This is a genomic window from Pseudomonas amygdali (genome assembly GCF_002699855.1).
Lineage (GTDB): Bacteria > Pseudomonadota > Gammaproteobacteria > Pseudomonadales > Pseudomonadaceae > Aquipseudomonas > Aquipseudomonas amygdali.
Window position 1 is genome coordinate 1 of record NZ_LKBW01000079.1, and the last position, 57671, is coordinate 57671.

Annotated in this window: 46 protein-coding genes and 5 pseudogenes (1 of these 51 running past the window's edge); 38 read left to right on the forward strand and 13 right to left on the reverse strand. The window is 58.6% G+C overall.

Going from position 1 to position 57671, the window contains the following annotated elements; genetic code table 11:
- Positions 1-111: 111 nt before the first annotated feature.
- The 7 genes and pseudogenes from AO277_RS07845 to AO277_RS07885 all read left to right on the forward strand — a co-directional run bounded on the left by AO277_RS07845 (position 112) and on the right by AO277_RS07885 (position 6051).
- Entirely contained in the window at positions 112-999 is an 888-nt protein-coding gene (locus AO277_RS07845) for a DMT family transporter (protein WP_044320218.1), read from the forward strand.
- A 286-nt stretch (positions 1000-1285) separates the two neighbouring features.
- On the forward strand, positions 1286-2266 hold the full coding sequence (locus AO277_RS07855) for an IS5 family transposase (RefSeq protein ID WP_044320228.1): 981 nt from the start codon (positions 1286-1288) through the stop codon (positions 2264-2266).
- A gap of 102 nt (positions 2267-2368) precedes the next feature.
- Positions 2369-2614 (forward strand): hypothetical protein, encoded by a 246-nt coding sequence (locus AO277_RS07860; protein ID WP_257214201.1) that lies wholly within the window; start codon positions 2369-2371, stop codon positions 2612-2614.
- A gap of 10 nt (positions 2615-2624) precedes the next feature.
- Positions 2625-3557, forward strand: a complete 933-nt coding sequence (locus AO277_RS07865; RefSeq protein WP_044320220.1) for a TrbL/VirB6 family protein — start codon at positions 2625-2627, stop codon at positions 3555-3557.
- A gap of 53 nt (positions 3558-3610) precedes the next feature.
- Entirely contained in the window at positions 3611-4852 is a 1242-nt protein-coding gene (locus tag AO277_RS07870) for an IS256 family transposase (RefSeq protein ID WP_257214199.1), read from the forward strand.
- Positions 4758-4988: pseudogene (locus AO277_RS29645) on the forward strand (transposase); the annotation flags it as partial. The gene AO277_RS07870 and the pseudogene AO277_RS29645, both read left to right, overlap by 95 nt.
- A 325-nt stretch (positions 4989-5313) precedes the next feature.
- Positions 5314-6051, forward strand: coding sequence for a hypothetical protein (locus AO277_RS07885; RefSeq protein WP_044318254.1), 738 nt, complete (start codon positions 5314-5316; stop codon positions 6049-6051).
- A gap of 10 nt (positions 6052-6061) precedes the next feature.
- On the opposite strand, the pseudogene AO277_RS29650 reads toward AO277_RS07885, so the two are convergent.
- From AO277_RS29650 to AO277_RS07910, 5 genes and pseudogenes are all read right to left on the reverse strand, one after another.
- A pseudogene (locus AO277_RS29650) lies at positions 6062-6171 on the reverse strand (GNAT family N-acetyltransferase); the annotation flags it as partial.
- Between the two features lie 82 nt (positions 6172-6253).
- Positions 6254-6574: a type II toxin-antitoxin system RelE family toxin gene (locus AO277_RS07895; protein ID WP_099258893.1), complete on the reverse strand. Its 321-nt coding sequence runs from the start codon at positions 6572-6574 to the stop codon at positions 6254-6256.
- Positions 6564-6803 carry a type II toxin-antitoxin system RelB/DinJ family antitoxin gene (locus AO277_RS07900; protein ID WP_002551444.1) on the reverse strand — a complete coding sequence of 80 codons (240 nt, stop codon included), beginning with the start codon at positions 6801-6803 and terminating at the stop codon, positions 6564-6566. Before AO277_RS07900 ends, AO277_RS07895 begins: the two co-directional genes overlap by 11 nt.
- Before the next feature lie 163 nt (positions 6804-6966).
- Complete coding sequence (locus AO277_RS07905; RefSeq protein ID WP_002551443.1) at positions 6967-7440, reverse strand: GNAT family N-acetyltransferase; 474 nt, start codon at positions 7438-7440, stop codon at positions 6967-6969.
- 101 nt (positions 7441-7541) lie between these two features.
- The gene (locus tag AO277_RS07910; protein WP_044318253.1) at positions 7542-8090 is read right to left on the reverse strand and encodes a GNAT family N-acetyltransferase; all 549 of its coding nucleotides are present in this window, start codon (positions 8088-8090) and stop codon (positions 7542-7544) included.
- A 159-nt stretch (positions 8091-8249) separates the two neighbouring features.
- On the opposite strand from AO277_RS07910, the gene AO277_RS07915 reads away from it, so the two are divergent.
- Positions 8250-8744, forward strand: a complete 495-nt coding sequence (locus tag AO277_RS07915; protein WP_004667254.1) for a hypothetical protein — start codon at positions 8250-8252, stop codon at positions 8742-8744.
- Positions 8745-8777: 33 nt separating this feature from the next.
- On the opposite strand, the gene AO277_RS07920 is transcribed toward AO277_RS07915, so the two are convergent.
- From AO277_RS07920 to AO277_RS07940, 4 genes and pseudogenes are all read right to left on the reverse strand, one after another.
- Positions 8778-10052, reverse strand: a complete 1275-nt coding sequence (locus AO277_RS07920) for an OprD family porin (RefSeq protein WP_004667253.1) — start codon at positions 10050-10052, stop codon at positions 8778-8780.
- Positions 10053-10722: 670 nt separating this feature from the next.
- Complete coding sequence (gene aguA / locus AO277_RS07930; protein ID WP_044318252.1) at positions 10723-11829, reverse strand: agmatine deiminase; 1107 nt, start codon at positions 11827-11829, stop codon at positions 10723-10725.
- 5 nt (positions 11830-11834) lie between these two features.
- A complete protein-coding gene (gene aguB / locus AO277_RS07935) occupies positions 11835-12713 on the reverse strand; it encodes an N-carbamoylputrescine amidase (RefSeq protein WP_004654103.1) in 879 nt (292 codons plus the stop codon).
- A gap of 763 nt (positions 12714-13476) precedes the next feature.
- Positions 13477-16386: pseudogene (locus AO277_RS07940) on the reverse strand (aminotransferase).
- Positions 16387-16626: 240 nt separating this feature from the next.
- Between AO277_RS07940 and rfbB the strand changes: the two are divergent.
- The 5 genes from rfbB (at position 16627) to AO277_RS07965 (ending at position 22156) form a co-directional block, all read left to right on the forward strand.
- A complete protein-coding gene (gene rfbB, locus AO277_RS07945; protein WP_044318255.1) occupies positions 16627-17709 on the forward strand; it encodes a dTDP-glucose 4,6-dehydratase in 1083 nt (360 codons plus the stop codon).
- Positions 17710-17789: 80 nt separating this feature from the next.
- Positions 17790-18335 carry a dTDP-4-dehydrorhamnose 3,5-epimerase gene (gene rfbC / locus AO277_RS07950; RefSeq protein WP_044318251.1) on the forward strand — a complete coding sequence of 182 codons (546 nt, stop codon included), beginning with the start codon at positions 17790-17792 and terminating at the stop codon, positions 18333-18335.
- A gap of 170 nt (positions 18336-18505) precedes the next feature.
- The gene (locus AO277_RS07955; protein ID WP_032609702.1) at positions 18506-20314 is read left to right on the forward strand and encodes a sensor histidine kinase; all 1809 of its coding nucleotides are present in this window, start codon (positions 18506-18508) and stop codon (positions 20312-20314) included.
- Entirely contained in the window at positions 20311-21696 is a 1386-nt protein-coding gene (locus tag AO277_RS07960; protein ID WP_044318250.1) for a sigma-54-dependent transcriptional regulator, read from the forward strand. Before AO277_RS07955 ends, AO277_RS07960 begins: the two co-directional genes overlap by 4 nt.
- On the forward strand, positions 21683-22156 hold the full coding sequence (locus tag AO277_RS07965; protein ID WP_044318249.1) for a YiiD C-terminal domain-containing protein: 474 nt from the start codon (positions 21683-21685) through the stop codon (positions 22154-22156). The genes AO277_RS07960 and AO277_RS07965 overlap by 14 nt, the downstream gene beginning before the upstream one ends.
- An 835-nt stretch (positions 22157-22991) precedes the next feature.
- On the opposite strand, the gene cysQ is transcribed toward AO277_RS07965, so the two are convergent.
- Positions 22992-23834, reverse strand: coding sequence for a 3'(2'),5'-bisphosphate nucleotidase CysQ (cysQ, locus tag AO277_RS07970; RefSeq protein ID WP_044318248.1), 843 nt, complete (start codon positions 23832-23834; stop codon positions 22992-22994).
- On the reverse strand, positions 23831-24397 hold the full coding sequence (nudE, locus tag AO277_RS07975; RefSeq protein ID WP_002551432.1) for an ADP compounds hydrolase NudE: 567 nt from the start codon (positions 24395-24397) through the stop codon (positions 23831-23833). Before nudE ends, cysQ begins: the two co-directional genes overlap by 4 nt.
- A 96-nt stretch (positions 24398-24493) precedes the next feature.
- On the opposite strand from nudE, the gene yrfG reads away from it, so the two are divergent.
- The 5 genes from yrfG to AO277_RS08000 all read left to right on the forward strand — a co-directional run bounded on the left by yrfG (position 24494) and on the right by AO277_RS08000 (position 30038).
- A complete protein-coding gene (yrfG, locus tag AO277_RS07980; RefSeq protein ID WP_002551431.1) occupies positions 24494-25171 on the forward strand; it encodes a GMP/IMP nucleotidase in 678 nt (225 codons plus the stop codon).
- 41 nt (positions 25172-25212) lie between these two features.
- Positions 25213-26094 carry a LysR family transcriptional regulator gene (locus tag AO277_RS07985; RefSeq protein ID WP_002551430.1) on the forward strand — a complete coding sequence of 294 codons (882 nt, stop codon included), beginning with the start codon at positions 25213-25215 and terminating at the stop codon, positions 26092-26094.
- Positions 26095-26197: 103 nt separating this feature from the next.
- Positions 26198-27034, forward strand: a complete 837-nt coding sequence (gene fdhD, locus AO277_RS07990; protein ID WP_002551429.1) for a formate dehydrogenase accessory sulfurtransferase FdhD — start codon at positions 26198-26200, stop codon at positions 27032-27034.
- The gene (locus tag AO277_RS07995; RefSeq protein ID WP_044318247.1) at positions 27031-29367 is read left to right on the forward strand and encodes an FdhF/YdeP family oxidoreductase; all 2337 of its coding nucleotides are present in this window, start codon (positions 27031-27033) and stop codon (positions 29365-29367) included. The genes fdhD and AO277_RS07995 overlap by 4 nt, the downstream gene beginning before the upstream one ends.
- Before the next feature lie 209 nt (positions 29368-29576).
- Complete coding sequence (locus AO277_RS08000) at positions 29577-30038, forward strand: glycine zipper domain-containing protein (protein WP_002551428.1); 462 nt, start codon at positions 29577-29579, stop codon at positions 30036-30038.
- Between the two features lie 58 nt (positions 30039-30096).
- Here AO277_RS08000 and AO277_RS08005 read toward each other — a convergent pair whose 3' ends face one another.
- A complete protein-coding gene (locus tag AO277_RS08005; protein WP_044318246.1) occupies positions 30097-32025 on the reverse strand; it encodes a RecQ family ATP-dependent DNA helicase in 1929 nt (642 codons plus the stop codon).
- Positions 32026-32200: 175 nt separating this feature from the next.
- On the opposite strand from AO277_RS08005, the gene AO277_RS08010 reads away from it, so the two are divergent.
- The 20 genes and pseudogenes from AO277_RS08010 (at position 32201) to AO277_RS08105 (ending at position 57158) form a co-directional block, all read left to right on the forward strand.
- Positions 32201-33022, forward strand: a complete 822-nt coding sequence (locus tag AO277_RS08010) for a hypothetical protein (protein WP_044318245.1) — start codon at positions 32201-32203, stop codon at positions 33020-33022.
- Positions 33023-33522: 500 nt separating this feature from the next.
- The gene (locus AO277_RS28005) at positions 33523-33702 is read left to right on the forward strand and encodes a hypothetical protein (RefSeq protein WP_143492730.1); all 180 of its coding nucleotides are present in this window, start codon (positions 33523-33525) and stop codon (positions 33700-33702) included.
- 484 nt (positions 33703-34186) lie between these two features.
- Entirely contained in the window at positions 34187-34936 is a 750-nt protein-coding gene (locus AO277_RS08015; RefSeq protein ID WP_044318244.1) for a hypothetical protein, read from the forward strand.
- A gap of 75 nt (positions 34937-35011) precedes the next feature.
- Positions 35012-35539: pseudogene (tssB, locus tag AO277_RS08020) on the forward strand (type VI secretion system contractile sheath small subunit); the annotation flags it as partial.
- 14 nt (positions 35540-35553) lie between these two features.
- Positions 35554-37056, forward strand: a pseudogene (gene tssC, locus AO277_RS08025) (type VI secretion system contractile sheath large subunit).
- Positions 37057-37081: 25 nt separating this feature from the next.
- The gene (gene tssE, locus AO277_RS08030; RefSeq protein WP_003420335.1) at positions 37082-37564 is read left to right on the forward strand and encodes a type VI secretion system baseplate subunit TssE; all 483 of its coding nucleotides are present in this window, start codon (positions 37082-37084) and stop codon (positions 37562-37564) included.
- The gene (gene tssF, locus AO277_RS08035) at positions 37564-39396 is read left to right on the forward strand and encodes a type VI secretion system baseplate subunit TssF (RefSeq protein WP_044318242.1); all 1833 of its coding nucleotides are present in this window, start codon (positions 37564-37566) and stop codon (positions 39394-39396) included. Before tssE ends, tssF begins: the two co-directional genes overlap by 1 nt.
- Positions 39360-40430, forward strand: a complete 1071-nt coding sequence (gene tssG, locus AO277_RS08040; protein WP_002551422.1) for a type VI secretion system baseplate subunit TssG — start codon at positions 39360-39362, stop codon at positions 40428-40430. The genes tssF and tssG overlap by 37 nt, the downstream gene beginning before the upstream one ends.
- Positions 40427-43030, forward strand: coding sequence for a type VI secretion system ATPase TssH (gene tssH / locus AO277_RS08045; RefSeq protein WP_044318241.1), 2604 nt, complete (start codon positions 40427-40429; stop codon positions 43028-43030). The genes tssG and tssH overlap by 4 nt, the downstream gene beginning before the upstream one ends.
- 25 nt (positions 43031-43055) lie before the next feature.
- Positions 43056-43811, forward strand: coding sequence for a type VI secretion system lipoprotein TssJ (gene tssJ / locus AO277_RS08050; RefSeq protein ID WP_080396181.1), 756 nt, complete (start codon positions 43056-43058; stop codon positions 43809-43811).
- The gene (gene tssK, locus AO277_RS08055; RefSeq protein ID WP_044318239.1) at positions 43808-45151 is read left to right on the forward strand and encodes a type VI secretion system baseplate subunit TssK; all 1344 of its coding nucleotides are present in this window, start codon (positions 43808-43810) and stop codon (positions 45149-45151) included. The genes tssJ and tssK overlap by 4 nt, the downstream gene beginning before the upstream one ends.
- Positions 45148-45861 carry a type IVB secretion system protein IcmH/DotU gene (gene icmH, locus AO277_RS08060; RefSeq protein WP_002551418.1) on the forward strand — a complete coding sequence of 238 codons (714 nt, stop codon included), beginning with the start codon at positions 45148-45150 and terminating at the stop codon, positions 45859-45861. Before tssK ends, icmH begins: the two co-directional genes overlap by 4 nt.
- Positions 45862-45891: 30 nt before the next feature.
- The gene (locus AO277_RS08065; protein WP_044318238.1) at positions 45892-49812 is read left to right on the forward strand and encodes a type VI secretion protein IcmF/TssM N-terminal domain-containing protein; all 3921 of its coding nucleotides are present in this window, start codon (positions 45892-45894) and stop codon (positions 49810-49812) included.
- Positions 49813-49843: 31 nt separating this feature from the next.
- Positions 49844-50767 (forward strand): type VI secretion system-associated protein TagF, encoded by a 924-nt coding sequence (gene tagF / locus AO277_RS08070; RefSeq protein ID WP_044318237.1) that lies wholly within the window; start codon positions 49844-49846, stop codon positions 50765-50767.
- A complete protein-coding gene (tssM, locus tag AO277_RS08075) occupies positions 50764-53256 on the forward strand; it encodes a type VI secretion system membrane subunit TssM (protein WP_044318236.1) in 2493 nt (830 codons plus the stop codon). Before tagF ends, tssM begins: the two co-directional genes overlap by 4 nt.
- A gap of 155 nt (positions 53257-53411) precedes the next feature.
- Positions 53412-53930, forward strand: a complete 519-nt coding sequence (locus AO277_RS08080) for an Hcp family type VI secretion system effector (RefSeq protein WP_002551414.1) — start codon at positions 53412-53414, stop codon at positions 53928-53930.
- A gap of 92 nt (positions 53931-54022) precedes the next feature.
- A complete protein-coding gene (tssA, locus tag AO277_RS08085) occupies positions 54023-55120 on the forward strand; it encodes a type VI secretion system protein TssA (protein ID WP_002551413.1) in 1098 nt (365 codons plus the stop codon).
- A 177-nt stretch (positions 55121-55297) separates the two neighbouring features.
- On the forward strand, positions 55298-55723 hold the full coding sequence (locus tag AO277_RS08090) for a DUF2628 domain-containing protein (RefSeq protein ID WP_044318235.1): 426 nt from the start codon (positions 55298-55300) through the stop codon (positions 55721-55723).
- 37 nt (positions 55724-55760) lie between these two features.
- Positions 55761-56072, forward strand: a complete 312-nt coding sequence (locus AO277_RS08095) for a hypothetical protein (protein WP_099258895.1) — start codon at positions 55761-55763, stop codon at positions 56070-56072.
- Between the two features lie 546 nt (positions 56073-56618).
- The gene (locus tag AO277_RS08105) at positions 56619-57158 is read left to right on the forward strand and encodes a hypothetical protein (RefSeq protein ID WP_257214200.1); all 540 of its coding nucleotides are present in this window, start codon (positions 56619-56621) and stop codon (positions 57156-57158) included.
- Between the two features lie 64 nt (positions 57159-57222).
- Here the strand turns inward: AO277_RS08105 and AO277_RS08110 are convergent, their stop codons facing one another.
- Positions 57223-57671 carry the 3' portion of an HD domain-containing protein gene (locus tag AO277_RS08110; protein ID WP_044320156.1) on the reverse strand. It continues 106 nt past the right edge of the window, so only the last 449 of its 555 coding nucleotides appear in the window; its start codon lies beyond the right edge, outside the window; its stop codon occupies positions 57223-57225.

The window sequence follows — 57671 nt, forward strand, 5'->3', positions numbered from 1 at the left end:
CCGAGCTGGTAAAACAAGGGCCTGCCTGACGGCAGGCCCTAACCAGCCCGAACACAAAAAAACTGATACTCCGACGGCGTCCGGCTGCTGAAACTTGAACAAGGAAGCGCGATGAGCACTGCCAGCACGCCTTTGTCCGGCGTCAACCAACCACTGAAAGGGATTGGTTTCATTCTTCTGGCGACTTTTCTGTTCGCCAGTCACGACACACTCTCCAAGTACCTGTCCGGCTTCTATCCGATCATTCTGGTGGTCTGGGCGCGCTATCTGGTGCACACGCTGCTCATGGCCTGCATCTTCATGCCATCGGCGGGGTTGCGCGTGCTGCGTACCAAGCGTCCCGGCTTGCAGGCATTGCGTGCGCTGGCGCTGTTGGGCACCAGTCTGCTGTTTACCAGCAGCCTGATGTTCATCCCGCAGGCAGAGGCGACCGCGGTCAACTTTCTCGCTCCGTTGCTGGTCACGGCACTGTCGGTGCCGCTGTTGCATGAGCGTGTGACGCGCGGGCAATGGGTTGCGGTGGTTGTCGGGTTTATCGGGGTGATGATCATCATTCATCCGGGGGGCGAGCTGTTTACCCCGGCGATTCTGCTGCCGCTGTCATCAGCCTTGTGCTTTGCGCTGTATCAACTCCTGACGCGGCTGGTCAGCCCGTTCGACAGCCCGACCACCAGCAACTTTTTTGCCGGGCTGTTCAATACCCTGTTGATGAGCGCGCTGGTGCCGTTCTTCTGGGAAGTGCCTGCGCTTAAACATCTGCCGTTTCTGCTGGCGCTGGGGGTATGTGGTATGTCGGCCCACTTGTTGCTGACCCAGGCCTTCCGCTTCGCCGCCCCGGCAATGCTCGCACCGTTCAGCTATTGCCAGATCGTGTTTGCCGGGCTGCTGGGTTTCGTGGTGTTCGACCACATGCCATCACCGACCGCACAGGCCGGTATCGCCATCATCTGCCTCAGCGGACTGGCGGCGGCTTGGCAACAGCGGCGCAAGGGTGGGTGATGAGCTGTTCCTTCGCACGAATACACAAATCTGACTGACTATCGTGCCAATGCTCCGCGTTGGTACGCAGTTCGTGACGCTCTGCGTCACATCTGTACCGCAGCACAACGTAGTGTCTTGCGCGCAATCACTTTACATAGATAAAGCGCTTTTTATTGGTATGCCCCCCGAAGGTTGGACAATTATCCACTTACGCTGCCTTGGCGGCCTGCATCCTGAGGAAATCCTGAAAAAGACTTCCTGATTTGGCAAAATCTCCGGGCACCAATCGCCGAGCTTTTCGATGATGAATCAAATGACCTTCGCCGATGCCGAATACGCCGCTAAGCGCAAGCAGACCCGCAAAGAACTGTTCCTGATCGAGATGGATCGGGTCGTGCCTTGGAAAGGTTTGATTACCCTGATCGAACCCCATTATCCGAAGGGCGAAGGCGGCCGTCCTGCCTATCCGTTGATGGCGATGCTGCGGGTTCATCTCATGCAGAACTGGTTCGGTTACAGCGATCCGGCGATGGAAGAGGCGCTGTACGAGACGACGATCTTGCGCCAGTTTTCCGGCCTTAGTCTGGAGCGGATTCCGGATGAAACCACCATCCTCAACTTCCGTCGCCTGCTGGAAAAACACGAGTTGGCCGCTGGTATTCTCGGCGTGATCAATGGCTATCTGGGCGACCGTGGCTTGTCGCTGCGACAAGGCACCATCGTCGATGCCACGCTGATTCATGCGCCCAGTTCGACCAAGAACAAGGAAGGCAAGCGCGACCCGGAAATGCACCAGACAAAGAAGGGCAACCAGTATTACTTTGGTGCCAAAGCGCACATTGGGGTCGACGATGAATCGGGGCTGGTGCACAGCGTGGTGGTCACTGCGGCCAATGTCGCGGACATAACCCAAGTCGACAAACTGCTACACGGTGCTGAGAACGTGGTCTGCGCCGATGCAGGCTATACCGGTGTCGAGAAGCGCGAAGAGCATGCAGGACGCCAAGTCATCTGGCAGGTTGCAGCCCGGCGCAGTACCTACAAAAAACACGGTAAACGCAGCGCGCTGTACAAAGCGATGCGCAAGATCGAGAAAGCCAAGGCCCAAGTTCGCGCCAAGGTTGAGCATCCATTTCGGGTGATAAAGCGTCAGTTTGGTTATACGAAAGTGCGCTTCCGAGGCTTGGTGAAAAACACTGCTCAGATGGTGACGCTATTCGCCCTGTCGAACCTTTGGATGGCGCGTCGATATTTGCTCTCCAGCGCAGGAGAGGTGCGTCCGTAATGAGGGAAATAGCTACTGCGGGGCGCGTGCAGCGGTAAAAATGGATGAAATAAGCGGCAGACTTGATCGATTTTGAACGGCTACCGTTTTTTGAAAGCGGCTATGGCTCAGCAGTCTAAAAATAGCGGCCTACTTCAGACCATTCCTAAGGATGGCGAAATTTTCCACATAAACCTTGAAACCACGGATGATATTTTGGGGCATGGCAAAAGAGAAAAAAGCATGAAGCTGCTCGAAGCTAAGGCGGAGTCAGATACGGTACTGAGTATGCGTGGCGGTCTTGTCACCATGCGTTTGGAAGGCGATGTCATCTATTACGATTACATCACCTATACCCGCGCAAAATAACGGAGGCGGCATGGACGTAACAAAGATAGCCCAGACGTTGTTCAATTTCGTTGATGCCGCCCTGCAAAGCGCCTTGGTCACCGGGATGGCCAAGGTGATGCTGGGGCTTGGAGCGCTCATCGGGACCCTGTGGTTGATCCACTTCACGCTGCGAAACATGCAATGGCTGTACCGGGGGATGAACGTTGCCTTCGAGGATGTGGCCAAAGAAATTATGAAAATGGCTGCCATTACCGCGTGTGCGTTCAGTGTGCAATGGTACGTACAGACGATTGTGCCCTTTATCACCGGCTTCCCCAACTGGATGGGGGGAATCTTGTCCGGCCAGGAGGGCACGCAAACCAACCAGATCGACAGTTTGATTGTTACTTATGCGGCGAACCTGAGCGCCCTGATAGGGGCTATGAAGTTCGGTATCTTCGACGCCAGTTTTTCTGATATCTGGTTGGGCATTCAGGGAGTGGTGTTTTACGTGCTGGGAGGCATTCCGTTCTTGCTGGCCGCCGTCGCCACGCTGTTTGTACTGAAAGTCTCGACAACGGCTATCGTGGCCGTAGGGCCTCTGTTCATCGCCTTTCTGCTGTTTGAACAGACCCGGCAGTATTTCTGGGGGTGGGTATCAGCCATCGCGGGCTTTATGTTGGCTCAGGTCCTGATATCGGTTGTGCTGGCTATCGAAGTCGGCTTTATCAACACCGTGATGATTAAAGATGGAACGTTGACGACCACCCTGGAGGGGAATCTCACCATCCTGATTGTCTTCTGCACGTTCACAGCGCTGGTCATCGAACTGCCTCAGCAAGCAGCCTCCATCATGGGCGGCGGCCCCTCCGGAGGCGGAATGATCAGCAAAATTTCAGGATTTGGTGCTGCAAGAGGCATGACCCGTGGTGCCGCCGCTGGCATTTCCAAACTGCGGAGGGGACGCAACAACATCAAATAGGAGACTGTCAGAAATTTTGTGTTCGGGCATAACATGTAGCTAGAGGTGCATGTATGCCGACCAAAAAGAAGTCCGCCAATGCAACAGCGAGGGAGTTGCCCTCGATTCCCCAAGAGCTGATCGAGCAGTTTGTTAAAGGCCCGATGAGCGCCGAAGCCATTCAAGACGCGTCCATGGCGTTCAAGAAGGCTCTGATCGAGCGTGCGCTCGGCGCCGAGCTGGGTCACCACCTTGGTTACCCTCAGGGCGCGGAGCGCCCTGAGGAGTCGACCAATCAGCGTAATGGCAAAAGCAGCAAGACGGTTCTGACCGACGACGGGCCGCTTCGCCTGGATATCCCCAGAGACCGCGATGGTAGCTTCGCCCCGATCCTGATTCCCAAGCACGAACGCCGTTTTACAGGCTTCGACGACAAGATAATTGCCATGTACGCCCGGGGCATGACGGTGCGTGAGATCCGCGCTTTTCTGTCTGAGCAGTATGGAACTGACGTGTCCCATGACTTCATCAGCTCAGTCACCGATGCGGTCATGGAAGAGGTGAGCGCTTGGCAGCAACGACCCTTGGAACCGATGTATCCGGTGATCTTCTTCGATGCGTTACGGGTCAAAATCCGGGACGAGGGGTTAGTGTGCAACAAGGCTATTTATCTGGCGCTGGGGGTATTACCTGATGGCACGCGCGACATTCTGGGTATATGGATCGAGAGCACCGAGGGTGCCAAGTTTTGGATGAAGGTGTTCAACGACCTCAAGACTCGTGGCGTTGAAGATGTTCTGATCGCCGTCACGGATGGCCTCAAAGGAATACCGGAGGCGTTGGGGGCGGTTTTTCCTGCCACGACGCTGCAAACCTGCATCGTGCATCTGATCCGCAACAGCTTGGACTATGCCGCTTGGGATAAACGTCGGGCACTGGCCAAAGCACTCAAGCCGATCTACCAGGCGATCAATGCAGATGTGGCTGAGCAAGAGCTTAACGCCTTTGAAGCGGGCCCCTCGGGCAAGCAGTATCCGACTGTGGTTGCTGCATGGCGTCGCGCCTGGTATCGGGTTATACCGTTTTTTGTTTTCCCGGCGGGCATCCGCAAAGTGGTTTACACGACCAATGCCATCGAGAGCATCAATGCCCAGTTACGCAAGATCATCAAGACTCGAGGGCACTTCCCGACCGATGAGGCCGCGACGAAACTGATATGGCTTACGCAAAGTGGTTTACACGACCAATGCCATCGAGAGCATCAATGCCCAGTTACGCAAGATCATCAAGACTCGAGGGCACTTCCCGACCGATGAGGCCGCGACGAAACTGATATGGCTTGGGTTGCGCAACATCACCGCCAACTGGGGTCATGCGGCACACGACTGGAAAGTGGCAATGAATCAATTTGCGATCCTGTACGGAGACCGATTTACCAGACCGAGCTGGTAAAACAAGGGCCTGCCTGACGGCAGGCCCTAACCAGCCCGAACACAAAAAAACTGATACTCCCGGTGTCGTGGAGAGATTTGGGTTTATTCAGAAGTGTACGCTCCCTGCTGGCAGTGCCTGCCAGTCTCAAAGCGCATAACGTTTAGACGCTCAGACTTGATATGACAGCTACCGGGTTTGCTCAGGGCTTTTCTGCTCGTTTTCGTCAGCGCCCACAAGCGCATGATCACTGTAACAACCTGAACACATTACCCCAGCCATTACCCTAAAGCTCCCCCCACTCCGTCGATACCCTCCTTACACCCCGCAATCATGGATCGATGAAATGGTTATCTCACTAACCCCCGGCAACAACACCTCTCCAACCATCACCCTGCCCAATTCAGGCATCACGCTCACGCCGCAGCCGCTCACCGATGCGCAGAAAGAAGCGCTGAAGAACGCTGCCGCCAACACGCCTGCCGTTGTTTACCACCCGAGTACCGAAGTGCCTGCAACCACTGAGCCGATGGAAGCAGTCGATACCTGGATAGGCCGTTCGCAGTCGCCTGACTTCCCGCAGAAGGCGGCGCAGCACAGTAACTCTACAGAGGCGTTGAAGACTTCGTATGAAGCGTTCAAGTCGACGCTGGCGTCTGTCTATCCGGATCTGGCCAGAAAGAAGTTTGGCTTCACGATTGAGGCAAACGGCAATCTGAAGGCGACCAACAGTTCCGGTGAGTTGAGCGATGCGGACACTCAGCAATTAAACACGCTGCTGAATGCGTCCAGTGGGCTGAAAGCTGCAGCCGCCACCTACCGGGAGACGGCTATCGATATGGTCGATGCCGATTCACCGTGGAACGGCAGTTATCTGGGACGGTACAACCTGACCAAGGAGAACTTCGCCAGCTCGCTGGATCTGGGCGCGTTGTTTATTCCCAAGACGTCGACGCCATCGAAAGATCAGATCGACGGCATGTTCTTCAATCAACTGGCGTACAAAGGTGAGCTGCACACCCAGGAAACGGAAGCGGCGATGCTCGCTGCACGTGCGGCCAAAAAGGCCGCCACGGAGGGTTGATCAACACCAGTCAGCGACTCGTCAGCCGTTGCGGGCGGACATAGTAGTTATCCAACTCGCCGCTCTCAACGAGCTGAAAACCGTGCCGATGTAGAAGCGGTTGGAGTCGCTTTCTTCAAGGCGTCGGTGCGGAATCTTGATTCGGTTGCAACTGGCGAAGCATCAAAATGATGTAGGGACTATCCAGCGACAGGCGGCATGCTCAGTCAGGACGCAATAACGCGGCCCTGATTTCCCTACCCAGCCGGTCCGTCGCCTTGCGATAAACCTCTTCCCGTTCACGCTTGTCTACCGCAACCACGAAGACCACAACCTCTTGGTCAATAACCTGATAAACCAGCCGATAGCCGCTACTGCGCAGTTTGATTTTGTAGCAGTCAGGCAATGCATGCAGACGATTGGCTTCAACACGCGGAGCAACCAGAATCGTAGCCAGCTTTTTCTTGAGCTGCTGACGCACGGTATCTCCTAATTTGTGCCATTCCTTTAGAGCCCGCGCATCGAATTCGAGGTTATAGGTCATCCAGTGAAACCTTGACCCGCTGCGGAGCTGCAAGGCGCTCGCGCACAGTTGCCAACAGCGCTTCGTCTTCCTCTGTCATCAGAACCGTCTTGAAGGGTAGCTGACCACGCTCAGCTACGTACTGCAGGGTTTGGCGCAGCAACTCCGAGGGGGTGACGCCAAGCTTTTCCAGCTCGAGGTAAGCACGCGCTTTGAGATCGTCGTCGATACGAACGTTGATAGACGCCATGTGGGCATCCTCCAGTGTAATGACATTTGTATTTACAGTGAGGCAAAGTGGCCATTTTTGCAAGCAGCTGTAAAGATCATTTAGATCCCTACGCTCTCGCTGATCAGCTCGAGCTGCGCGTACAGCCAAAAACGTGACAACTGCGGATTAATATTCCAACCCGTCAGCACATCGGCAGACGTTGCGGGCGGAGGTAGTAGTTGTCGAACTCGCCGCTCTCAACGAGCTGAAAACCGTGGCGGATGTAGAAGCGGTTTGAGTCGCTGTCTTTCAAGGCGCCTACCCGTACTGTCGAGGCGGTTGCGTCTGCTTGCGCGAACACCTGCCGAAGCACTGCAGAACCAATGCCCTGCCCTTGAAAGGCGGGCTTGATGTATAGGTGATCCAGCAACAGGCCATCGCTGGTCGGTTTCACGACCATAAAGCCGACCTTACTGCCGTCTACCTGGATGTAGTGTGTGCATGGCGCAGAAAACCCTTCACGAAAACGCTCTCGGGCGCGCACCGGGTCGAACCGACCAACGCGCTCGAGGCTTTCGCGCATGGCTTCGATACGTATGGCCACCAAGGTTTCGAAGTCTTCGGGTTGGACCATTACCAGGGTAATGTCGGGCTCGGTCTTGCGGGTCAACGGCATTCGGGTCGCCCTCTGTTTATCGGGAATATCACTGGGCTCATGGTTTTGGGCAACAGACTAGTGCCCGGTCGGCCTCTACGTCAGATGTTCGAAGTGACTGTTTACAGCCCCCGCGCCGACCACTCCTCCCGCGTCATCTCCCAGACTTCCACTTCGAACCGCCCGCTGACGAACTCACCCTCGTGCGTGCTCACTATGCGCATGCCTTCGTTGATCGAAATACGCCGCGAGGCTTCATTCGGGGCGGCTTTGGGTACCTGCATCACGGGCATACCCATTACTTCGAACCACTGTCGATTGACCACACGGCAGGCCTCTTTCATGTAGCCGTTACCTTGCCAGTCCGGGTGTAGCCAGAAGCCGCGGTTGTTGCCGCGGTGGGTCATGAGGGTAATGCTGCCGATGATCTCCCGGGGCGCGCTGTGCAGACGGATCATCCAGTGCCACTCGGTGCCAAGCGCAATGGCTGGCAGCGCAACATCCTGAATGTAGTGCAGCGCACCGTCCTCAGGGTAAGGCCAGGGGACGCGGTTGTTCAGGTACTGCACGATTTCCCATAGCGGGAAACGCTGCTGGACAGCTGGCGCATCCTCTAGCTTCAGGGGCGTCAGCAGTAGGCGGTCTGTGTACAGCGTGGGGGTGTTAGTCATGACTATGTCCCTCTCCGTTGAACAGAGCTCACAGGATGAACGGTCCCGTATGCCGGGGATTAAGTCGAACTGCTTGATGCACAAGGGAGTCTATCCAGCATCTTTTACAAATCGGTAACGCCAGTGCCCAGAATCATTACGGATCAGACACCCCAAAGCGTGGTGGATGAGCAGCAGGTCAAATTGTTTGGCTCGCCCAAGGAACGGCTGGATTTCTATCGACGCGAAATTCATTACGAAACCACCAATCTGTCCAACCGCACCAACGCCTATTTATCAGCACAGTCGTTTCTGGTGATTGCTTACGCGTCGTCCATGGCGAACATGAACACTGAATGGGGCGCGATGTTCACGCTTGTGGTGCCGCCGATGCTGGCCTTGCTGGGGCTGCTCAGCACGCTGTTCGCCTGGCCGGGTATTCGGGCGGCTTGCGACATCATCCAGCACTGGCATCACAAACAGTCTCAGTTGCTGCTCAGCGAGCCCGTCATCGGGCTGACCTATGACGACTCACCGCTGTTCAGCGACTGGGAATCCAGCGAAACAGGGCCGAAAAAGTCCTTGCTGTTCTCCAAGCGGAGCCCTTGGCTGTTCAGCTTTTTCTGGATATTCCTCGGCGGCTTCGCGGTGTTTGTGCAGTTGATTGCGGATTGAGGCGGCCTTTTTTGCCAGGCCGCCTCCCTCACATCAAAAAACGTTGATCGGGTAGTCGACGAAGATACGCGTCTCGTTGCCTTCGCTGTTGTACGCCAACGCATCATCCGAGACACGCAGGAACGAGTTGCGCAGGCGGATCGAGAGGTCCTTGGCCGGGCCGCTCTGAACCACGTAGGTCAGCTGACTGAAGATCTCGCGTTCGGTGCCATCGCCGCTTCCAGGCGTGCCGTCGTCGATATTGTCGCCGCGTACATAAGCCGCTTTGTAGCTCAGACCGGGCAGGACCAGGCCGGACAGGTCGACGCCGTAGGCAGCCTGCCAGGAGCGCTCGTCCTTGCCGTTGAAGTCGGACCAGTAGGAGTTGGCGAGGTAGATGGTGTTGCCGCCATCACCAAAGCCGCCATCATTGCGATAGCCACCGTAGGCGTAGCCCATGTCGCCGGTGCTGCGCTGGTGTGCGAGGGTGAAGGAGTGGATGCCCACAGCCCAGGTCGCGGCCAGGCTCCAGATTTTGTTGTCACGCGCATCGCTGGTGGTGAAGTCCTTGTCCAGCTTGGTCTTGTAGCCGTTGAAGTCGAAGGTCAGCGACTGATCTTGCGGCAGAGCAAAGACGTAGTTCAGGTTGACGTACTGCTTCTTGAGCACGTCTTCGTTGTCGGAGGCGTAGAAAGCTGCACTGAATGCATCTGTGAACTTGTAGCTGGCACCGTAGACGTTGATGCTTTTCAGATCACCGCTGTCGCGACCCTCAGCACTTTTACGCGCCTCCTGGGTGAAACGTCCGGCAACCACTTCGAGCCCGTCGATCTCTTTGGAGGTGATCATGGTGCCGGTGTAGCTTTCCGGCAGCAGACGGGAATTGTCGTAACTGAGCACTGGCAACTGAGGCATCTGGTCGCCGTACTTGATGACGGTATTGGAGATACGGGCCTTTACCGCCGCACCTGCACGGGACAGGTCATCGGCAGCAGCGCCGCTGTCACCTTGCTTGAAAAAGTCGATGCCGCCATTGCCGCTGCGACCCTTGCCGCCATCCAGACGGATGCCGTACAGGGCAAAGGCATCAACGCCGACGCCCACAGTGCCCTGAGTGAAACCGGACGCGAAGTTGCCCATGAAAGCCTGTCCCCATTCGGACTTGTCTTCACGGTCGTTCTTGTAGTCGCGATTGATGTAGGCGTTACGCAGGTTGACGATCAGCCTGCTGTCTTCGACGAAACCCTTCGAGTCTGCCTGCCCTTCGGCCATGGCCTGACTGGCGCTGATGATGCCCAAAGCGAGCATGCCCATACGTTTGTTAAGCATCTTGTCTTCCTTTTCTGCGAATTGACACGCGCTGCAGCGACCGCCAATAGCTATCGGGGCCTCCAGCCTCTGAACAAGCAGTATAGAAGGCGACACGAATTCATCGCAGTGGACTGCTGATGCACGTACAGGATTGAGCCGCAGACGGTGGGACGCGAATCCTAGTCCCGACGCATGGGGGTGTCAAACACGCAGATGGCCGGCCTAGAGCGGCTCAGCCAAGTTTGCTGGAGCAATCAACACGCTCGGTCAACACGCGGAGCAACGCTTCGAGCTCGGCCTCGTTGAACAGGCCTGCCGGGTAACGCTGTAACAACATTGCGCGAACATCCGGTCTGGATTTCGCGGGCCTGGTCGTCCTTAACCAATCCGCCACTAGCTGGCGGGCCTCGTTACTGAGAGAAGCAGAAAAACCACGAGCACGCTGCTGGTTCATACCTGCGTTCATAACGAAAACCTCTTGATTTCATGAGGGGCTAAATCTACTCACGCCATATGACAGTCAAGCTAAGAAAACGAAGGTTTACCAACCTGCTTCAGAGATAGCGCACTGCGCATCTGTTACAGGATGTTACTCGACAGGTAAAAACAAAAAGCCCATCGGGTGATGGGCTTGATACAGCAAGAACGGGACCAGTTGCGCCCATCCGATGTTACTAGTTATTTCTAACTAGGCCTTGTGAGGGGCCGGTTGCTGCTGCGTCAGGCAGTGAATATTGCCGCCACCGAGCAGTAATTCGCGGCCAGGTGCCATCACCACTTCGTGCTCTGGAAACAGTGTTTGCAGGAGCTCACGGGCCTTTTCGTCCATCGGATCGTCGAAACTCGGCGCAATGATGCCGCCATTGACGATCAGGAAGTTCACATAGGACCCGGCCAAACGCACTGAAGGGTTGCGTTCCTGACTGCCGTGCACCTGATCGACGCCTGCACATTCTTCTTCTGTGGCGAAAAATGGTCCGGGAATCGGCATTTTATGAACGATAAACGCGCGCCCTTTTGCATCCAGTGTGTTTTCCAAAATACCCAGCGCCGCATGGCAACGTGAATAGTTGGGGTCTTCGGGATCATCGGTCCAGGCCAGTAACACCTCACCCGGACGAATGTAGCAACAGAAGTTATCCACATGCCCATCGGTTTCATCGTTGAACAGGCCATCTGGCAGCCAGACAACTTTATCCACAGCCAGATAATCACCGAGGATTGCTTCGATCTGTTCGCGGGTGAGGTGCGGGTTGCGGTTGCGATTGAGCAGGCACTCTTCGGTGGTAATCAGCGTGCCTTCGCCGTCGACGTGAATCGAGCCGCCTTCCAGCACGAAGCCTTCGGTGACGTAACGCGGGCAGCGCTCGATTTCCAGTACCTTGCTGCCCAGCTGAGAGTCCAGGTTCCACGGCGCATACAACCCGCCGTCGAAGCCACCCCAGGCATTGAATTCCCAGTTCACACCGCGCACTTCGCCACGGTCGTTGATGACGAACGTCGGGCCGCTATCGCGCACCCAGGCGTCGTTGCTGCTCATTTCCACAACCCGGATGTTCGGCATGTCCAACCGCGCACGAGCGTTGTCGTACTGCGCGGCAGACACGGCCACGGTAACCGGCTCAAAGCGGGCGATGGCCTTGGCGATCGCAACGTGGGCGGCCTGGGCGGGCTTGCCGCCCAGGCGCCAGTTGTCCGGGCGCTCGGGCCAGACCATCCAGACCTGGGTTTGCGGTGCCCATTCGGCCGGCATGTGGAAACCGTCGGCGCGTGGCGTGCTATTGAGCGTGGTCATGGCGATCAGGACTCCAGCGAACCGTCGAGGGTCTTCACCGCGCCGTACAGGTTAGGGCGGCGATCACGGAACGTACCCCACGCGCTACGGATGTGCTCCAGCTCGTCCAGGTCGAAGCTATGGACCAGCACGCCTTCTTCGGTTTCGTTGAGCTCGGCGACTTTCTCACCGAACTGGTTGGCAATGAACGACGAGCCGTAGAAGGTGATGTCGTAGCCATCCTGCTCTTCGTTGCCGATACGGTTGCTGGCGATCAGCGGCATCAGGTTCGCGCCGGCATGGCCTTGCTGCACGCGCTGCCAATGATCGCGCGAACTGATGGTTTTGTCGTGTGGCTCACTGCCGATGGCGGTCGGGTAGAACAGAATTTCTGCGCCCTGCAACGCCATGCTGCGTGCGCACTCCGGGAACCACTGGTCCCAGCAGATGCCAACGCCGATTTTCGCGTAGCGGGTCTGCCAGACCTTGAAGCCGGTGTCGCCCGGGTTGAAGTAGTACTTTTCGTGGTAGCCGGGGCCGTCCGGGATGTGGCTCTTGCGGTAGATGCCCAGGTTGGTACCGTCTGCGTCGATGATCGCAATGGTATTGAAACGTGCACGCCCTGCCAGCTCGAAGAAGCTGATCGGCAGTACAACTTGCAGCTCTTTGGCGAGCTTCTGGAAATGCTTGATTGCGACGTTGGATTCGATAGTAGTCGCCAACTGCAGATAGTCCGGGTTCGGCTTCTGGCAGAAGTACGGGGTTTCAAACAGCTCCTGAATCAGGATGATCTGTGCGCCCTTGGCGGCAGCTTCACGCACCAGCTTTTCAGCGGTCTCGATGTTGGCTTCCAGATCCCAGGAACAGGCCATCTGGGTAGCAGCGACAGAAACGATACGGCTCATGAAAATATCTCCAGGGGCGGATGCAAGGACTTATCACCATAGCAGACAGGCGATGACGATTATGAATGCCTTTATAGCGGATATAAATCGGCATTAAAAGCTAAAATTTTGTTACGCTCACTATATTTTGTTATTTTTACCGATATTAATCGACTTAAAATCCATCACAGTGCCCGTTCCCCAAGATGGGTGTGACGCGGAGCGTCACGAACGGCATTCCCACGCTGGAGCGTGCGGAACGATGGGCCCCCGGGCACCACCTATCGTGGCCATTCCCCCGCTGGTGCATGCGGAACGATGGGGCCCCGGGCACCACCTATCGTGGCCATTCCCACGCTGGAGCGTGCGGAACGATGGGCCCCCGGGCACCACCTATCGTGGCCATTCCCCCGCTGGTGCATGCGGAACGATGGGGCCCCGGGCACCACCTATCGTGGCCATTCCCACGCTGGAGCGTGCGGAACGATGGGCCCCCGGGCACCACCTATCGTGGCCATTCCCCCGCTGGTGCATGCGGAACGATGGGGCCCCGGGCACCACCTATCGTGGCCATTCCCACGCTGGAGCGTGCGGAACGATGGGCCCCCGGGCACCACCTATCGTGGCCATTCCCCCGCTGGTGCATGCGGAACGATGGGGCCCCGGGCACCACCTATCGTGGCCATTCCCCCACTGGTGCGTGCGGAACGATGGGTGCCCAGGCGCCACCTATCGTGCCCATGCTCCGCGTGGGTATGCCGTTCTGGACGCTCTGCGTCCTCTATTACAGTTCGTGGAGCACCTTCGATACGTTATCGACGAAAAAATCCACGCTTTGCCGGGTGGTGCACATCGGGGGTTTGATTTTGAGGATGTTCAAGTGGTCGCCAGTCGGCTGCATGAAGATGCCCAGTTCACGCAGGCGCTCGCAAAGCTGCGCGGTTTCTTCTGTGGCAGGTTCCAGGGTCTGGCGGTCGCGGACCAACTCCATGCCCAGATAAAAACCCATGCCATGCACCGCGCCTACCAGCGGATGTTTATCGGCCAGAGCCTGCAGGCGCGCCTTGAAGTGGTCGCCCACGAGCCGGGCATTGTCCCAGAGCCTTTCTTCCTCCATGACGTCCAGCACTGCCATGCCGATCCGGCAACTGACCGGGCTGCCACCGGATGAGGAGAAGAAATAGCCCTCGGCCTCCAGCGCCTCGGCGATCTCACGACGGGTGATGACCGCGCCCAACGGATGGCCGTTGCCCATGCCCTTGGCCATGCTGATGATATCCGGCACCACGCCCTGCTCTTCGAAGCCCCAAAAGTAATGACCCAGACGGCCATAACCCACCTGCACCTCATCGGCAATGCATACACCACCCGCAGCGCGAATCTTCTGATACACCTGTTGCAGATAGCCGGCAGGCAAGGAAATCCCGCCCGCATTGCCATACACCGGCTCGCAGATGAAGCCCGCCACCTGCTGTTGCTGCTTTGCCAGCGTGACGAGTACCTGATCGATACTGCGCACATACTCCGGCGCACTGTCAGCGCCACGAAACGGCCCGCGATAGGTATTGGGTGCGGTGACCGGATGCACCCAGTCCGGGCGGGTGCTGAGTGCCTGCGGGTTGTCGGCAATCGAGGTGGAAATGGCGTCGGTCGCCACCGACCAGCCGTGATATGCCTCCAGCACACTCAGCATGTCGCGTCAGCCGCTATAGGCCCAGGCCAGCCTGATTGCCAGATCGTTGGCCTCGGTGCCGCTGTTGACCAGAAACACGCGGTCCATGCCCTCGGGTGCAAGCTCGAGCAAGCGCTCAGAGAACTCGGCAATTGCCGCGTAGTGAAAGCGCGAGTTGGTGTTGAGCAGCGACCACTGACGAGCCGCTTCATGGGCCATGCGCGGGTGGCCGTGGCCGAGGACCGCGACGTTATTGAGCATGTCCAGATAGGAACGGCCCTGCATGTCGATCAGGTGATTGCGCCAGCCACGCTCGATCTGCGGCGGAGCCTGATAGTAGTGTTTTTGCGATCGGGCGAAGCTGGCATCACGCCGCGCCAGCAATTGCGCGGCGTCTGCGAGCGCTGGAGCGTCACAATCAAAACCGAGCAAGGTCGACGGCGACGGGCACACGGTGCGCCAGGCTGCCGCCCAGGCAGGTGTGGTGAACAGCGGCGGGCTGAGGTCTGCCGTGGTGCACAGTTGCAGCAACAGCGAACCACCGCCCTGCCCGATCAGCGCGCCTGCTGACACTTGATCAGCCAGTGAAGCATCCGGCAGCACGCCCCACAGCTTCAAACTTATGCCCTCGCCGACCAGCAGCAATGCAGCATCCGCGGTCAACCGCAGAGTGCCGTTGAACGGTGCATGCAGCGCCGTTTCGGCGGGCACATGCAATTCAACGTGCAGGGCGAAAGTTTCGGGCTCCTTAGCGCTGTCAGGCAAGGTGCGCGACAACCGGTATTCCCCAAAGCGGCTGGCCGCCAGGCCATCGTCACCCGCAGCCTGGGAGAGCAGGTATTCATCAATGCCACTTTGCTCCCAGTTGCCTGCCACAAAGTGCTCACTGAGCACACCCAAATCCACCACTGTCGGCTTGAGCCCTTGTAGAGCGGGCAGCATCGGCTAGTAAGCGGGCTGTCCGGCAGGCGGAAATTCCACACCCACGGCCTGCAGAATCGCCGCTTCCATCAGCGCCATCGGCACCGAAGTGGCGACGTCGAAGATGTTCCATTCCCCGGCAAGGTTGGCCTGGATGTACGCGTTGTCCGGCTCGATGCTGGCCTGCTGTTCGCCGCTGAGTACCAGCACTGCGGATCGAGCGACAATCAGCGGCCAGAGCGCCTGCAATTCTTCGGTCTTCAGCGGATTGAGGGCGTGGTAGGCGCGAATGGCTGGCAGGATGTACAGCGGGTCGCCGTCGGCATGGTGCAGCAGCGCCGCGCAGGTCACCGACAGGTCGGCCACTCGCCAGGTGCTGACCAGATCGCCGAAGTCGATCAACCCCTGCAATTGCCATTGGCGCTGTGCATCACGCAGCCAGACCACGTTGTGCTCGGTGATGTCCAGATGCACCGCCTGTATCGGCAGCGCTGCTATCAATGGCAACAAACGACGATGAGCCTGTTCACCAGCCTCGATGACACAGGCGCGAGCGTCGGCGTCCTTGATCACCGGCAGCAGGTGCTTGATCAGCGCATGAGCGTGGCGCGGATCCCATTGCAGAATGCGCTCCAGGCCAGGATGCTCGAAGCCTGCCAGTGCCAGGTCTACACAGGCACACAGTTCGCCCAACCCGACCACCACCTCATGGCCCAGATGCCCGGCGTGCCCCAGTGACTGCCCATCAATGAATTCAAGCAAGCGCACGTGAACCGCCTGCCCGTCGATCCTGATGGATAACAATTGCCCGCCGTCATTGGCGCCAACCACGCCGGGCACGCCAACGGCGCTGTGGTTGCTCAGGTGTTGCAGCGCCGCGTGCTGGGCGTTCAGTTCAGTGCTCGAATAGGCCCCGTGGCAGATTTTCAGCACATAACGCCGCGTGTCGGTTTCAAGCAGAAAGTTGCGATCCTGTTGGCTGCCCAGCGCTTTCAGCGTGCCGCTCAAGCCGTAATGCTGCGCGAGCAATTGCAGCGCCTGATCCACGCTCACCTCGGGACAAGGCAGACTGGACCGGCGGATGAGCGTGGCAAGCGGCATGGAGAACCTCGATCTTGTTGGAAGGCCCGGGCTCGACGAGCAAGGCGTCATGGGCAGTCGCGCAACTATAAGGGCATTGACGGGGGATTGCTCTGCACTCCCCATCAGCACAAGTACTTCAGTGTTGGAAGCCCGCCAGAGTTTTATTCAACCGCCTGCTCGGGTTTAATGACCTTATCTCGCCATATGCGCTCAAGCGCTATGCTGCTATTACGTCAAAACACACAAGAAGGTCAGTTCATGCGAATACTCGTTACCGGGGGCGCAGGTTTCATCGGCTCTGCACTGATCCGCCACCTGATAAACAACACCGAACACGAAGTGCTGAACTTCGACAAATTGACCTACGCGGGCAACCTTGAATCGTTGCAGTCCATTGCGACCGACACGCGCTATGAGTTCGTGCAGGCGGATATCTGCGATCAGGCCCGCGTCAGTGCGGTGCTCGAACGCTTTGCGCCGCAGGCGATCATGCACCTGGCGGCTGAGTCCCACGTCGACCGCTCCATCGATGGCCCGGCCGAGTTCATCCAGACCAACATCGTCGGCACCTATAGCCTGCTGGAAGCCACGCGCGCATGGTGGCTGAAATTGCCGGAAGCGCAGCGCCAGGCGTTCCGCTTCCACCATATCTCCACTGATGAGGTGTATGGCGACCTGCACGGTGTCGATGATCTGTTCACCGAAACCACGCCGTATGCGCCCAGCTCACCTTACTCGGCAAGCAAGGCTGCGTCCGACCACCTGGTGCGCGCCTGGCACCGCACCTATGGCCTGCCTGTCGTGGTAACCAACTGTTCCAACAACTACGGGCCGTTCCACTTTCCCGAAAAGCTCATCCCGCTGGTGATTCTCAACGCCCTGGCGGGCAAGCCGCTGCCGGTGTACGGCAATGGCCTGCAAGTGCGCGACTGGCTGTATGTCGAGGATCACGCACGAGCACTGCTCAAGGTCGTGACCGAAGGTGAAGTCGGCGAGACGTACAACATCGGCGGTCATAACGAGCAGAAAAACATCGACGTCGTCCGCGGTATCTGTGCGCTGCTCGATGAGCTGGCCCCGCAGCATCCGGCGGGCATCGCGCAATACAGCGACCTGATCACCTACGTGGTTGACCGTCCGGGCCACGACCAGCGCTATGCCATCGATGCCAGCAAAATCGACAACGACCTGGGCTGGACGCCCGAAGAGACCTTCGAGTCCGGGCTGCGCAAGACGGTGCAGTGGTATCTGGACAACCTGGACTGGTGCCGCAGGGTTCAGGACGGCAGTTATCAGGGCGAACGACTGGGTTTCACCGACCCAAAGGACCTGATTGCCTGATCACCCTACTTTTCGGCAGACGCGCGTGAGTGCAGACTGTCGAGCTGCCACCATTTATTGAAGATTGCAGGGGAAGCCACGTGAACGTAGTAGCGACAAAATTGCCGGAAGTCCTGATTCTGGAACCCAAGGTATTCGGTGATGAACGAGGCTTCTTCTATGAAAGCTTCAACGCCAGGGCTTTTCAGGCTGCTACTGGCCTGACCCGTGAGTTCGTGCAGGACAACCACTCGCGTTCGCAGCAAGGCGTGCTGCGCGGCCTGCATTACCAGATCGAAAACGCCCAGGGCAAACTGGTGCGCGTCACCGTTGGCAAGGTGCTGGATGTGGCCGTAGACATTCGCCGCAGTTCGCCGAACTTCGGTCAGTGGGTCGGCGTCGAGCTGTCCGCTGAAAACGCCAGGCAGCTGTGGGTGCCGGAAGGTTTTGCGCATGGCTTCGTAGTACTCAGCGAGAATGCCGAGTTTCTCTACAAGACCACCGACTACTACACGCCGTCAGCTGAGCGTTGCATCGCCTGGAACGACCCGGACCTGGCCATCGACTGGCAATTCGACGGCCAGCCCAATCTGTCGGCCAAAGACCAGCAAGGCAAACGCCTGAAAGAAGCCGATCTGTTTCCCTGAACACATGATCACAGGCCACCCGGCGCAATGTCCGGGTGCCTGACGAGTCGGCGGCGGGCATAATACGCGCCTGATGCCCACGTCAGGATCGACCGGGTGTTTCTGCTGCCTGCTGCGGCGTGATCGCCAGCAGGCATCGTCAACCCTTCGGCGACGGCCAATCGATGACCATGACTCCCGCACTGCCGCGCCGCCCTCGCTGGCGCAGCCTCGCCCTTCTGGCCCTCTGTCTGGCGCCGTTGCTGTGGCCGCTGGAACACCTGGCCGAACGTTATTACCGCAACGTGCTGGCCAATCAGAACCGCCAGACTCTGGACCTGTACGTCGCCAACTTGCTCGGCACCCTGCACCGTTACGAAACCCTGCCACAGATTCTCGGCGACCTGCCTGCTTTGCGCGCCGCACTGGCGGCGCCGGGCGACACACCCACCCTGGCGAACGCCAACCGTCTGCTCAGCGAAATCACGCGTCAGACCGGTGCCGATGTCATGTACCTGATGGACGCCAACGGCCTGACCCTGGCCGCTTCGAACTCGGAGCAGAAGGACAGCTTCATTGGCCGAAACTTCTCGTTCAGGCCCTACTTCATTGATGCACGGGCGGGCAGAACCGGGCGGTTCTTCGGCCTCGGCACGACCTCTGCCAAACGTGGTTACTTTTTTGCCGGCCCGGTGCGTGATGGTGAGCGGATCATCGGCGTACTGGTGGTCAAGGTTGATCTGGACCACACCGAAACCCTGTGGGGCAAGACGCCCGAGCAACTGCTGCTGACCGACCAGAACGGTGTGGTGATTCTGACGTCCAACCCCGAATGGCGCTTTCGGGCAACCCGCGACCTGACCGATGACGAGAAAAAAGCCATCGTCGCGATCCAGTCCTACCCGACCCGCGATCCGCGCCCGTTAAGGATCGATGAACACGCCTGGCTGACCCAGACCCAGGCCATCGAAGAAACCGGCTGGAACGTCAACATTCTCGCGCCTCGCGCCCTTGTCGACCGTCAGGTGCGCACGGTGGTGGCGATTGGCGGCGCAGCGCTGCTGGTGCTGATGTTGTTGCTGGGCCTGATGATGCAGCGTCGTCGTCATTATCTGGACCGCATCGCTTTCGAGGCCAAGGCGCGCCGCGAACTGGAGATGCGGGTTATCGAGCGGACCAGCGATCTGGAGGGGCTCAACAGCCGGCTGCGTCAGGAAGTGCTGGAGCGCGAACAGGCGCAGCAGGAGCTGGTGCAGGCCCAGGACGAACTGGTGCAGACCAGCAAATTGACGGCGCTGGGCACCATGTCGGCGAGTATCAGCCATGAGCTGAATCAGCCGTTGGCCGCCATCCGCAGTTACGCCGAAAACGCCGAAGTGCTGCTCGATCATCAGCGCACCGAGGACGCACGCGGCAACCTCAAGCTGATCAGCGAACTGACCGGGCGCATGGCCTCGATCATCGCGCACTTGCGCGCCTTCGCCCGTCGCGACCGCCACGCCCCTGAAAGCGTGGCACTGCAACCGGCGCTGGAAGATGCGCTGGCGCTGCTGGCCAAGCGGCGGCGCGCCATGGAAGTCGAACTGATCCGTGACCTGCCGGACGCCACGATCTGGGTGCAGGCCGGTGAAACCCGCCTGCGTCAGGTGCTCGGCAATCTGCTCGCCAACGCGCTGGACGCCCTCACCGAGAAAGGCCCGCCGCGCAGGCTGTGGATAAGTGTCGAGCAAACCGCTGAGGGCGTTAACCTGTACATTCGTGACAACGGCCCCGGTTTTTCCCAGGAAGCGCTGGCACGGGCTCGCGAGCCCTTCTTTACGACCAAGACCCGCACCCAGGGGCTTGGCCTTGGTCTGGCCATCTGCGATACGCTGATGCGCGCGCTGGGCGGCGAATTGCTGTTCGCCAACCATCCCAGCGGCGGTGCGCTGCTGACCCTGCGCCTGCGGGCCGGTGCTTCCGGAGCCAATCTTCAACCGCCAGAGGACCTTTCTGCATGAGTTCGGACACAGCCATCGACAGCCAGATTCAGGTGGTGCTGATCGACGACGATTCGCACCTGCGTCAGGCACTGCGTCAGACGCTGGACCTGGCTGGCCTGAACGTTCTGTCGCTGCCCGAGGCAACCGGGCTGGCCGAACGCATTGGCCGCGACTGGCCGGGCGTGGTGGTCAGCGATATTCGCATGCAGGGCATGGATGGCCTGGAGCTGCTCGACCAGCTTCACGCGCAGGACCCCGACCTTCCAGTGCTGCTGATCACCGGTCACGGCGATGTGCCGCTGGCGGTCAAAGCCATGCGCGCCGGAGCCTATGATTTTCTGGAAAAGCCCTTCGCCAGCGATGCCATGCTCGACAGCGTGCGCCGTGCCCTGGCGCTGCGCCGTCTGGTGCTGGATAACCGCAGCCTGCGCCTGGCCCTGAGTGATCGCCAACAACTGAGCACACGCCTGATCGGTCAGTCGCCGCCGATCCTGCGTCTGCGCGAACAAATCGGCGCACTGGCCGGGACGCGAGCCGACGTGCTGATCCTCGGTGAAACCGGCGCAGGCAAAGAAGTGGTCGCCCGCGCGCTGCACGACCTGTCCAACCGCCGCAGCGGCCCGTTCGTAGCGATCAACGCCGGCGCGCTGGCTGAATCGGTGGTGGAAAGCGAGTTGTTCGGCCATGAACCCGGTGCCTTTACCGGCGCGCAGAAGCGACGTATCGGCAAGTTCGAGTTTGCCAACGGCGGCACGCTGTTCCTCGATGAAATTGAAAGCATGAGCCTGGATGTCCAGGTCAAACTGCTGCGCCTGTTGCAGGAACGCGTGGTCGAGCGAATGGGCAGCAATCAGCAGATCCCGCTGGATATCCGCATCATTGCGGCGACCAAGGAGGACCTGCGGCAAGCGGCTGATCAGGGCCGCTTCCGGGCGGACTTGTATTACCGGTTGAACGTGGCCTCGCTGCGTATCCCGCCGTTGCGCGAACGTGGCGAAGACGCGCTGATGCTGTTCGAGCATTATGCCGATGCCGCGAGCATGCGCCACGGCATTCCCAAGCACGAACTCAAGCCCGGCCAGCGCGCGCTGTTGCTGCGTCATAACTGGCCGGGCAACGTCCGGGAACTGCAAAACGCCGCCGAACGCTTTGCGCTGGGTCTCGAGATGGAGCTGGAGGGCGGCGATGCAGAGCAGGCGCCACCGCCGGGCGGCGGCTTGAGTGATCAGGTGGAAAGCTTCGAACGGGCCTTGATCGCCGCCGAGCTGGCTCGCCCGCACAGCTCGGTTCGCAGCCTGGCGGAAGCGCTGGGTGTGCCGCGCAAAACCCTGCACGACAAACTGCGTAAACACGGCCTGACGTTTGGCGACAGCAGCGGAGCTTCCGATGACAACGATTGAGCCTGAACATGACGCAGCCTGCGAACTTGAGCAGGTGCTGCACCACGACATTCCGCTGACCCGCGAAATGGGCATGCGCGTGATTGACTGGCACAACCAGACACTGCGCCTGCACCTGCCACTGGCACCCAACGTCAATCACAAGAACACGCTGTTCGGCGGCAGCCTGTATTGCGGCGCAGTGCTGGCGGGCTGGGGCTGGCTGCACCTGCGGCTACGCGAGGCCGGGATCAGCGATGGGCATATTGTGATTCAGGACGGGCAGATCAGTTATCCACTGCCGGTACGCACCGACGCCATCGCCCGCTGTGATGCGCCAGAGCTGGCGCTGTGGGACAAGTTCATCACCACCTACCAACGCCGAGGCCGCGCCCGCATGACCCTGCACACCAGCATTACCGCGCAGGACAGCGAAGAACAGGCTGTTCGTTTTGTCGGGCAGTTTGTATTGCACCGGTGAAGCTGCGCGCAGTGGATGCACTGGACGCAGACCTGTGGGAGCGAGCTTGCTCGCGAAGAGGCCAGTGCAATCTATGAAAATTCATCGCTTGAACAATCGCCTTCGCGAGCAAGCGAAGCGTCGCCCGGCTCGCTCCCACAAGAGCGCGCTCGCCCCTGCATACCTGTATCAAGCGAAGAACAGGCCGTGCGCTTTGTCGGGCAGTTCGTGTTGCGCCAGTGAGGCTGCACGCATTGGATGCACTGTACGCAGACCTGTGGGAGCGAGCTTGCTCGCGAAGAGGCCGGTGCAATCTGCAAAAATTCATCGCTTGAACAATCGCCTTCGCGAGCAAGCGAAGCGTCGCCCGGCTCGCTCCCACAAAAGCGCGCTTGACCCTTCATACCTGTATCAAGCGAAGAAAAGGCCGTGCGCTTTGTCGGGCAGTTCGTGTTGCGCCAGTGAGGCTGCACGCATTGGATGCACTGTACGCAGACCTGTGGGAGCGAGCTTGCTCGCGAAGAGGCCGGTGCAATCTGCAAAAACTCATCGCTTGAACAATCGCCTTCGCGAGCAAGCGAAGCGTCGCCCGGCTCGCTCCCACAAAAGCGCGCTTGACCCTTCATACCTGTATCAAGCGAAGAAAAGGCCGTGCGCTTTGTCGGGCAGTTCGTGTTGCGCCAGTGAGGCTGCACGCATTGGATGCACTGTACGCAGACCTGTGGGAGCGAGCTTGCTCGCGAAGAGGCCGGTGCAATCTATGAAAATTCATCGTCTGAACCATCGCCTTCGCGAGCACGCGAAGCGTCGCCCGGTTCGCTCCTACGCTCGCCGGGCAGAGGCCTTGAAGCCGGCTTCAAGACTGCGCAAGCACCAGCAGTTTGTCGCGCCATTCGGCGTTGGCAGACAACGCCAGGAAGAACGGGTTGAGCAGCGATTCGCGTGCCGGGTAGCTGAACGGTTTGCCGTCCAGTTGCAGCACTTCGCCACCAGCGCCTTCAAGCACGCCTTGCGCCGCAGCGGTGTCCCATTGCGAAGTCGGGGCCAGTCGCGGGTAGCAATCGGCAGCACCTTCGGCCAGCAGGCAGAATTTCAATGAGCTGCCGATATTGGTCAGCTGCAAATGCCCAAGCCCGCTCGACAGGCCAGCCAGCAAATGCTCCTGCTCCGGACTGGAATGGCGGCGGCTGGCGACTACGGTAAAGGTCTGCCCTTCGCCAGGCTGTGTGCGCACTGCGATCGGCTGGATGTGACCGACGCCATCGCTGCGCCAGGCACCCAGCCCGGCACCGCCGAAGTAGCAGCGGTTATTGGTGGGCATCGACACCACACCGAACACCACGCGACCGTGCTCAATCAGCGCGACGTTGACGGTGAACTCCTCACTGCCGGAGATAAACTCCTTGGTACCATCCAGCGGATCGACCAGCCACCAGCGCTCCCATTTCGCTCGCTCGCTGAACGGGATGTCGGCGTCTTCTTCAGAGAGCACATGAATGCTCCGATCAAGCGCCTGCAAGCCCTCGACCAAAACCTGGTGGGCTGCCAGGTCGGCGGCGGTCACCGGCGAGTCGTCGGTCTTGGTGGTGACGGTGACATTGGCTCGCCAGAACGGCAGGATCACCTCGCCCGCCAGGCGGACCAGTTCAATCACCGGGGCGAGCAGCGGATGTGGCAGGTTTTGTAACGAATCGGTCATGGCTGGAACAATCCACGCTGGGTTAGCAGGTCACGGGTCAGGTACAGCGCCGCAAGCGCCCTGCCTTCACTGAACTGGGCATTCTGCGCAAGGCTCGACAGCTCGCGCAGGTTGATCCGGTCGACCCGGATTGGCTCGGGCTCGTCGCCTTCCAGCCGCTCTTCATAAAGGTCTGTGGCGAGGACCACCTGAATTTTCTGGCTCATGTAACCGGGGGACAGCGACAGTTCAGTCAACAATTCCAGTTGCCGGGCACCGAAACCGGCTTCTTCCTTGAGTTCGCGGTTGGCGGCCGCCAGCACGTCTTCGCCGGGCTCGATCAGCCCCTTGGGCAGGGACAGCTCGTAGGCATCGGTGCCGCCGCAATATTCTTCGATCAACACCGCGTGGTCGGCATCGAGCATGGCCACGATCATCACCGCCCCGGGGCCCGTACCTTTGCTGGCCAGACGCTCATAGGTCCGCTCGACGCCATTGGCAAAGCGCAATTGCAGCTCTTCAACGCGGAACAGACGACTACTGGCGACGATTGCGCGGGCAAGTACGGTAGGTTTCTGACGCATGACAGGCTCCTTTACATGAACGAGGTACTATACCGAGCTTTTCCCGATGTCTGTGTCGGATATGCTTACCCGCTCTCAACCCCTGACGAGGCCTTAATGCTTTCCATGCCCTGGAGCGAAATCGATACCGTCCTGCTGGATATGGACGGCACGTTGCTCGACCTGCATTACGACGAACACTTCTGGATGCAGCACCTGCCGCAGCGCTACGCCGAACTGCACGGCGTCAGTTTCGCCATGGCCTGGCTGGAGTTAAAGCCGCTGTTCGAAAACAACGCGGGCACGCTCAATTGGTACTGCCTGGATTTCTGGAGCGCCGAGCTTAAACTGTCGGTTCGCGACCTGAAACGCGAAATTGCGCACATGATTGCACTGCGCCCGGACGCCGAGACCTTTCTCGCCGCCATCAAGCAAGCGGGCAAACGGGTGATCATGATCACCAACGCGCACCGCGATTCGTTGTCGCTGAAGATGGAGCGAATCGAGCTGGCGCCTTATTTCGAGCGCCTGATCAGCTCTCACGATTACGGCTTCCCCAAAGAGAGCCAGCATTTCTGGGACGCCTTGAAGGCCGACACCGCGTTTGACCCGGCACGCAGCCTGTTTATCGACGACACCTTGCCGATCCTGCGCAGCGCCCGCCACTTTGGTGTAGCCCATTTGCTGGCCGTCAGCCAGCCCAACAGCCAGAAAGGCCCGAAAGACACCGAAGAGTTCGCTGCGGTGGACGATTATCGGGAGCTGATCAAGGGCGTGCTCCATCCTTCAGCCTGAACGCGTAGAATCGGCTGTCTGGACGGCCCAGCGGAGTGAATATGGACATCAAGCAACTTAAGTTTCTGATCGCCCTTGATGAAACGAGGCACTTCGGCCATGCGGCTGCGCGTTGCAATATCACCCAGCCCACCTTGTCGATGCGTCTGCGCAATCTGGAAGAAGAGCTCGGTTTGCCCCTGGTCAATCGGGGCCAGCGTTTTGAAGGCTTCACTGCGCCAGGCGAACGCGTGTTGGCCTGGGCACGCACGGTACTGGCAGCCTACGACGGCCTGCAGGCTGAAGCGGCTGCCTGCCGGGGGCACTTGGTCGGCACACTGCGCTTGGGTGTAGTGCCGCTGTCGAGCTTCGATCCGCTGCCATTGCTGCACCGGCTGCACCAGATGCACCCCAACCTGCGCTTCGAGCTGTCGTCACTGAGTTCCGAGCAGGTGCTGGAACAACTGGCGAGCAATCGTATCGATCTGGGCGTTTCATACCTGGAACGGCTGGACACCGAACGCTTCGACTCGCTGACCCTGGACGACACGCGCATGGGGCTGCTGTATGACCGTCGGCACTTTACCTTTGGTGACGAACCGTTGAGCTGGGCCGATCTGGTCGAATTGCCGCTGGGCACTCTGACCAGCGGCATGCATTTTCGCCAATCGATCGATCACAACTTCCACAGCCGTGGCCTTCAGCCCAATCCATTGATCCAGACCGATGCCGTTCATCAGTTGCTGCAGGCCGTCCATGGCGGTTTTTGCTGCGCGATCATGCCGCTGGATGGCGGCCTGGAAACGCTCACCGAGCATTTGCGCCTGCACCCGATCGCCGACGCCCGTACGCTGGCCCGGCTGGGGTTGATCATGCGCCGCAGTGCACCGCGCTCGGCACTGGCTGAAGCCTGCTTTGCACTGGTAGCAGAAATGCCGCGCTAGAGCGTTGATCGACGTCATCTATCGGCACATCAGCACTAGCGATTAGACGATTTACCAGAACGGGCCTAGTCTTGCAGATGTCATTCTGCCGGTATTTCAGCCCATGCCCGTTACGCGCAAGGTCAGCTCGGCGTCCTTTGCTACGCCAGCCCCCGAAGCAAGCCAGTCTTACAGCTACTCGAACCTCGAGGGCACGGACTCTGCACGTAACGAACTTGCCGAAGAAGTGGCACTGGCGATTGCCTACAACGGCATCAGCCAGGCAGTCATGCTGGTCAGCCCCACCGATCTGGAAGACTTTATCGTCGGTTTCAGCCTGGGCAGCGGCATCATTGCCTCGCACGACGAAATCTACGACTTCAAAATCAGCGGTTGCGGCTCGGCGATGCAGGCCGAAGTCGAAATCGCCAGCCGTGCCTTCTGGGAACTCAAGCAACAGCGTCGGCAACTGGCAGGCACCAGCGGTTGCGGGCTCTGTGGCGTTGAAGCGGTAGAGCAGGCTCTGCCAGAACTGAACGTGCTGCCCGGCGCACCCTTGCCGCCGATTGAGTGGCTGGAAGGCCTGCGTCAGCGCATCGGTGAGTTCCAGCCGCTTGGCCGCCATTGTGGCGCAGTGCATGCTGCGGTGTTCATGGACGGTAACGGCCAGCTGTTGCTGGGACGTGAAGACATTGGCCGCCACAACGCGCTGGACAAGCTGATCGGCGCATTGATCCGTCAGGACATCCCCTTGGCAGGCGGCGTCGCCATCGTGACCAGCCGCTGCAGCCTGGAACTGATTCAGAAAGTATTGCGCGCCGGCATCCAGACCCTGGTCAGCCTGTCGTCGCCCACCGGTCTGGCCCTGCAATGGGCCCGCCGCCACAACCTCAATTTAATTCACCTGCCGCAGCACAGTGCGCCGCGGGTCTATAGCCCTGCGATGGAGATTCAAGCGTGAGCACTCATCATCAAGCCGACAAGACACCTATCCCCCGCTACAAGCCATACAAAGGTGCGGCAGGCGGCTGGGGCGCACTGATCAGCGTGACGCAACACTGGCTGGGCAGTGACAACGCGCTGAAGAACCTGCGCATGATGCTCAAGACCAACCAGAATGGCGGCTTCGACTGCCCTGGCTGCGCGTGGGGCGATTCGCCGGAAAGCGGCATGGTCAAGTTCTGCGAGAACGGCGCCAAGGCGGTCAACTGGGAAGCCACCAAACGCCGTGTCGATCCGGCCTTCTTCGCCCGCTACAGCGTCAGTGCATTGCTGGAGCAGAGCGACTACTGGCTTGAGTATCAGGGCCGCCTGACCGAGCCTCTGGCCTACGATGCCGAAACCGACCGTTACAAGCCGATCAGCTGGGACAACGCATTCGCGCTGATCGCCAAGCACCTGAAGAACCTGCCCAGCCCGAACATGGCCGAGTTCTACACCTCGGGTCGCGCCAGCAACGAAGCGGCGTACCTGTATCAGTTGTTCGTGCGCGCCTATGGCACCAACAACTTCCCGGACTGCTCGAACATGTGCCACGAAGCCAGTGGTGTAGCGCTGTCGCAAAGCGTCGGCGTGGGCAAGGGCACCGTGACGTTCGAAGACTTCGAACACGCCGACGCCATCTTCGTCCTCGGCCAGAACCCCGGCACCAACCACCCGCGCATGCTGGAACCTCTGCGTGAAGCGGTACAACGCGGCGCGCAGGTGGTGTGCGTCAACCCGTTGAAAGAGCGTGGTCTGGAGCGTTTCCAGCACCCTCAGCACCCGGTCGAAATGCTCACCAACGGTGACCGTCCGACCAACACCGCCTACTTCCGCCCTGCCCTGGGCGGCGACATGGCGCTGTTGCGCGGCATGGCCAAGTTCCTGCTGCAATGGGAGCGTGATGCACAGCTGGCGAATGAGCCGTCGGTCTTTGATCACGCGTTCCTCAACGAACACACCGAAGGCGTGCTTGAATACCTGGCCGCCATCGATGACACGTCCTGGGACGAGATTGTCGAGCAGTCCGGCCTGCCGCTTACTGACATCGAACAGTCAGCACGCATGTACGCCAAGGGCAAGAACGTCATCATGTGCTGGGCAATGGGTATCACCCAGCACCGCCATTCGGTTGCGACCATTCAGGAAATCGCCAACCTGATGCTGCTGCGCGGCAACATTGGCCGTCCAGGCGCAGGCCTGTGCCCGGTGCGCGGTCACAGTAACGTGCAGGGTGACCGCACCATGGGCATCAACGAGCGCCCACCGGTGTTCCTGCTCGATGCTCTGGAAAAACGCTTCCAGTTCAAAGTGCCCCGCGAAAATGGCCACAACGTGGTCGAAGCCATTCACGCCATGGCCGAAGGTCGCGCCAAGGTGTTCATCGCGCTGGGCGGCAACTTCGCCCAGGCAACACCGGACAGCCATCGCACTGCAGAAGCCCTCAGCAACTGCGACCTGACCGTGCAGATCAGCACCAAACTGAACCGCAGCCACCTGTTCCACGGCAAGGACGCGCTGATCCTGCCGTGCTTCGGCCGTACCGACATCGACATCCAGGCCAACGGCCCACAAGCCGTGACCGTGGAAGATTCGTTCAGCATGGTCCACGCGTCCAACGGACAGTTGAAGCCGTCGTCGAAGCAGATGCGTTCCGAGCCTGCGATCATCGCCGGTATCGCCAACGCAACACTGGGCAAGGCACCTGTGGACTGGTTGTGGCTGGTCGAAGACTACGACCGCATTCGCGACCTGATCGCCGACACCATCCCCGGTTTCAAGGACTTCAACGAGCGCGTAAAACATCCGGGTGGCTTCTACTTGGGCAACGCCGCCGGTGCACGCCGCTGGAACACAGTCTCGACGCGCGCCAACTTCAAATCCAACGCGTTGCCGCTGAGCCTGATCCATGAAGACATCAGCTCGACCGGGCAGATTCCGGACCTGATCATGCAATCGATGCGCTCGCACGATCAGTACAACACCACTATCTATGGCCTGGACGACCGTTATCGCGGTGTCAAAGGCCAGCGTGATGTGCTGTTCGTCAACGAAGCCGACATCATTCGTCTGGGCTTTCAGCCGGGTCAGAAAGCTGACGTGATCTCAATCTGGAGCGACAACCGCGAGCGCCGCGTCAAAGGCTTCACCCTGCTGGCGTTCGACATTCCGGCCGGTCAGGCTGCGGCCTACTACCCAGAGGTCAACCCGCTGGTACCGCTGGAAAGCGTTGGCGATGGCAGCAGCACGCCGACGTCGAAGTTCGTGGCCATTCGTCTCGAGCGATCGGCAGAGTCGGCCCGCATCATCTGACGTTCATAAATGACGACCACAAAAAAGGCCCGTTTCGCTGGAAACGGGCCTTTCACAAGTATCCTCAGACCCTCTTTTCCGACTTAAGTTCCTTAGCCAAAACAATAACTTAGCAGTTTGTGTGGCAATCGTGTTACTCGTCGGAATTGCATTGCTACATTCTTCACTTGACACCAAGATCGCGCCGTCATCCCTATGAGATTCCATACATGAAGTATTCCTCGATACTGTTGTTGTCTCTTGCCTTGATCAGCGGTGCAGCCTCTGCAGGAAACCTCGAATCAGGCGCAGGCGGAGCATTGGGTGGGGTACTCGGCTCGGTCGTCGGTCAACAGCTCGGCGGCAGCACCGGTTCAGCGATTGGCGCTGGCCTGGGTGGCGCAGCCGGCGGTGCGGTCGGTGCAGACCGTCGCAACCGTACAGAAGCAGCCATTGGCGGCGGTCTGGGCGCAGCAGGCGGTAACGTTGTAGGCCGCAGCGTTGGCGGCAGCACCGGCAGCCTGATCGGCTCGGCGGTAGGCGGCGGCGGTGGTGCCGCACTCGGCAACTACATGGGCAACGAAAGCCGCAGCGATGATCGTCGTTATCGCGGTGGCCGTGATGATCGCCGCTACTATCGCGATCATGACCGTCGTCCGAAGCACCACGGCCATCGTCGTCATCGCGACTGATACAGCCGTTATTTACTGATGAATCAAAACCGGCCGCTCTTGAGCGGCCGGTTTTGTTTTAGAGCATCGCCTGCACCCATGCCCTCACCTGCGCATACGGATAATCCTCCAGCAAGGCAAAACCGCTGGTGGCGCGAGCCTTGAGTTTGGTGAACAAAGGCACGCTGATGCCGCACAAAAAGCGCGTCAGGCATTCGGCGCTGGGTGGCTGGCCAGTGAAGTCCTGGTGCTTGTGGATAAAATCACCGCACACCTGCTGAAAGTCCCGGTTATCCAGAGGTTCCAGCGCAGGTGGCTGTGGAAGATGGGCGATCTGGCCGTGACAGACCGAGCAATGGCCGCATTGCTCGGGCGCGTTGTAATCGCCGAAGTAGCGTGCCAACCGATGAGTCAGGCACTGATCACTGGAGAACACCTCAAGCATTGCATGAATGCGCGCAACTTCAGTGGCCTCGTGGTGGGCGAAATAATCGTGCAGCTCGACGCTCAGCGCCTGCGGGTCAAAGTCACTGCGCAACACGCTGTAGACCTCGGTCATCTGCTTGCTTTCCAGCTCGATCCAGCCCTTTTCCTGAAAGTAATCCAGCGCCTTGACCACCCGCCCACGCTCGGCACCGTATTGCTGGTACATCGCGTCGAAGTTGACCGTGGCCCAGGTACGCGCCCGGCTGGACGTATCGATCAACGCTTGAACGAATTCGCGCCGCTCACCCTCGAAACGCGCCATCAGGTCGTGCGGCTGAAGCAGAAACTTGAAGCGGTACTCGGCGAAGTAAGCGTAGCGCGGTGCGATGATCCCGCGCAGTTCCAGCTGCACCAGCAGGGTCTTCAACGGTAGCTGACGGATATTGCTGAGATCAGCCAGCGGCCCGAGCAGAAACTCCCACTGCCCGTCATGGCGTGCATCGAGCAAATCCTCCAGCACACGGGCAATCCCCTCGCGCTCCGGCGTGTCGCCATACACAAAATTTTCCAGCACATTGAGGCTGTCGCGGTTGGCCAGCACCAGACAATCCGAGGCACCACCATCGCGCCCTGCCCGGCCGATTTCCTGGCTGTAGTTCTCGATGGATTTGGGCAGGTCGAAATGCACCACATCACGGATGTCGCTTTTGTCGATGCCCATTCCGAACGCAATGGTCGCCACGATGCAGTTCAGGCTGCCGCCCATGAAACGCTTCTGAATCGACTCGCGCTGATCATTAGGCAGCCCGGCATGGTAAGCACTGGCGGGTAGACCATTCTGCTCAAGGTGCACCGCGACATGCTCGGCGGTCTTTTGCAGCGTCACGTAAACGATTGTCGGTTGGCCGCGCCGCTCATTGAGCCACTCGACCAGCAGCCGCCTTTTGTCACGCCCGCTGACCGGCTTGACCCACAGGTGCAGGTTGGCGCGGTAGAAGCCGGTGGTGATGACATCCTCGGGGGCAATGGCGAATTTGTCCTGCATGTCGTTAATGACCTGCGGTGTCGCGGTCGCGGTCAGCAGCAGTGCCTGAGGGATGTTGAATTCGCGCTGGTAGTCCGGCAGCTTCAGATAATCAGGCCGAAAGTTATGCCCCCACTCCGAAATACAGTGCGCCTCGTCGACCACCAGCAAGGAAATCGGCACCTGGGCGATGAAGTTGCGGAAACGCTCGTTCTTGAGGCGCTCGACCGAGATCATCAGGATCTTCAGCTCTCCGGAACGCGCGCGAGCCATGACGTCGGCGACATCATCGCGGCTTTGTGCCGAATCAATGCTTGCTGCGGCAATGCCGTTGCGGTGCAAAAAGGCAAGCTGATCCTGGATCAGCGCCAGCAACGGCGAAACCACCAGCGTCAGATTGGGCAGCAGTAGCGCAGGCAATTGGTAACATAGCGACTTGCCTGAGCCCGTCGGGTAAATTGCCGCAGCCGAGCGTCCGGCCAGCACGGCGCTGATCGCTGCCTCCTGGCCTGGCCGGAACTGCGTGTAACCAAAAACCTGCTCAAGACGCTGGTGCATTCGCGGTTAATCCATCAGTCAAACAAAACGGTCCCAACCTTAGCGCGACAGGCCAAATGCATACACCACCAAAGCGTTACAGAAACACGGCGCGTGGCCGATAACGTTGAGATTTCATGCCTGCTGCGTCAGCAGGCGCGGCGCTCACCTTCATACCGCTTGATCTGGAGCAGGAATGGATTCCACACAGCAACCCGAAGACGACGGGATCATCCGCATTCAGCGCCTTGTGCCGGGCCAGGTCGATGTCGTTCTGGGCGCGCATCCAAGCCGTAAACTTAGCGCTCGACCGGGCAAGTCGCGGCCCTACCGGTTATGGCTGGCAGGCCTTATCGTTGCGCTTTGCCTGGCCGGGCTGGTCGTGTCTCATGGGCGAAGCCCAAAGGTGGCACTGGCACCACCTGTCGAGCGACCTGCACCTGAACCAGAGACCACCATGATCGACAGCGAACCGACAATGGTGGCAAGCCCCGCACCCGCGCCGTCGATCCGTGCGCCTGACCTGTTACCTGTCGCCGCAACCCGGGAAGAGCCAGCCGCCGTGCAGCCGCTGGATAACTGCATGAAAAGCGGCAATGTCATCGATGAGAGCGTATTGAACTGTCGCTTTGGCCAGGTTCCTCGACCCGCTCAGGCAGAACCGGCGAAAGGCATGGTGTCCGCAGACTACATGGCTGACTTCAAAGCCAACGCTGCTCGCAACCCCAATCGCTCGGCCCGGCCCTACAGCGTCGCGACGGCCTCCATCCGTGAATGGGACGGCAGAAACCGCTATCGGGCGCAGTGGCGGGTTTACGGCAACAGCATCGACGGCGACAGCGTCTGCGAAAACTTCGCCGTTCGCTCATTCGAACGGCGCGAGTGTCGCAAGGCTGCGCAGGTCAACTTCAAGGAGGAATGCCGGGAGTGGACCAAACGTGCTGCCCGAAATCGCGACGAGGACAGTAAAAATGCCGAGCAGCGTTATTGTGAAGTGGCGGCGACTTTCTCGCCTTAGCAACACATTGAACCCCTCTGGAGCAACTGTTTCGCCGCTAAAACCGGTTTTTTGATGCGTACGTTCACGGCCATCCACATACAAAACCTTACACATGTATAGCCAAAGGCTTACACGCAATAGGGAAGGTTGGCTATTTTTCACCTGCTATCAGCGCCGTAAGATTGGATCCAACAACTGGCGAACAAGGAGTTCGCCAGGATCAGGGACGATCGACCATCGCCGGGAAGGAAGCCGACAGGGAGTTGGAATGGTCTTGGTACAAACCCGCTTCGGCGGGTTTTTTATTGCCGGCGATTTTTGCTGTCGGCGAACCTGCAGATGCAAAATCTTTCCTGACGCCAGAATTCCTGCCCCTCACCCCGCTGTTCGAGCATGAACACGTGAGGTATAGCGTAAGGCTTACACGCGGCGGGGGAATTTGGCTATTTCCGAACCTGCACGCGGCGCATAAGATTGGATCCATCAAGTGGTGAACAGGGAGTTCACCAGGATCAAGGATGATCGACCATCGCCTGGGAGGCGTCCGACAGGAAGTCGGGATGGTCTTGGAAAAACCCGCTTCGGCGGGTTTTTTATTTGCTGCAAGAAAATCCGGGGACGTTTATCAGCAAGCACCTTCCTCCTTGCTCTCGGCAAGAATCGGTGTGCGTTTCACTCACTCTCCTGTTGCCACCTGAACCACTCGTGGTGCCATCATCCCTCATCCGAGAAATATCCGCTCACAAGACGGCATCGTGATTTTATCGTCTTGAAGACGCAAACAGCGGGCAAATAAGTTCATCTTTTTAAGCTTAATTGCGTTCGAAATCGGATCCAGATAACGCTCCAAAGCCCTTATAAATCAAGGCTTACGGCAATATTACTGCTGTAATATTAACCAGTAGTGGCTCATAGCATTCATTGCTTACTGTAACAAAACCGAGAAAATATCCACCGTCTGTAGGAACTTTCCTACTGAAAATAGTGCCATAGACCACACTGCTGGCTAGACGACATCTATATGCCAGCACCAAATCCTTCCTCATAGTGGCGGTGCGTTTTGCTTTACGCACATGGCAAAACCACTTGATGAGCAGGTGTGCAGTCGAGAAATTCGCAACTCTTCCCCGTCCCCGGTCTGATCCGGGAAGCGGTCGTGAAGGGTTCAAGGACGATGTACCGATGACTCAGACGTTCGATATAGAAGCATTGATCAAGCTGCGCAAGCAGACGCGCGCTATTTCCGACGCGCTCAAGGTGCAGGCGTCCGACTACCTGTCGACCCTCGCGTTGCTGATACGCCCGCAGACATTCTTCGGTGAATACCTGCAGGGCGCGCAACGCAGCAGCGGTCGGGAGACTCAGCACCATTTCAAGGAGCTTAAAGAGCTCTATGACCGCATTGCATCGGCAGAGCCGTTCAAGCTGGTCAATGAACTGGAAGTGCCGCTGAACCTGATCAGTACGACGCCCGAGCTGTTCCCGCTCGAATACGACATGGTGCTGTCACAAAGCGGGCAGACCATACGCATCACCAGCCCGGTGCGCTGGGTGGTGGGCTTCAACTCCTTCGATCTGGCGCAGTTTCGCAAGGTCATCAAGGACCCTAATCGCAGTAGCGCCGAGCTGTATCGCTACGTTGTGCATTATCTGGTCCTGTTCTATTGCCTGAGCAAGTCACCGGGCATGAGCCGCCTGTTCGAAGGGTTGCGCTTCCCGGTCAGTTTCGAGCGCTTGAAAGACTTCGGCGATCTGCCGTTCTGCGTGATCAGCTCACCGGTGCGCTCCGAGCTGCCGGATGAGTCGGTCATTCGCAACAGCACGCAGATCGCAGGCAATACCAGCTTCGAAGAGTTGGTCGGGCACGAAAACATTCTGGAAATGAACGATGAAATTCGTCAGCGCCTTTTGCTGACGATTGAAGGACCTTAATCGCGCCCGGCCTGCCCAGGCCCGGTACGCAAACGACTTGCAGCGAGTTGCTCGCACAGGAGATGACGATGGCGAAAGAAGGAAAGTACCCAGCACAAACTTGACTGCGTTCGCGCGCCTCGGGTCCATATCACTTACGACGTTGATATCGGCGACGCTCAGGAAAAGAAAGAGCTGCCATTCGTTGTAGGCGTTCTCGGCGATTTCTCCGGCAACCCCCTGGAGCCGCTGCCCAAGCTCAAGGATCGCAAGTTCATCTTCATCGATCGCGACAACTTCAACGGCGTCCTTAAAGGCATCAAGCCGCGCCTGGCGTATCGCGTCGACAACACCCTGGCCAAGAACGGTACTCAGCTTGGCGTCGAATTGAACTTCAATGCCCTGGAAGACTTCGAGCCGCAGAACGTCGTGCGTCAGGTCGAGCCGCTGCGCAAGCTGCTGGAAGTGCGCAACAAGCTGGCTGACCTGCGTAACAAGATGGGTGGCAACGACAAGCTTGAAGAACTGCTGATGGACGTGTTGCAGAACACTGAAAAGCTGAAAACCCTGGGCAAGGAGTTCGGCCGTGAAGCCGCCGTTCCTGCCACCGACAGCAAAGAGTAAGGAGGAGCCTGACGATGACCGATAAGCAACCCGTGACTCAGCAGGACAGCGCTCTGGTTGAAGTTGAAAACTTCGCCCCGCAATCCTCCCTGCTCGACAGCATCATTTCCGAAAGCCGCGTTGCGCGCTCAGAGACCGAGCGCACCCGTACCCGCGATCTGATCGGCGAACTGGTGGCCCAGGTACTTGAAGGCGAAATGACGCCAAGCAAGGACCTGATCGCCGTGCTCGACGCGCGCATCGCCGAGATCGATTCGATGCTCTCCGAGCAGATGAACGAAATCATGCACGCCCGTGAATTCCAGCAACTGGAAGCGTCCTGGCGCGGCCTGAAATATCAGGTTGACCAGACCGAGACCAGCACCACGCTGAAGATTCACCTGCTCAATGCGTCGTAAAAAGACCTCGTGCGTGACCTCAAGGCCTCGTCCGAATTCGACCAGAGCGCACTGTTCAAGAAGATCTACGAAGAAGAGTACGGCACCTTCGGTGGTGCACCGTTCGGTATGTTGCTGGGTGACTACGAGTTCAACCGCAGCCCGGAAGACATGTACCTGCTCGAGGAGATCTCCCACGTTGCAGCCGCCGCCCACGCGCCGTTCATTTCCGCGGCATCGGCTGAGTTGTTCGGTTGGGACTCGTTCACCGACATGGCCGACCCTCGCGACCTGGCGAAGATCTTCGATACGGTCGAATACGCCAAGTGGAAGTCGTTCCGCGCCTCTGAAGACTCCCGCTATGTCGGCCTGACTCTGCCGCACGTGCTGGGTCGCCTGCCATATGGCCCGGATACCACGCCAGTCGAAGAATTCAACTTTGTCGAAAGCGTCGACGGCCGTGACCACAACAAGTACTTGTGGATGAACGCTGCCTACGCACTGGGCACCCGAGTGACCGATGCGTTCTCCCGCTACGGCTGGTGTGTGGCGATCCGCGGCGTGGAAGGCGGCGGTCTGGTCGAAGGCCTGCCGACCCACACCTTCAAGACCGATGACGGCGAAATCGCGCTGAAATGCCCGACTGAAATTGCCATCACCGACCGTCGCGAAAAAGAGCTGTCGGACCTGGGGTTCATTCCTCTGGTGCACTGCAAAGGCACCGACTACGCCGCATTCTTCGGCACTCAGTCGACCCAGAAGCAGAAGCAGTACAACACCGACATTGCCAACGCCAACGCTCGTCTTTCGGCGCAACTGCAATACATCTTCGCGACCTCGCGTATCGCTCACTACATGAAAGCGATCATGCGCGACAAGATCGGCAGTTTCGCATCGCGCAAGGATGTCGAGTTGTGCCTCAACAAGTGGCTGTCCAGCTACGTGTTGCTGGATGACACCGCCAGTCAGGAAGCCAAGGCCAAGTTCCCGTTGCGCGAAGCGCGTGCCGAAGTGTTTGAAGTGCCTGGCAAGCCTGGTGTCTACAAGGCCGTGACTTACCTGCGTCCGCATTACCAACTGGATGAACTGACAGCATCGTTGCGTCTGGTCGCCGAATTGCCGCAATCGACTCGCGGCTGATCCATCACTTAGCCAGGGAGGCAACATGAGTAGTCAACACAAGCTGTTGCCTTCATTGCTGGATCGGTTGCTCGACGATCGTCCGCATCAGTCCGTGGAATCGTCATCGCAACGGTTGAGTTCGCTGGCCGATTACAAGGCCAGCATCGTTCGTGACCTGGAGATTCTGGTGAACACTCGCCAGTCTCTGGTCGCTAACGAGCTGGAGGGTTTCGCCAATCTGAGCGGCACCATCCTCGATTACGGTATGCCCGACTTCACCAGTAGAAGCGTGCTCGACCCACAGGACCGTCTTTTGATTCAGCGCCAACTGGAGAAGGCAATTTCTGTCGGTGACCGACGTTTCCGCAGCGTGAAAGTCCAGTTGCTTGCACAACAGACCGGCCAGCGCATGCTGACTTTTCGTGTGGACGCAGTACTGCGTCTGCAGGACATTTCGCGTCAGGTTTCCTTTGACGCCGTGCTGCAGGTCAACACTCAGGAATACAAAGTGCAGAACCTCAACTGATGCTCGACGATCTGCTGCCCTATTACGAGAAGGAACTCTCGCACCTGCGCTTTCTGGGCCAGGAATTTGCCGCTCAATATCCGAAGATCGCTTCGCGATTACTGATTGAGGGCGACAACTGCGAAGACCCGCACACCGAGCGCCTTATCGAGGCGTTCTCGTTCCTGTCGGCGCGCGTACACAAGAAACTCGACGATGAGTTTCCTGAAATCGTCGAGTCGTTTCTGGAGGTGCTGTACCCGCACTACCTGCGCCCTACCCCTTCGATGTCCATCGTCGAGTTCAACATGGGCAAGCAGGAAAAGGTCACCGAATCCTATCGCGTAGCCCGGCACACCGAGCTGCATGCCACACCTATAGACGGAATAGTATGCAAGTTTCGTACGTGCTACCCGGTCGAACTGTGGCCAGTGGCAGTGCAAAGTGCTTCGTTCATTGAAATGGAGCGTTCGGCGTTCAACGGCCACAGTGCAGACCTGATTGCGCGCTTGCGCATCGGCCTGGGTGCGACCTCCGACGTCCTGTTCGGCAAGATGGAACTGGACCGACTGCGCTTTTTCCTTGATGGCGAAAGCACGCTGATGCATCAACTGTATGAGCTGCTGTTCAACAACCTGGCCAAAGCGACCCTGTCGTTCGAAGACGAAGGGCGCATTCGTGAAGTGGTACTGCCCGCCGACGCCCTGAAGTCTGTCGGTTATGGTCTGGATGAAGGGCTGGTGGATTACTCGGAGCGTTCGTTTCTGGGTTACCGCTTGCTGCACGAATACTTCACCTTCCCTGACAAGTTCATGTTCTTCGACCTGTCAGGCTTTGCCCGTATTCTGGCTGGCAAAGAAATCGCCAAAGTGGAAATCAATTTCTACTTTTCCGACTACGACCTGACGGATCGTCTGGCACGTCTGACCCAGAACATCGGCCGTAACAATTTCAAGCTCAACTGCACGCCCATCATCAACCTGTTCCGCCAGCAGGCCGAGCCGATCAAGCTGACCCACGTCCAGCATGAATACGCGGTGACACCGGATGTTCGCCTGCAAAGCTCTGCCGAAGTGGTCTCTATCGATCGCGTGCGGCGGGTGAAGAAGGTCAATGGCAACGATCAGGTCGGCACCTACCATCCGTTCTTTGAACCACGCGGCGATCAAGGCCCCGGTCAGAGCTTCTGGATCGCCCGGCGACGTCCGACGCAGAGCCGACGAAGCGATGGCTCGAACATGTTCATCCGCGTCGTGGATCGGGATCTGGAACTGATTGATTCCAACAACGACACACTCAGTATCCGCCTGACGTGCAGCAATCGCGATTTACCACTGATGCTGCCTTTTGGCGGCGAGCGCGGGGACTTCAACATTCCCTCCAATTCGGTGATCAAGGATATCCGCTGCCTGCGCAAACCGACGGCGACGGTGCGCGTGCCGCTGGGCAACGGCGTGATCTGGCGGCTCATCTCGCACCTGTCGCTGAACCACATGTCGCTGGTTTCGAAGGGTCGCGAAGTGCTGCTGGAACTGCTGTCGCTTTACAACTACCGCAACGTGTCGGCGATTCGCAAACAGATCAACGGGATCGTATCGGTGACCAGCGAACCGGTTGTGGCGCGCATCGGGCATCCGCGCCCCAACTTTGTACGCGGCGTCGGCATCACGCTGAAATTCGATGAAAGCCAGTACACCGGCAGCGGCGTGTTCCTGTTCGGCATGGTGCTGGACCACTTCTTTGGTCAGTACTGCTCGATGAACAGCTTTACCCAATTAACCCTTCGCACCGTGCAGCGCGAAAAGAGAGTGGTCCAATGGCCCCCGCGAACAGGCGATCAACCCCTGGTCTGATTGACCAGGCAAGGGCTGAGCCGCACCGATTCGAATTTTTTCAGTTGGTGCGTTTGCTTCGCCTGCATTACAGCAGGAATGGGCGCATGGACCTGGAAACCAGGCCGCATGAGGACCCTCTGCGCTTTCGTTCGCAGCTGTCGCTGAACTTTCCGGCCAGTGAAGTCAGCGACCTGCAGTTCGAACGCGAAGGCAAGCTCTCGGCGGCCGGTTTGCCGCTGTCCGAGGTGCAGGTCACGTTCATGGGCCTGGTCGGCCCTTCAGGCGTGCTGCCGCGCCCGTACACCGAGCTGCTCATCGATCGGCATATTCAGTACCGAGACGACGCTGCGCATGCGTTTCTGGATATTTTTTCGCATCGCATGACCACGCTGTTTTACGAGGCCTGGCAGAAGTACAAGTTTTACATCGAGTACGAGCGTAACGGCACGTCGAACTTTGATCGTTATTTGCTCAACCTGGTGGGTTTCGGCCCCGAAGCCTTGAAGCAAAAGTTCGACAAGGGCGAGTCGCCATTGCGTCGCGAACTGTTCAGCTACTTCTCGGGGATGTTCGCCCAGAAGCCGCGCAACGCCCTGAACCTTGAAGTCATGCTGAGTTTTTATTTCTCGCTGCCGTTCAAGATCCAGCAGTTCGCCGGGCGCTGGCTGAAGCTCGACAGCAGCCAGTGCACGCAGCTGGGCCGCAAGAACGCCGTGCTGGGGCAAAGCGCCGTGGCTGGCAATCGCGTCTGGGATTACCAGTCGTGCGTGCGTATCGAAATGGGGCCTCTGGAACTGGCTGACTACCAGCGCTTTCAGCCGGGCACCGAGGATTACCAGAAGCTTGTTGAACTGGTGCGTTTTTACATCGGCGCCGAACTGGACTTCCAGATTGCGCCGAAGCTCAAGCGCGAAGCTGTACCCGTGGCCCGCCTGGGTCGCCAAGGCAATGTATCGCTGGGCTGGCTTGGCTGGCTCAAACGCCCCGGTGTCGACGTGGAGCCCTCCCGTTGCGCTGTTTTCCATATTCCTTTTGATGGGGTCTCCCTGTGAACCTGAAGTCCCTGTTCGCCAAGCTGAACGAAACGAGCCGCACTGCCACTGAAAGCGCTGCTGCGCTGTGCCTGTCGGAGAACCACTACGACGTTGAAGTCGAGCACTTGCTGCTGCAATTGCTCGACAACAACGATAACGACCTGCCGGTGATCCTGCGCCACTACGATGTGGTGCCTGATCGCCTGCAAGCACAGTTGGTCACCGCGCTGGGGACGTTCAAGAAAGGCAACACACGGACGCCTGCGCTCTCGCCGCACATCACGCGCATGATCGAGCAGGCCTGGGTACTGGCGTCGATCGAATTCGGTCAGTCGCAGATCCGCACCGGCCACCTGATTCAGGCCTTGCTGGATGACGATGCCCTGCGCCGCGTGGTCATCGATTCGGCGCCGGAACTGGAGAAAATCAACGCTGACGACCTGCGCCTGAATATGAGCGCGCTGGTCGAAGGCAGCCCGGAGACCAAACTGAGCAAGCCTCTGGCCAACGCCGACGCAAGCACGGGCGCAACCACCAAGGGCAACGGCAAGACCCCTGCCCTGGACCAGTACACCGTCAACCTGACCCAGAGCGCCCGCGATGGTCGTATCGATCCGGTACTGGGACGCGAGTTCGAAGTGCGGCAGATGGTCGACATCCTGACCCGCCGCCGTCAGAACAACCCGATCCTGACTGGTGAAGCGGGTGTGGGTAAAACAGCCGTGGTGGAAGGTCTGGCGCTGCGCATCGTGCAGGGCGACGTGCCTTCGGTGCTCAAGGGCGTCGCCATTCACACCCTGGATCTGGGCCTGTTGCAGGCCGGTGCAGGGGTCAAAGGCGAGTTCGAAAACCGCCTCAAGTCGGTCATCGAAGAAACCAAGCGCAGCCTGCACCCGATCATTCTGTTCATCGACGAAGCCCACACGTTGATCGGCTCGGGTGGCCAGGCCGGGCAGAACGACGCAGCGAACCTGCTCAAGCCTGCCTTGGCGCGTGGCGAGCTGCGCACAATCGCCGCCACCACATGGGCAGAATACAAAAAGTATTTCGAAAAAGACGCAGCATTGGCTCGTCGTTTCCAGGTCGTGAAAGTCGAAGAGCCTGACGAAGACAAGGCCATCCACATGCTTCGCGGGCTGCTGGCGAAGATGCAGGAGCACCACAAGGTCACGGTGATGGACGAAGCGCTGGTGCAGGCCGTACGTCTTTCCAATCGCTACATCACCGGCCGCCAACTGCCGGACAAAGCCGTCAGCGTGCTCGACACCGCTTGCGCACGCGTCGCGCTGGGCCAATCGGCACAGCCAGGCGCGCTGGAAGACTGCAAGCGCCACATCGACAACCTGAATGCAGAAATCACCGTGCTGGAGCAGGAAACCGCCAAGGGCAGCGACCACGCTCGCCGTTTGACGGCCCTGCACGAAGAGCTGAAAGCCGAACAGGAAACCCGCGAGTCGCTGGAGCAACAGTGGAAGCGCGAGCTGGAACTGGTCGAAAAGCTTGGCGCACTCAGCGTTCCGGAAGACGGCGCGCCTGATGCTGAGCAGATCGCTGCAGTGCGTGCCGAACTGGCCAGTGTGCAGGGCGAGCAACCGCTGGTCCACGCGCTGGTGGACGGCGGCACCATCGGTGAAGTGATTTCCGGCTGGACCGGTATCCCGCTGGGCAAGATGCTGCGCGACGAGATCGATACCGAACAAAGTCTGCCAGCGCTGTTGGGTGAACGCGTACTGGGGCAGGATCATGCGCTTGAAGAGATCGGCAAGCGCATCAAGATTTCCCGCGCGCGCATGGAAGACCCGAACAAGCCGATCGGTGTGTTCCTGCTGCTCGGCCCGAGCGGTGTCGGCAAGACCGAAACTGCGCTGGCGCTGGCTGACACACTGTATGGCGGCGAGCGTAACGTCATCACCATCAACATGTCCGAATACCAGGAAGCCCACACAGTCTCCAGCCTCAAAGGTTCCCCGCCGGGCTACGTCGGTTATGGCGAAGGTGGCGTGCTGACCGAAGCCGTGCGCCGCAAGCCTTACAGCGTGGTGCTGCTCGACGAGGTGGAGAAAGCCCACCCGGACGTGCTCGAGCTGTTTTTCCAGGTCTTTGACAAAGGCGTGCTGGACGATGGCGAAGGTCGCGAGATCAACTTCCGCAATACCGTGATCATTCTCACCTCCAACACCGGTACTGATCGCATCATGCAGTGGTGCCTGAACACCGAGCAGAAGCCGACCCCCGATGACATCGTGGAAGGCCTGCGCGACGAGCTGAATCAGGTGTTCAAACCGGCGTTCCTCGGTCGCTTGACCATCGTGCCGTACTACCCGGTTCAAGACGCGATTCTGGAACGCATCGTCGGCCTGAAACTGGAGCGCATCCGCAAACGTTTCGAGCGCAATCACCAGGCGGTACTGCGTTACGACGAAGCGCTGATCAAGGCCATCGCTTCGCGTTGCACGGAAGTCGACAGCGGCGCACGCAACATCGACAACATCCTGTCCAAGACCCTCATGCCGGAACTCGCCCAGCGAGTGCTGGAGCGGATGGCGCAGGACAAGCCGATTCAGAGCCTGACCATCGATCTGGGCAGCGATGGCGACTTCGCTTACACACTGACCTGATCGATCACCCCATAGGTAAGACGTGATGAATAAAAGACTTCAAGGCAATTGTTCCTCGAAGCCAGCCTTGGCAAGGTGCCTGGCTGTTCTGGCAATGATGCTGGCTCTGTCCGCCTGTGGCGTGACGGACCGTGTCGCCAAGCGCATGGATGACACCTGGGCTGGCGACATGATGTTTGGTGACAACGAAAAAGTCATCCTGACGACTGACGGCGGTAATCAGCTCAACCCCGATGAGTACGGCAAACCGCTCTCGGTGGTGGTGCGCGTTTATCAACTGGCCTCTCTGGAGCGCTTCGAGTCGATCAACGCCGACAGCCTCTGGGATGATCCGCAAAAGGCTCTGGGCAACACACTGGTTGATAGCAAGGAGCTGATTCTGTTGCCAGGCATAGGGCAGACCGATCAATGGCCGCTGAACCCCAACGCGTCCTACGTGGGCATCGCGGCGTTCTTCCGGACCGACGAAAACAGCCGCTGGAAGGTCGCGTTCGACGCCAACACGCTGCGCAAGGACGGTATCTGGTTCTCATCCGACGGTGTGCGCGTGCTGGTGGACAACAACTACATCCTCGCCGTTCGTGGCGTGGATGTGCTGAACAAGCTCAAGACTGAAGAGCAGTTCGCCAAATCCAATTCGATGCCCGAACAACCCGCCGGCAAAGGTATTACCGAGCGAGTGCAGGACGCCGCTGTCCAGCAGGTTCAGGACTCGGCCGGCAGTGCTGCGAAAAAGGCAGCGGACTCACAATTCAATTCTCTGTTGGAAGGCGCCAAATGAGTAAACAAAGCCGCGTGATGTGGTCGGAAGGCATGTTCCTTTTGCCACAACATTTCCAATATCAGGATGAGTTTCACCAGCATCAGCTTGCTGAGTCGACACTGCGTTCCACGCCTTTCCATTGGGGCGTGCAAACGCTGGAAGTCGACGTCGAGGCATTGGCCACAGGCTCGTTGCAGCTGAAGCGCCTGAAGCTGGTGTTCCCTGACGGCAGCCTTTACGACGCGCCACAGCATGACCCGCTGCCCGCCGCCCGCGACCTGAAAAACCTGACCAAAGGCGGAGAAATCAAGGTCTATGCGGCGCTCAAGCTGCCCGAGCCCTTTGGCCTGAACTATGTTGAAGATGGCCAGGAACAGAAGAGCGCCCGGCGCTTTCGCAAACAGTTCGACACCCTGCCGGACCTCAACGAAGGCGATCTGGAAAACGAAATCACCAGCCTGCGTCTGAACGTCGTGATGCTGGTCGATGGCGACACTCTGGATGGCTACAGCTACTGCCCGATTGCCCGACTGGCACGTAACAGCATCGGCGGCTTCAACCTGGATGCGCATTTTGTGCACCCTACGTTGCACGTGTGCACCCACGAGACGCTGGTTGGCCTTGGCAGACGCCTGATCAGCGTGCTGCAAGCCAAGAGCAAGGCACTTTCTGGCCGCCGCCGCGAACGTGCCGACCAGATTGCCGAGTTCGGTTCCAGCGACGTTACGTTGTTCTGGCTGCTGAATACGGTCAACCGCGCCTACCCGCAGTTGGCCCATCTGCTGGCGCACCCACGCCTGCACCCGGAGCGCCTGTATCTGTTTCTCGCGGAACTGGCGGGCGGTTTGCTGACGTTCTCGCTGGACACCCAGCTGACTGACATCCCCGATTACGATCATCAGGACCCGGCGGCCTCGCTGGTGAAGCTAGACGAACTGGTTCGTCTGCTGCTTGAGAATGTGATTCCGAACCAGTGCATCGTCATCAATCTGAGCCAGGTCCGGCCTTCGTACTGGCAGGGCCAATTGCTCGACCCACGCCTCACCGAAGCGGACTTCTATATTTCGGTGCATGCCGACATGCCCGGCTCCAGCCTGCTGGAACTGGTGCCGCGTGCGTTCAAGGTCGGCTCGCCGGAAGACATCGAGGTGGTCGTCAACAGCGCCATGCCGGGCGTCACCCTGAACCACTCGACACGCCTGCCAAACGCCATTCCGGTGCGCCTGGACAACCATTACTTCTCCATCGAGCCACATGGCCGGGTGTACGAACGCATGATGGAAGCCCAGGCCATTTCCTTCTACGCGCCCAGCGCGTTTACCAATCTCAAGCTTGAACTGTTGGCGGTGCTTAAATGACTGAAGCCGTGATGCAAGGTGCCGCTGCGGCCGCAACCGAAAAACCTACGCTCAAAGACCTGGTACGTGACTTCATCACCATGGCGCTGATTGTCCGTCGCGGCCGCCAGGCGATCTCGGTCACGGCGTTCGAAGCCAGCGTAGATACTTTCTTCGCCAACCTGGAGCGTCAGGCGCGCAGCGCCAATTACAGCGTCGAACAGGTAAAAGACGCGCAGTACGCACTGTGCGCATTCCTTGATGAGAGCGTGCTGCGTTCGGGCGACAACGATATGCGTCGCCACTTCGAAATGGAGCCCTTGCAGTTCCGTTATTTCGGCGTTCACCTGGCGGGCGAAGGCTTCTTCGAGAAAATCGAACTGCTGCGCGCCGACGTGAAAAAGAACCTGGATGTGCTTGAGGTGTACCACCTGTGCCTGGCGCTGGGTTTCGAAGGCAAGTTCGGCCTCGGCCAGAAAGACCAATTGCGCTATCTGGCCAACACGCTGGGCCAGGACATCGCACGCTACCGCAAGACGCCAAAGGCGCTGTCGCCTGACTGGGCATTGCCTGACCAAGTGTCGCAGATGCTTCGCCATGAAGTTCCGGTATGGCTTTACCTGGTGCTCATCGCCCTCGTGTGCCTGGGTGTCTATCTGACGCTTGACTGGTTGCTGGGCAAAGACGTGGCCGCATTGGCCGAACAAATCAGCCAACTGTTCAATGCTTGAGTCCCGATCAGGTAACCGAGTCAGGAAGACATGAAGACATTACTGCGCCTGTTAAAAAGTTTCTGGTTCCTGGTCCCGATACTGTGGCTGATCAGCCTGGCTGTCTGCTGGTTTTTCGCCCCCAGGATCAGTTGGCTGCAAGGCTATACGCTCGAAGCGATGGCGATCATCAGCGCCTTCTATCTGCTGTTGATCGTACTGCGCCAATACCGACGGATTCGTACCGAACACAACCTCGAAAATCTGGTTCAGATCGAAGTTGACCGCTCGCTGAAGTCCACCGGTGAGTTCCGTGATCAGCAAGTGCTGCGCGACCGCCTCAAGCATGCCATTGCCATGCTGCGCACCGATCGCTCGGCAGGCGGTGGCGGCTCCTCGGCGCTCTACGATCTGCCCTGGTATCTGGTCATCGGCATGTCGGCGGCAGGCAAGACCTCCTTGCTGACCCGCTCCGGCCTGTCGGCCAGCATTGCCAGTAGCGCCAATGACACGGAAAGCGGCACTCAGCATTGCGACTGGTACTTCAGCCCTGAAGCAGTGATGATCGACACCGCGGGTCGCTACCTGCGTGACGATCAGTCTGCCAGCGAATTCGCTGCGTTCCTGCGTATGCTCAAAAAGCAGCGCAGCAAGGCCGCCGTCAATGGTCTGGTGCTGGTGGTCAGCCTGCCAGAGCTATTGGCCGCCTCTGCCGCCGAGCGCAACGAGATGGGTGCGCGCCTGGTAACGCGCATCGAGGAATATACCGATTGCCTGGACGCCAACCCGCCTATTTATCTGATGCTGACCAAGACCGACCAACTGCCCGGCTTCAACCAGGCTTTCGACGGTATGGACCTGCATGAGCGCCAGCAGCCGCTGGGCATGACGTTCGGTCTGACAGAGATCAACACAGAAAGCCTGCGTTCGGTGCTCGATCGCAAACTGGCGAACCTGCAAGCGCATGTCAGTCGCCACGTCGATGCACAGATGATCGCGCTGGGTGCCGACGCCAACAGCGCCCTGCTCAACTTCCCCAACTACTTTGCCGAGCTGTCGGCGATACTCGAACAGTTCCTGCAGCATTTCGCGCGCAGTAACGTCAACGGTACCCAGTTGTTGCTGCGCGGCCTGTATTTCACCAGTGCCCTGCAAACCGACAAGCAACTGACACCGGTGTATGAAGACGAGCTTTCAGAGTCGTTCGTCTTGCGGCCAGCGACCGCACCCGATGCGCTGGAAGAGGACGAACAACGGAAAATCAGTGATCGCAGTTACTTCATCACCGATACCTTCCGCCGCGTCATTTTCCCTGACCGTGACCTGACCCTGTACCAGTCACGTCATGGCCGCGACAAATCACTGGGGCCGATTGTCATCGCTCTGGCGCTGTTCGCCGGGCTGGCCTTCATCGGCTGGCAGGCCCTGTCGTTCCAGAAAAACCGCGAGTGGCTGGCCGCGATCAGCCAACAGTTGACCGAACTGGAACAGTCCCCGGACCGTGCCCAGCGCCTTGCTTCCGGCCAAGGCCTGGAATTGCTGCGCAACCAGCTGGCTGCCATCGAGAAATACCGCACCAAGGGCGTGCCTCTTCAGCTCAGTGGCGGCCTGTACCGTGGCGACGATATCTACTTCGCCACCCAGACTGCCTACCTGCAGCAACTGCGTACCCAGGCGCTGGAACCGATCACGCTGAAACTGCAATTGCAGATGCGTGAATTCAACGAGTTCGCCAAAACCATGGACCCGCAATATGGCTTCGGGGCTACACCCGCAGGGTCGGAAACCAAAACGGGCAAGGTACGCGCTCAAGGTCAGAAACTGCTGGACCGCGGCGCGCGCAACGTCGCTGCGGGCCGTCCGACCAGCCTGAGCAGCATCCCGCGCAGCACCGGCGAGGTTGCCAATCGACTGACCGGCGCAGCAAGAGGCACAGCCAGCCAGACGCGCAGCGAAGCGATTGCCGCGCTACGCAACCCGGCCACTGCCAACGATGCTGCCGAGCTTTCAGCCACAACAGGCGGCTTGTCGTTGTCGGAAGAGATGCTCGGGCGACTCGATGAACGGCAAGTGGCGTCCATCATCGAGTCATACAACGCCCTCAAGCTCTATCTGATTCTGACTCAGCCGACCACGCATCCGGAAACCGAGTTCGTCAACGCAGCGTTGCCGGTGGCCTGGGCGGGCATTTCCAGCGAGACCAATCCGATCAGCGACGACGTCATCGAGGACAACTCGCCGGTCTACGTACAGCTGCTCAAGAATGGTGACGCGCCGGCCATGCCACGCAATGAGCAGCTGATCGACGAGACCCGCAAGAGCCTGAAGTTTTTCATGATCTCCAGCTCGCTGGTGGACCGTGAATACCTGCGCCTGCAACTGGAATCCAGCCGTCAGTTCCCGGCAATCGGCCTGAATGATCTGGTACCTATGCCGGGTCGCCAGTTGCTCTACGGTTCGGAGGCTGTACCTGCGATTTTCACCCGTCAGGGCTGGGAAGAGTTCGTGAAACCCGAGCTGATCAAGCTGGTGTCCGGCAACCTGCGTAACGAGTCGGATTGGGTTCTGGATGGCGAAGGCGGCGACAGCGTGGTGCAGAAAGCCAACTTCGTTCGTGAATTCATGGCCCGTTACAAGCGCGACTACACGCAGGTCTGGTACACCATGATCGACAGCGTCGGTGTGCGCCGCTTCAGCGACATGGCCAACGCCACGCAGCAGTTGTCATTGCTCAGCGACGTACGCAATTCGCCGGTCAAACTGCTGCTGTCTGCCGTCAACGACAACACGCAATGGGACGTGCCTGCGCCTCGCGAAGCGCAACAGACCGGAGTCAAACGCGACGATGGCTTCTGGGGCAAGGTCAGCGGTATCTTCGACAACAAGGAAGCTGCGGCCAGCGTACTGATCTCGCCATTGCCTGCCGTGGATGACGGCAGTCTGGCCAAACGCTTCGAACCTGTATCAAGGGTTTTCGCAGCGCAGAATGCCGAGGGCGCTGACAGCACCATCATGGATCGCTACCTGGCAGCGCTGCGTAAACTCAAAGTACGGATGAACAACATCCAGCGCTCGCAGGATGTCGGCAAGAGCAGCAAGCAGTTGATCAGCGAAACCCTTGAAGGGCAGCCGAGCGAAGTCACCAACGTGCGTAACTACGTTGAAACCACGGTCGATACCAGTCAGGGCGGGCTTTCCACCTCGCTGCAAAGCCTGTTCAGCCTGCCGATCCAGTTCGCCTGGGAAACGCTGCGCGATCCGGCCGGCGAACAGATCGCCAAAGCCTGGGCCAAACAGGTCGCCAAACCTTGGGAACAGGTCATGGCGCATCGTTACCCGATTGCTGCGGACAGCCGCAACGAGGCATCGGTGAAAGACCTGCAACGCTTCGTCGACCCGGAATCCGGCCTGCTACCGAACTTCAAGCGCAACGAAATCGGCAACCTGTCCGATGGCGAAGGCCTGGGTATGGGCAGCGGAGCCAAGGCTGCGCCGCTGGTCAATCCGAAAATGGTCAGCAACATCGACAAGGCCAGTTCGCTGGGCGAGGTCATCGCCAGCCTCTCGGATCGCAACAATGGTTTCGAGATCATGCTGGAGCCGTCGGCCTACTTCACTGACATCATCTTCACGCTGGATGGCCAGGAGCAGCATTACCGCAACGGCAAAACCAGCTGGAGCCGCTTCTCATGGCCGGGCACCACGACAGCACCGGGCGCACGCCTGGATGTGGTCACGCTGACCGGCGAGCGCATCACCGTGTTCGACTACACCGGGCGCTGGGGCCTGCTGCGCATGAACGACAGCGCACGGGTCGCCGACCTGGACGGTATTCAGCAGCGTTTCAGCTGGAACACGGCCAAGGGGCCGGTCAGTCTGGTGGTGCGCAACTATGGTGGCGTGAAGCTGACCGACCTGGCCAACGTCAAGGCGCTGAGCGCGCTTAACGCAACAGATGGGCGGACCAAGTGAGGATGCACATGCTCGATCTGGAGGGCGGTCGATGATTGGCTGCTTCGGAAAAGTGCCCGCGAGCGCAGATTTCGTCAGCCTGCATGGCGCCAGCGACGATGTCTGCGAGTTCGATGCCTGGCTGCAAGGCGCACTCGCCGACATGCAGCAGCGCGACGATTGGCGCACGTTGTTCGACCAGTTGCCCGTGTGTTTTTTCAGCTATCGGGCGCGTAGCGGCAACTGGCTGGTGGGCGGTTTGATCAGTTCGCGGGACTCGAGTGCACGGCGTTATCCGTTCTTCATCTTTCAAACGGTGAAGTCCAGCGACGCCGGTGTGTTCGTGAACCCGTTTACCCTGAGCGAACTGTTCGCCGGGCAGATCAAACCGCTGCTGCACATGGCCGCACAGGGCGAAGGCACCTCAGTGCTGTTCGAACGCATCAGGGCCTTGCGCCCGCTGCAAGGACAGGACTTTGAACTGTTCCGGCGTGTGCATGAGAAGTTTCTGGTGAACTTCACCCTGCGTGACATTGCGACTTCGCTGGAGAGCTCATACCCCGAGTTCATCAGCAATGCCGTGCTCACCCGGCTGCAAGCGCTTGGTCGCCCGTCGTACAGGGCACCGATCGGTATTTCGCTGCCACTGCCTGCCGAGCGAGGCTTGAAGAACCCGACAGCAGATCTGTGGGTCAATTGGCTGACACGCATTGACCCGAACAAGGCAGTGCCGCAAATCAGCATTCTGGCGGACGACTTCATGCGCCCCCGACTGTTCTGCTTCCCGTCGCGCAACACCTCAGGCGTGTACCGCGTGGTGACGGGCGTGGGCGAGCATTCGGAGAACTATGACGTGCTGGCACGCTTTGACGCGTTCGACGAACACCACCGAGGCCATGTGTTTCCAGACATTGACCGCCCTCTTTATGACGTTATCGACCGCTTTGTCGATGTGCTGGATTTGAAGTCCGTATGAACAAGATCAAATACTACTTTTTGCGCTACCAGCCCTATGTTCTCGGGGTCTGCTTTTTTCTGTCGATCTTCATCATCTGGAGCATCGGCCGTGCCCTGGGCTTCAGTTCGATGAACAGCCTGCTGACGGGGATAGGCCTGTTCCTGCTGCTGTCGGCGGCGTATGTGCTGTTGCTGTATCGGGGCGTATCACAGCATCAGAACCTGGAGGGTCTGCTGCGTGATGACGCCGATCAGGCCGTGCTCAATGCCAGCCCGGCGGATCGCGAAGAGGTCAGCCTGCTGCGTGAGCGCTTGCTGCAAAGCATCGAACGGTTGCAGAGCAACAAGCCGAACGGCAGCAACGCCAAGGACGCGCTTTACGCCCTGCCCTGGTATCTGGTGGTGGGTCAGCCCGCAGCGGGCAAAAGCACCATGCTGTATCAGTCGGGCCTCAACTTCCCCTACGCCGAGCGCGAAGGCGCACGCGTCGCCGGGCTGGGCGGCACTCGCAATTGCGACTGGTTCTTCAGCTCGGAAGCCGTGCTGCTGGATACCGCTGGCCGCTACATGAATGATCAGCAGGAAGCCGGCAAATGGCGCGCCTTTCTGCAATTGCTGCGTCAGCATCGCCAGCGCAGACCGCTAAACGGCCTGATTGTCACGGTCAGCATTCATGACATTCTGCAATCCTCGGTGGAGGATCAGGAGCGCATCGCCAAACGTCTGCGCGAGCGAATCCAGGAAACCCACGCGCTGCTGGAAGTGCGTCTGCCGGTGTATCTGGTGTTCACCAAGTGTGACCTGGTACCGGGCTTTGTCCCCTTCTACCGCCAGCTGGATGATGTGGCGCGTGGCGAAGTGATGGGCAAGACCTTCCCGCACAAGGGCTTCGAGCAAGCTGACTGGGGCCAGCGCTTCGGTGTGGCGATGGACGAGCTGATCAATTACTGGAAAGAGATCGCCAACCAACAGCTGGTGCTTCAGGACATCCAGATCACGCGTCAGGACACCGCGGTGTATCGCTTCCCGCTGGAACTGGAAGCCTTGAAACCGCGCCTGCTGATGTTCGTCGATGCCCTGCTGCGCGCCAACCCGTATCAAAGTGCCGAGATGCTGCGCGGTTTCTACTTCACCAGCGCACTGGACGCCGACCAGCCCGAGATGGGCGGACACACCCGCCAAGTGACCGAGCGCTTCCAGCTGGAAAGCGAGCAGGACCTGGTCGACGGCAATGCGCAGCCGCACCCGCTGTTCATCAACAGCCTGTTCCGCAAGGTGATCATTCCCGACCAGCATCTGGTGGCGCTATACACCACCAACCATCGCGAGCGTCGCCGCAAGGCCGCGTGGATTGGCGGCACCAGTCTTGTTGCCCTTTTGATCTGCAGCCTGTGGGGCTGGTCGTACTGGAACAACAAGGACAACATCCAGTCCATTTCCACCGAACTCGCCCAGGCTGCAGCCGATGACAGCAAAGCCACCGGTCAGTACACCGAGTGGCAAACGCTGGATCGCATGCGCTTTTGGACTTCGCTTTACTACGATCGTCATCACGACGAAGGCGTACCGCTGCGCTTGCGCCTGGGTCTTTACCGGGGCTATGACGTCGAGCCGTTGCTGCGCACGCGCTACTTCAACCGTCTGGAAACGGTGATGCTCAAGCCGACCGCAGACAACCTGACGCGCTCGCTTTACCTGCTGACCACTATCAAGGTCTACCAGCGCAACGCCAAGGACCTGATGCCGGTCACGGGCGTCGACAGCGTCGAACCCAAGGCACTGCCGCCGGATAACCGCGCGCAATCCATCGCGGCCTTCGGCAAGGCGACGCTGGATACTTACGTCATGCTGTCGCGAGCGCAGCGCGAGAAGGCTGACCCGGCCTTCCTGAAAGCGAAGATGCCTGATTACTGGTACCCGGCCATTGCGCGCCAGACCGGCAAGACCATCACTGCGAACGCCGAGGCAGGCTCCAATCAGGATTACGAGTACGCCAGCCGCCAGATCAACTTCTACAGCGATCAGATTCACGAACTGGACGTGCCGAGAATTCTCGACAACGCATTCCTGACATCCAGTTCGCGTAATTACATCAACAGCCTGTTGACGCAGTCGTTGAAGGCTATCGAAACCATCACGCTGGAATCGGACACCCTGTTTGCCTTTGGTCGTGCCGACTTCCAGAGCCTGAAAACCGAAGGTCAAAACCAGTTGAGTGCGATCGCCGGCAAGCTGTTGAGCACACCGAACATCGGCAAGATCGTGATTGCAGGTCACGCCGACCAGCTGGGCGACCCGCAAAGCAACATGCAGGTGTCCAGGCAGCGTGCACAGACCATCAAGACGTATCTGGTCGGCAAGGGCGTGCCCACCGAGCTGGTGGACGCGGTCGGCGAAGGCAGCGAGAAACCCTTGGTCAAATGCGATATGCAGCAGCCGAGGGCTCAGTTGATTCAGTGCCTTGAGCCGAATCGACGCGTAGAGATCGAAGTGCGCGCGCTCAATTGATCGCGCAGTGCAAGCAAACCGAAGCCCAGGTTGTCCACATGAGACCAGGGCCGTGGCAAGAGAACCTTTCTTGATCGTTTCAAGAAGGTTAATCAAAGGGGTCGTGTTCTGTCTTTAGACACCACAACCTTAAATGAAGAAAGGAGACGCAGAAAATGGCATTTGACGCATACATCCAAATCGACGGCATCCCGGGCGAAGTTCTGGACGACAAGCACAAAGACTGGATCGAAGTGCTCGGCTACGAGTTCGGCGCTACCCAGGCCACCTCCGCCACCGCCAGCTCGTCGGGCGGTGCTTCGTCCGAGCGCGTTGCACTGAGCGACTTCAGCATCCGCAAATCTGTGGACAAGGCTTCTGCCAAGCTGTTCGAAGCGTGCTGCAAAGGCACTCACATCGCCAAGATCCAGCTGAACGTCAACCGTGCTGGCGGCGACAAGCTGACCTACCTGACCATCAACCTGGAAGAAGTCGTTGTGTCTTCCGTGAAGGCTGTAGCAGGCGGCAACCAGAAAGGCGAAGACAACGCCGTCAGCGATCTGCCGATTGAAGAAATCAGCTTCAACTTCGCTCGCATCAAGACTACCTACACCCAACAGAGCCGTTCCGATGGCCAGGGTGGCGGTAACGTCACTGGCGGCTGGGACCGCACTGCGAACAAAGTATTCGCTTAAGTCTGTGACACCTCGGGTCGCGCAAGCGGCCCGTCTTCAGCACCGTGCCTGCCCAGGTACGGTGTTCTTTTATCCTCTGATCAGAGTTGACTATGTCTGAATTTCTCAACGACCTTTCGCTTGCCGATCTGACGGCGCCCATCAACGGGGGCAGCGGCGAAGACCTGAGCTTTTCCACCCTGTTCGATCAGGTCAAGGAAGCTCGTCGAGCAGACCCCGATTACCTCACCCAAGGTGACTGGCAAACCGATCTGAAGTCCTCGGACTGGGATCAGACCATCACGTTGGCCGCACAGGGCCTTGCTGAACAAAGCAAGGACCTGATGCTCGTCGCCTGGCTCAGTGAAGCCCTGGCGCACAAATACCACTTTGTCGGCATTACCTTCGGCCTGACCGTGGCCGAGCGGATCCTGCAAAATTTCTGGGACGATCTGTACCCGTCGCTGGAAGACGGCGTAGAAGAACGTGCCGCCCGCCTGGCCTGGCTGAAAACCACGCTGACCGAAGTCGTCGGCGGGCTGCCAATCACCCAGGGGCAGAACTTCGGTCTGTTGCGCTACGACGAGTCGCGCCACGTGGAAAACCTCGCGCTGCAAAACCCCAAGGCCATGCAGGCTGCTGTTGACGAAGGCAAGATCAACGCCGAAATCTTCCAGCGCTCCGTGGTACTGACCGACTCCGACCACCTGCGCCTCAAGGCCAGCGAAATCGCTGCCAGCCTGTACGCCTGCCAGCAGCTCCAGGCCACTGCCGACACCCTGTTCGGCCGCGACGCGCCCAGCCTCGTCACCCTGAGCGACATCCTGCAACGCGCCGGGCAACTGACCGAAAAGCTGCTCAAGGACCGAGGAATAGAACTGAGCCCTGCCCCGGCAGCCGCCGCTCAGACCGCACCCGAAATCGCCATCGACCAACCCGCAGGTGCCGCGATGACCCAGACCACCCAGGACAGCGCATCCGCACCACTGCGCACCACCCCGGCCACTCGCGACGAAGCCTTCACCATGCTCGCCGGCATTGCACAGTTCTTCAAAAACACCGAACCGCAAAGCCCCGTCCCGTACCTCATCGAGCGCGCCATCAAGTGGGGCAACATGCCGCTGGAAGGCTGGCTGAACGACGTCATCAAGGACAGCAACGTCGTGGACAGCATTCGCGATGTGCTGGGTACGAAAGAGCCTAAGCAGTAAGGGCGATCTGGTGGATCGGTCTGTATGAAGGTGCGTACAGACCGTCGGGAAATGCACCACGAGGCGAGTCTGTCTGTACGACTGACGTGCCCATGATTTACCCGTATTTTGTGTCGTACCCAGCACTGCAACAGGGAACGACCATTCACAGGATTCACACACATCAGGGATTAGAGAATGAACACGTCAGACCCGGTAAACGCATCAGGCCATTACAGCGACAAATGGAAAGAACGCTTCGCCTTTTTTGAAGCGCACGGCGGCCCAAGCGCACCGGGGTTCAGACCTGCGCTCAAGCAACTGCCCTTTCTGAAAAAAGTGAAAATCAACTTCAACTTCTTCGCGTTCTTTTTCGGGCCGGTTTACCTGTTCATTCTGGGGCTATGGAAGAAGAACCTGTGCATTATCGCGATCATGATAGTGGTTTCTGTCGCGCTGAACATCGTGATGGACATGTTTGAGTTCCGCTACGCCAAGGAGGCGAGTTCTGCGCTGGGGTTTGCGTTTAATTCGCTGTATGGCCAGTTGACCAATTACGCGTATTACCTGAAGGAAGTGAGAGGCGAGCAGGGCTGGAATCCGTTTGAGGAGTTGCGTTGGTAATGCGAAATTATTGAGCTCTATTTTCAGGGAGGTATACATGTTTGAGCCTGTGGTTACTACGGTGGTACTGCTATTTTTCTCAGTGCTGGCATTTTTTACTTTTTATGCGCCGGTCAGCACGGCAGTGTTACTGATCCGTAAGAAAAACCCTATTGACAGGGTGTCTCGACTTTCCTATGGAGCATCCATGCTCTTATCGTTTCCTGCGTCAGGTTTTGCTCTTATAGTCAATGTTGTCCCGAACTCCAGGTATAGCGATTACACGAATTTATTCCTCTCGATCTCCGCCTATTTCTTTGTTCAGGCAGTGACGATGGCGGTACTAATGGGTAAAACCAGAGTACATTGAGGTCAAGGAATAGTCTGTAGAAGTTTGTATTAGCCAAGAAGGTTAATTTTACCGTTAGTACTCCTCACTGCCTATCTAAGCAGAAATGGAGTCATCACTTACAGGGAAGCCAGTATGCGACCAATCATCGTGATCAACGACCCCACCTCTCCGTTTACAGTAAGCCGACCAGCATTGCCTCAGCTGCGGCTGGCATGGCCAGAGGTGCTTTTGTTGGCGTTGTGTTAATCGCTGCTTCCCAGGGGGCAGCGCAGTTGACTTTAGTAATACTCGTTGGATGGGGGGCAGGTCTAGGCGTTCAGGCTCTCATCGTTAATCAAGGATGGGATAAACATCTCGGGAACATGCTAAACCATGAGAAGACATAATGATTAATTCAGATAGCCTTAAAAAAGCGCCTGGCTAGCATTCTTCACGACTGCTTTTTTTACAGCCTTTGGCCCATCTAAATTAACGTGTTTTTGGTACGTATATTTTTTGGCGGTAACCTTGATGCTTGCCTGGACAATATACCTAGTCTACCTGTGCGAAAAGTACACAACCTATATGTCGTCGCTTATTAGCGCACTGATTGGTTCACTTACATTGCTCGCTTGTAACGTAGCTTATGTCTCCACTTCTATTTTTTTTGGAGAGAACAGTTTTAATGCTTTCATTACAAGTCTAACCCCTGCCATCATTACATTGTTGGCTTATTATGCGATTGCTAGCAAAAAGCCTTCTTTTCAACCATTCGAATATGACGGACAGAAAATCCAGACGCGTGTTGCTAGCACTTCACAACTATCAACAAGTTATAAAACTGGCTTGATCGCGGGAGCAGCCACGTTGGCGGCCGGTATTTTCCTGCAGGCGTTCGGCGTGCTAACTGGCGGTGTAGTTGCGGCCCTTGTCCTTACTGGATGCTGTGTGACCATACTGTTCTACATGCGGCATGTCATCAGGGGGCTTCGCAGACTCCGACCCAAGGAGCGCAATATGCCTGCTGCGTACACGTTCATGCAAATCGATGAAATTCGCGAAGCCCGCAGTCGTTGGTGGCTGAGCAGGTTTTTCAAATGGTTCTCGTCTCGGCACAAATCGTAGGGTGCGTAACTCTCGATGATTACTACATAGCCCTATTTATCGAAATGGAAAGCCCGCTCATTACTCAGCCTTCAAAGCCATCAACATAAAGCGCCTCATAACGCGCCATCGTATCAATGAGCCGCTGCCGCAGATACCCGTTCGCATGCCCCAAGGCTGCCAGGATCTGCGCCGACTCCACCAGATAAGACGCCCGCTTTGCCTTCTTCCAGGTGGACGGCGCTGACTGAAGATTGGTGATGCGATCACACAACTTGACCGACGCAGCTTCTTTGGAGTGCCTGGCGATCCCAGCGAAATAAAGCGCTTCGGAAGACGGCACGACCAGGTTCTTGCTCAGGCACGCCACCGCTGAAGCCACCTCGACACCAAATGCTTCAGCCAACTCATCCTGAGTCACCGGCGTATCTTCCAGCACGTCGTGCAGTAACGCTGTGGGCAAGGCGATTTCAAGCGCGCCCACAGACTCTTCGCGATGGGCAAAGATCAACTCGTTGGCAACCATCGCCACGT

Bases quoted from the DNA above. Each gene is read 5' to 3' on its own strand.
- AO277_RS07905 (WP_002551443.1), bottom strand. From the start codon at position 7,440: ATGCCGTTGACCCGCAAGACCGAGCCCGACATTACCCTGGTAATGGTC.
- AO277_RS07860 (WP_257214201.1), top strand. From the start codon at position 2,369: ATGGCTCAGCAGTCTAAAAATAGCGGCCTACTTCAGACCATTCCTAAG.
- AO277_RS07920 (WP_004667253.1), bottom strand. From the start codon at position 10,052: ATGCTTAACAAACGTATGGGCATGCTCGCTTTGGGCATCATCAGCGCC.
- AO277_RS07865 (WP_044320220.1), top strand. From the start codon at position 2,625: ATGGACGTAACAAAGATAGCCCAGACGTTGTTCAATTTCGTTGATGCC.
- AO277_RS08095 (WP_099258895.1), top strand. From the start codon at position 55,761: ATGTTTGAGCCTGTGGTTACTACGGTGGTACTGCTATTTTTCTCAGTG.
- AO277_RS07965 (WP_044318249.1), top strand. From the start codon at position 21,683: ATGACAACGATTGAGCCTGAACATGACGCAGCCTGCGAACTTGAGCAG.
- AO277_RS07870 (WP_257214199.1), top strand. From the start codon at position 3,611: ATGCCGACCAAAAAGAAGTCCGCCAATGCAACAGCGAGGGAGTTGCCC.
- tssG (WP_002551422.1), top strand. From the start codon at position 39,360: ATGGCCCCCGCGAACAGGCGATCAACCCCTGGTCTGATTGACCAGGCA.
- AO277_RS07900 (WP_002551444.1), bottom strand. From the start codon at position 6,803: ATGGCGTCTATCAACGTTCGTATCGACGACGATCTCAAAGCGCGTGCT.
- AO277_RS08090 (WP_044318235.1), top strand. From the start codon at position 55,298: ATGAACACGTCAGACCCGGTAAACGCATCAGGCCATTACAGCGACAAA.
- aguA (WP_044318252.1), bottom strand. From the start codon at position 11,829: ATGACCACGCTCAATAGCACGCCACGCGCCGACGGTTTCCACATGCCG.
- AO277_RS28005 (WP_143492730.1), top strand. From the start codon at position 33,523: ATGATCGACCATCGCCTGGGAGGCGTCCGACAGGAAGTCGGGATGGTC.
- AO277_RS07895 (WP_099258893.1), bottom strand. From the start codon at position 6,574: ATGACCTATAACCTCGAATTCGATGCGCGGGCTCTAAAGGAATGGCAC.
- AO277_RS08015 (WP_044318244.1), top strand. From the start codon at position 34,187: ATGACTCAGACGTTCGATATAGAAGCATTGATCAAGCTGCGCAAGCAG.
- AO277_RS07960 (WP_044318250.1), top strand. From the start codon at position 20,311: ATGAGTTCGGACACAGCCATCGACAGCCAGATTCAGGTGGTGCTGATC.
- tssF (WP_044318242.1), top strand. From the start codon at position 37,564: ATGCTCGACGATCTGCTGCCCTATTACGAGAAGGAACTCTCGCACCTG.
- fdhD (WP_002551429.1), top strand. From the start codon at position 26,198: ATGCCCGTTACGCGCAAGGTCAGCTCGGCGTCCTTTGCTACGCCAGCC.
- AO277_RS07910 (WP_044318253.1), bottom strand. From the start codon at position 8,090: ATGACTAACACCCCCACGCTGTACACAGACCGCCTACTGCTGACGCCC.
- tssA (WP_002551413.1), top strand. From the start codon at position 54,023: ATGTCTGAATTTCTCAACGACCTTTCGCTTGCCGATCTGACGGCGCCC.
- nudE (WP_002551432.1), bottom strand. From the start codon at position 24,397: ATGCGTCAGAAACCTACCGTACTTGCCCGCGCAATCGTCGCCAGTAGT.
- tssJ (WP_080396181.1), top strand. From the start codon at position 43,056: ATGAATAAAAGACTTCAAGGCAATTGTTCCTCGAAGCCAGCCTTGGCA.
- AO277_RS07845 (WP_044320218.1), top strand. From the start codon at position 112: ATGAGCACTGCCAGCACGCCTTTGTCCGGCGTCAACCAACCACTGAAA.
- tssM (WP_044318236.1), top strand. From the start codon at position 50,764: ATGAACAAGATCAAATACTACTTTTTGCGCTACCAGCCCTATGTTCTC.
- AO277_RS07985 (WP_002551430.1), top strand. From the start codon at position 25,213: ATGGACATCAAGCAACTTAAGTTTCTGATCGCCCTTGATGAAACGAGG.
- AO277_RS08065 (WP_044318238.1), top strand. From the start codon at position 45,892: ATGAAGACATTACTGCGCCTGTTAAAAAGTTTCTGGTTCCTGGTCCCG.
- icmH (WP_002551418.1), top strand. From the start codon at position 45,148: ATGACTGAAGCCGTGATGCAAGGTGCCGCTGCGGCCGCAACCGAAAAA.
- yrfG (WP_002551431.1), top strand. From the start codon at position 24,494: ATGCTTTCCATGCCCTGGAGCGAAATCGATACCGTCCTGCTGGATATG.
- rfbB (WP_044318255.1), top strand. From the start codon at position 16,627: ATGCGAATACTCGTTACCGGGGGCGCAGGTTTCATCGGCTCTGCACTG.
- AO277_RS08005 (WP_044318246.1), bottom strand. From the start codon at position 32,025: ATGCACCAGCGTCTTGAGCAGGTTTTTGGTTACACGCAGTTCCGGCCA.
- tagF (WP_044318237.1), top strand. From the start codon at position 49,844: ATGATTGGCTGCTTCGGAAAAGTGCCCGCGAGCGCAGATTTCGTCAGC.
- tssK (WP_044318239.1), top strand. From the start codon at position 43,808: ATGAGTAAACAAAGCCGCGTGATGTGGTCGGAAGGCATGTTCCTTTTG.
- AO277_RS08000 (WP_002551428.1), top strand. From the start codon at position 29,577: ATGAAGTATTCCTCGATACTGTTGTTGTCTCTTGCCTTGATCAGCGGT.
- tssE (WP_003420335.1), top strand. From the start codon at position 37,082: ATGAGTAGTCAACACAAGCTGTTGCCTTCATTGCTGGATCGGTTGCTC.
- cysQ (WP_044318248.1), bottom strand. From the start codon at position 23,834: ATGACCGATTCGTTACAAAACCTGCCACATCCGCTGCTCGCCCCGGTG.
- aguB (WP_004654103.1), bottom strand. From the start codon at position 12,713: ATGAGCCGTATCGTTTCTGTCGCTGCTACCCAGATGGCCTGTTCCTGG.
- AO277_RS07955 (WP_032609702.1), top strand. From the start codon at position 18,506: ATGACTCCCGCACTGCCGCGCCGCCCTCGCTGGCGCAGCCTCGCCCTT.
- AO277_RS08080 (WP_002551414.1), top strand. From the start codon at position 53,412: ATGGCATTTGACGCATACATCCAAATCGACGGCATCCCGGGCGAAGTT.
- AO277_RS08010 (WP_044318245.1), top strand. From the start codon at position 32,201: ATGGATTCCACACAGCAACCCGAAGACGACGGGATCATCCGCATTCAG.
- AO277_RS07855 (WP_044320228.1), top strand. From the start codon at position 1,286: ATGAATCAAATGACCTTCGCCGATGCCGAATACGCCGCTAAGCGCAAG.
- AO277_RS08105 (WP_257214200.1), top strand. From the start codon at position 56,619: ATGTCGTCGCTTATTAGCGCACTGATTGGTTCACTTACATTGCTCGCT.
- AO277_RS07885 (WP_044318254.1), top strand. From the start codon at position 5,314: ATGGTTATCTCACTAACCCCCGGCAACAACACCTCTCCAACCATCACC.